The organism is Novosphingobium sp. FKTRR1 (assembly GCF_020404405.1).
Lineage (GTDB): Bacteria > Pseudomonadota > Alphaproteobacteria > Sphingomonadales > Sphingomonadaceae > Novosphingobium.
In genome coordinates, this window is sequence record NZ_JAIZDA010000007.1 from 55,529 (window position 1) to 113,199 (window position 57,671).

Here is a 57,671-nt window from a genome sequence, read left to right on the forward strand (position 1 = left end):
CTCCGGCACTGGTGCAGGTCTATGTCGGCGTGTTGCATCTGCTGGCCGAAACCACCGGGGCCGAAGCCACTGCTCTGCCCTATCTCCACACGGCGCAGGCTGCATCGGCAAGCGCGAACGCGCGCGAATTGCGCTGGATCGAGGTGCTGCGCGACTGGATCGCGGGTGACATCGACGCCACCATTGCCGCGCTCGAAGCCATCTTGGCCGATCATCCGACCGACCTTGGCGCGCTGAAGCTGCTGCAATACCACCTGTTCAACCGGGGCGAATTTGCCGCGATGCTGCGCCCGGCCCTGGCCGTTCAAGAGCGCGCTGGCGATCTGCCCTACCTCGGCGGGATGCTGGCCTTTGCTTACGAGCAACTGCACTTGCTGGATGAGGCGCAGGCCGCCGCACAGAGCGGCCTTGCCATCGTGCCCGACGATCCCTGGGCGCAGCACGCGCTGGCCCATGTCTGGCTGACGCGGGGCAGCATCGATACCGGGCTGTCAGCGCTTGAGGCGTGGGCGCCGGGTTGGGTCGGGCTCAACAGTTTCATGGTCACGCACTTGTGGTGGCACCTTGCGCTGTTCTATCTCAGCAAGGGGCGCAATGCCGCTGCGCTCGGGCTCTATGACGATCACGTCTGGGCGCACGACCGCAGCTATTCGCAGGATCAGGTGGGGGCGGTCTCGCTGCTTGCCCGGCTTGAGGCGGCTGGCATCGATGTTGGCTCGCGCTGGAGCGATCTGGCCGCTCATCTGGCCGCACGCAGCGCCGATACTCTGCTGCCGTTCCTGTCGGTGCAATACCTCTATGGCCTTGCCCGCGCCGGACGGGGCGAGGCAGATGCACTGCTCGAAGCCATCGCGCAGCGGGCGGAGCAGGATGCGCCCGGCGGCGTGTGGCGTCTGGCCGCGCTGCCCTTGTCGCAAGGGCTGTTGCACCATGCGCGCGGAGCGTTCGCCGCCGCCGTGCCGTTGCTGTCGGAAGCGGTCCCGCGGCTTGCCCATCTGGGCGGCAGTCACGCCCAGCGCGACTTGTTCGACGTGCTGCGCGTCGATGCGCTGGTACGCAGCGGCGATTGGGCTGCGGCGCAACAGGCGCTGGAAGTGCGGCGCGCATCCGATCCCGATGGGGTGCCGATCAACACCGCTCTGGCGCAAGTCTATGATGCGCTGGACCTGCCGGTTCAGGCAGCAGTGGCGCGCGCCCGGCTGGCATGACGGCCGTCAGGTTGCATTTACGCTGGCTGTTGCTGGCAGTTTGCGCCGTGTTTGCGCTGTTGTTCGGGGGGATTGTTTCTACCGCACAGGCGCGCGATGTTCTGCGCGTGGGCATGCAGCTTGAACCGCCGCACCTCGATCCCACGCAAGGCGCCTCTGCCGCGATCGGCGAGGCAACGTTCGGCTCGATCTATGAAGCGCTGGTGCGGGTGGCGACCGATGGCACGCTGCATCCGTGGCTTGCCACGCGGTGGAGTGTTTCGCCCGATGGCCGGACCTATGACTTCACGTTGCGCCCCAATGTGCGGTTTCACGATGGTTCGCGGCTGACCGCTGCCGACGTGGTGGCTGGATTCCAGCGCGCTGCGGCGCCCGGCTCGCTCAACATTCACGCTGCCACGCTGCGTGAGGTCGTGGCCGCCCGCGCGCTCGATCCGTTGCACGTGCAAGTGACGCTGTCCGCTCCCGACAGCGAATTCCTGATCGTGCTGGCACAGGCCGATGCCGCGATCGTTCCGGCACGTGCTGTGGCAACGCTTGGGCAGCAGCCGGTCGGCACGGGGCCATTCCGCCTGGATGGCTGGCGGCGGGGTGAGGGCATCACGCTGTTGCGCAATCCGACTTATTGGGGGCGTCCGGCACGGATGGCGCGGATCGAGCTGCGCTACATCGGCGACCCGACCGCTGCCTATGCCGCGATCAAGTCGGGCGCGATCGACCTCTATCCCGAGTTTCCGGCACCCGAAACGCTGCGCACCCTTGCCGCCGACCCGCGCCTGCAAGTGTTGACCGCGCCGAGCGAGGGCGAGGTCATTCTGGCGATGAACGAGCGCGAGGGGCCGCTTTCCAACCGCGCGGTGCGTCAGGCGCTGGCCCACGCGATCGATCGCCGCGCGCTGATCGACGGCGCAATGTACGGGTATGGCACTCCGATCGGCAGCCATTTCCCCCCGCAAAGCCCCGATTATGTTGATCTGACGCAGCGTTATCCGTTCGATCCGGCGCTCGCGCGCAAGCTGTTGGCGCAAGCAGGCTATCCGCACGGCATCGCGCTCACGCTCAAGCTGCCACCGCCCGCCTACGCCCGCCGCGTGGGCGAGATCGTGGCGGCGCAGTTGCAGGCGGCGGGCGTAACGGTGACGATCCGCAATGTCGAATGGGCGACATGGCTGGACGAGGTGTTCACCCGCCATCACTACGATCTTACGGTGATCGCGCATGCCGAACCCTATGACTACGACATCTATGATCGGTCGGACTACTATTTCGGTTACGACAGCCCGGACTTTCATCGTTTGATGCAGCAGTTGAAGGCTACGACCGATCCGCTTGAACGCCATCGGCTGCTGGGCGACATCCAGCGGCGGCTGGCCGATGATGCGGTCAACGGCTTCCTGTACCAGTTTCCCCATCTGGCGGTGCAGGATCGCGCTTTGGCGGGGGTCTGGCGCAATGCGCCGACCCAGACGATCGAGTGGGCCGATGTCCATTTCAGCGATGACGGACAGAGCGTTGCGCTGTCTGGCGGTGGTGGTGGGGCAGGGCGGCTCGGCGGGTGGATTGCGATTGTGCTGGGCGCGCTGGTGCTTGGCCTAGCCGGATGGCAGCTGGGGACGGGCTGGCTGTTCCGCCGACTGGGCGTGCTGGGGCTGACATTGCTGGCGGCCAGCGGCCTGATCTTTGCGCTCGTGCAAGTGGCACCGGGTGATCCTGCCGCTACCATGCTGGGCATAAACGCCACGCCTCAGGCGGTTGCGGCCCTGCACGCCGAACTAGGGTTGGATGGCAACGCCTTGACTCGATACGTGCGCTGGATCGGCGGAGCGCTGCACGGGGATTTCGGGCTAAGCTATACCTACCGCGTACCGGTCGCGGGCTTGGTGGCCGAACGGCTGGCGGTGACCGTGCCACTAGCGCTGCTGGCGACGCTGCTGTCCATCGCACTCGGCATTCCGGCCGGTATTCTGGCGGCGCGGCGACCGGGAGGATTGTCCGACCGCGTGATCGACCCGCTGACCCGGCTGGGCATCGCATTGCCCGACTTCTGGTTGGGTGTGTTGCTGGTGCTGGTCTTTGCCGTGACGTTGCGCTGGTTCCCGGCGGGCGGCTTTCCGGGGGTTGAGGCGGGCCCAGGGCCGGTTCTGCGCGCTCTGGCGCTGCCGGTTCTCGCGCTGGCCCTGCCGCAAGCCGCGATCCTTGCGCGCGTGGCCCGCGCCAGCCTGATCGGCGTGTTGCAGCAGGACTTCATCCGCACCGCCCGCGCCAAGGGCGTGGGTGAGGCGCGGCTGCTGCTGGTCCATGCGCTGCCCAATGCAGCGGCACCGATCCTTGCCATTCTTGGCCTGCAAGTGCCTTTCCTGCTGGCCGGAAGCGCTTTGGTGGAGGAAGTGTTCACGCTACCGGGGCTAGGCCGACTGGCGCTGCAGGCGATTGGCCAGCGCGATCTGGTGACGGTGCAGGCGGTGGTGTTGCTGGCGGCGGGTGCGACGGTCCTGTCGAGCTTTGCCGTCGATCTGGCACAGGCGTTGCTTGATCCACGATTGCGTCGGACGAGCGGGAGCGCCGGGGCATGAGCCGCACTTCTGTCGCATTCCGCATCGGCGCCGCGATCACTGCGCTGTTCACGCTGGCAGGGCTGCTGGCGCAAGTTTGGACGCCTTGGCGCGTGGCGGCGGTGGACATTGCCGCCCGCTTGCAAGGGCCCTCTGGCGCGCACTGGTTGGGTACAGACCAATTGGGCCGCGATGTGCTGTCGTTGGTCATGGCGGGCGCTGCGACCTCACTTGGTGTGGCGCTGCTGGGCACCGGAGCCGCGCTGCTGGTCGGCGTCCCGCTTGGCCTTGCCGCATCGGCGGCGCGCGGCTGGCTGGACGACGTGTTGATGCGTGGGGCCGACGTGCTGTTCGCGTTCCCGGCGCTGTTGATGGCGATACTGCTGACCGCGTTGCTCGGTCCCGGCGCGATCAATGCGGCGCTGGCCATCGCATTGTTCAACGTGCCGGTGTTCGCGCGGGTGACGCGCGGCGCGGCGCTGGTGGTGTGGACGCGCGCCTTTGTCAGCGCGGCGCGGCTCGCGGGGCTTGGCCGGGTGCGGATCGCGCTGGTGCACGTGCTGCCCAACGTCGCCCCGCAAGTGCTGGTGCAGGCCAGCATTCAGGCGGGGCTTGCGCTCTTGGCCGAAGCTGGGTTGAGCTATGTCGGCTTGGGGGTGCAACCACCGGCGCCCAGTTGGGGCCGCATGCTCGCTGAGGCGCAGACGCTGATCGGCATCGCCCCCCGGCTGGTGCTGGTGCCGGGCCTTGCGATTCTGCTGGCCGTGTCGGGGTTCCTGCTGCTTGGCGACGGGCTGTCGCGGGAGCGTGGCCGGTGAGCGTTCTGGCATTCAGCGGGTTTGGCGTACGCTATGGCGCGCACACTGCTCTGGTCGACCTCGATCTTGCGGTGGAAGCGGGCGAGATCGTGGCGCTGATCGGCGAGACCGGCTCGGGCAAGTCGTCGGCCGCGCTGGCCGCGCTGGGCCTGCTGCCGCGTGGCACGCATACCCAAGGCCGGGTCGAGCGCAACGGGCGGCTGGCGATGATCTTCCAGGATCCGCAGGCCGCGCTCAATCCGCTGCAGACGATCGGCGCCCAAGTGGCCGAAGCGGTGCGTATCCACCAGCCGCTGTCGGGCGCGGCTGCACTCACCGCAGCGGCGCGGTTGCTGGCGGAAACCGGGCTCGATCCAGCGCGCGTACCGCCATCACGCTATCCCCACGAACTGTCCGGCGGGCAGCGGCAGCGGGTGTGCATTGCGATGGCGCTGGCCTGTCAGCCCGACCTGCTGGTAGCCGACGAGCCGACCAGCGCGCTCGATGCCGCGACACAGGCGCAAGTCATGGCACTGCTGGTCGATCTGGTGCGCGGGCGCGGCATGGCGCTGTTGCTGATCACGCACGACTTGCTGCTCGCGCGCGGTGTGGCCGACCGCATCGCCTTGCTGCAAGGTGGGCGGCTGAAGGAAAGCGGGCCCCTGCCGCAAGTGCTGGAGCAGCCCGCCACGCGCGCGCTACTGGCGCATGTCAGCCACATGGCGATCCGCAACCCTGCAACCACGCCCGCGGCCGCCACGCCAGTGCTCGAAGTGCGCGGGCTGACGCACGGCTATGGTTCGCACAAGGTGCTCGACGGCATCGACCTGACCGTGACGGCGGGCGAGATCGTCGGACTGGTCGGTGGATCGGGCGAGGGCAAGTCAACGTTGCTGCGGCTGGTGCTGGGGCTGGAGCAGCCACAGCAAGGGGTGGCGCTGGTGCAGGGCATCGACCTGCTGCATGCCCGCGGAACCGCTCTACGAGCCGCACGGCGGCAGGTTCAGGCGGTGTTTCAGGATCCGGGTGGCAGTCTCGATCCGCGCTGGCCGGTCTGGCGCAGCGTGGCCGAGCCGCTCCATCTGCTGGACGAGCGCTTGTCCGCTGCCGAACGGCGCGACCGGGCCATCGCGGCGCTGGCGCGGGTGAACCTCCCGGCCGACACGGCGGACCGGCTGCCCAACCAGTTTTCGGGCGGTCAACGCCAGCGGATTGCGCTCGCCCGCGCGCTGGTCATCGAACCGGCGCTGGTGGTGCTGGACGAGGCTACATCGGCGCTCGATGCAGCGGTGCGTGCCGGAATCCTGGATCTTCTGGCCGCCTTGGCCGATGACGGGCTGGCGCTGTTGTTCGTCACGCACGATCAGGCGATGATCGCCGGCCTGGCCGACCGCGTGTTCAGTCTGAAGCAGGGGCGGCTTCACTTGCAGCCGCATGATACACCCCGCGCGCAATAGCGCGGGCAAGGCAATCCGCTGCCGCCGCACCGAGCCGCGCAAGCTGCCAGTTGCGGTCAGGCTGAGCAGTCAGTTCAACCTCGCCGCTGGCCAAAGCGAACACTACGTCGCCGTCAAATGGCGTGTGGATCGGGCGGATCGCGCGCGCCAGCCCGTCTTGCGCCATCATGGCAAGGCGCTTGGCCTCGGCCTTGTCGAGCCGGGCGTTGCAGGCGATCACCGCCAGCGTCGTGGCTGAACCGGGCTGGGCGCGGCCAGCAGCGGACAGGCGGCTTTGATCCGGGAAGGGCGCGATGGCGGGCGCAAGGTCCGCTGTGGGGCGGATGCCGCCAAATTCGCCGTCGATCTCATAGGGCCAGGCCAGAAACGTGCGGCCATCGGGCAGGAATACCGAGCCGACCGGGTTGACCGCAACCAGCGCGCCGACGACGAGCCCTTCGCCCAGATCGAGCGAGGCGCTGCCAAGACCGCCCTTGACGGTGCCCGCCATCGCGCCGCGCCCGGCACCGACCGACCCGAGTGCGAACAGCGCGCCCGGCCCGTTGTCGAGCGCGGCCGCCACCGCCTTACGCCCAAGCGCACGATAGGGTGGTTCGTCACCCCAGTCCTTGTCGCCTGCATTGTTCAGGTCATAGAGTACGGCACCCGGCACGATCGGCACGACCAGCTCGCCAGTTCTTACGGTCAGTCCGATGCCCCGAGCAGCGAGTTCGTTAACCATGCCATCGGCCGCACCAAGCCCGAACACGGACCCGCCGGACAAAGCTATGGCATTGATTCCGCGCACTGAATTTTCAGGCGCCATGACCTCGATCTCGCGCAGGCCGGGCCCGCCACCGCGCACGTCGGCCGCTGCCGTCCATAGTCCGTCGCATACCAGCGCGGTCACGCCAGTCTGCGCGGGCTCGCTTGAAGCATGGCCGACACACAGGCCGGGAACGTCGGTGATCAGGTTGCGGGGGCCGGGGCGTAGCGTCATGTCGCCCGCCTTAGCTTGTGGTGCCCACAGGCGCAAAGCACATCGGCCCGCCAGCGTTGTTAAGTTTTGGTGACAGTCAGCGCGAGCGATCACCTCCGTCCGGTCCGCTGTGGTGCGTCACCGCAAGACACGTTCTGCCGCGGAGCGATGCCCGTCAAAGGTTTGCAGCCGGGCCACGTCATCGTTGCGGCGACGTCCTTGGCAGCGTGACCGCCGCAGCAGCGTTCCTGCCAACGGGCTGCTATTTTCTTGCATTGCAACACGGAGAATAACACTACGGAAAAAGCAGAATCATTGGGGCGTCGGGGGCTTGGTGCTGCACTGCAAAGTGGAAATCGGGCGTTTGATGGCCCTTGCTGATGCACGGACAGGTGTCAGATGACCCGGCTGTTCCCTGTAATCGCATGCACAAGCAATAAAAACGCTGCGAAAGGCCCGTTCGTTAGGGTTCGTTAACCATTCGCTGCAATTTTTAGGGGGCAATTCCTGAGGGATCATTCTGATGCGCGCTGATGCCAAGGCCCTGCTTGACCGACTGGGGAAGAGCGATTTCAAATATCGCGAGTTCGTCGACCGTTTTGCCGATCTGGAAAGCTGGCCGATCTTCGAGGCGGTGCTGCGGGATTCCCGGCTGCTCGGATCGGTGCCCGATGATCTCGACAACGATGTCGATGACGCGGGTCTGCACGAACATGGCGGCGAGCTGATCCAGCCGGCCAAAGCGCAACTGCGCCCCGACCTGTTCGCGCGGTATGCTTCCAGCGACAAGGTGCCGAGCGCACCCGAACCCCAGCGCAACATTCGCTCGCTGCTCGAACGGCTGTCGCACGCCGTCGAAGAGGGAGAACTCTGATGGCCTTGATCGTTGTTCAGGGGCTGCGCGGCGGCGTCGGCACCACTTTCCTTGCGGCCAACATCGCGATCGCCTTTGCTCAGGCCGGGCGCGAGGCCACCGCGCTCGACTTTGCCGCCCACGGCACGCTGCCACTGCACTTCGGTTTGCCGCTCGATCATCCGATTGCGCAGATCGACGGCAACCCGCTCGAGGACAGTGCCCCGCTGGGGGTCACCTTGCGCGCCGCCGCCCAGTTTGCCGCAAAGGGCGATCTGGCTGCTGCGCTGGCTTCGGGCGAGATCCGCTTCAGCGGCGAACAAGTGGTGGTGGCCGACCTTGCCACCGCCGACGAGGCGACCCGCGCAATGCTGCTGCCCTATGCCGCGCTCGACATCCGGGTGCTGTCGGCGACTGCCGAATCGCTCAGCGTGCTGCCGCATGTGCTTGATGAAGCGAGCGATCGGACCTTCTACCTGATCAACATGGCCGACGATACGCGCCGGTTCTGCCGCCACATGGCAGGGTTCCTGCGCGAATTGCTGGGCGATCGCCTGCTCGGTTCGATCCGTCGCGACGAAGCGGTGATCGAAGCCGGCGCCATGCTCCAGCCGCTGGCCAAGTACGCCCCTTCGAGCGCCTCGCTCAAGGATGTGCAGACGCTGGTCCATGATCTGGTGCCGCGCCTGAGCGCCGCATTTGCGACCAATGATGAGACGGCTGTTGCCGTCAAGCCCGCCGAGGACCGGAGTCGCAAGACGACCGGCCGGCAAGGAGTGAGCCGCGCCGCATGATCAATCTGTGGTCCAAGCTAGCCCAGTACGCGACCGGCGTCGCGGTTCTGCTGATCGCCATCGTCGTGATCGGGGTGCCGCTTGACCTCAAGGCGCAGTGGATGATGGCGATCGGCACGATCATCGGCATGATGGTGCTGGCGCGTGGCAAGTCGCGTCAGGCAGAACTGGCCATCGGCATGATGGCGGTGATCGCCTCGACCCGCTACATCTTCTGGCGCACGACCGAAACGCTGTCGTTCGGCACGTTCCCCGAGTTCCTGCTCGGTACCGGGCTATACTTGGCCGAGTTGTATGCTTGGGCGATCCTGCTGCTGGGCTTCCTGCAGACCAGCTGGCCGCTCGACCGCCCCGTGGTGGAACCGCTGGGTGCGCCTGAAAACTGGCCGACCGTTGATATCTACATCCCGACCTACAACGAAAGCCTCGACATCGTGCGCAATACGGTGTTCGCGGCGATGGATCAGGATTATCCGGTCGAACGCTTCAACGTCTACATCCTCGACGATGGACGTCGCGCTGAATTTCGCGCTTTTGCCCGGTCGGCGGGTTGCGGCTACATCACGCGCGACAACAACCTGCACGCCAAGGCGGGCAACCTTAACGCCGCGATGCACAAGACCGATGGCGAACTGATCGTCATCTTCGACTGCGATCACGTGCCCACCCGCGCGTTTCTGCAACTGACTGTCGGCTGGTTCCAGCGCGAGCAGAACCTGGCCCTTCTGCAGACCCCGCACTACTTCTATTCGCCCGATCCGGTGCAGCGCAACCTGGCGCCCGCCCGCGACCGTCCGGGCGAGGGCGACTTGTTCTACAACCCGGTGCAGGGCGGCAACGACCTGTGGAACGCCACGTTCTTCTGCGGATCGTGCGCGGTCATCCGCCGCACCGCGTTGATGATGACCAACGGCTTTGCCGGTGAGACCGTCACCGAGGACGCGCACACCGCGCTCAAGCTGCAGCGCATGGGCTGGGCCAGTGGCTATCTCGACGCGCGTCTTTCGGCAGGGCTCGCGACCGAGCGGCTGGTGCTGCACGTCGGCCAGCGCATTCGCTGGGCGCGCGGCATGACGCAGATCCTGCGCATCGACAACCCGCTGATGGGCAAGGGCCTGACCTGGCAGCAGCGGCTTTGCTACCTCAACGCGATGATGCACTTCCAGTTTCCGCTGCCGCGCATCGTGTTCCTGACCAGCCCGCTGGCCTATCTGATCTTCGGCCAGAACATCATCCAGGCCTCGGCCTCGCTGATCTTCGCTTATGCCATGCCGCATCTGTACTGCTCGCAAGTCACCAGCCAGCGGGCACATGGCGGCTGGCGCGCGCCGTTCTGGGGCGAAATCTACGAGACGATCCTGGCTTTCCACCTGGCCAAGCCGACGATCGTCACCTGGTTCCAGCCGCGCAAGGGCAAGTTCAACGTGACCGACAAGGGCGACCTGCTCGACCGGACGTTCTTCGACTGGGAAATCGTCAAGCCGCACCTGCTGACCATCGGCGTGCTGGCCTTCGGCATCGCGCTGGGCATCGGCAAGCGCGTGTTCTACCCGCACTTGTTCAACGTGCAGGTCGATACGCTGTCGCTCAACATCGCGTGGGCCCTGTTCAGCCTTGCCATCCTGCTGGCCGCCGTCTCGGTGGCACGCGAAACCCGGCAGGCGCGCAAGGACATCCGCGTGCCTGCCAAATTGCCCGTGGTCGTCCACTATGAATCGGGTCACGTCGTCTATGGCCAGACCATCGACATCTCGATGGGTGGTGCAGCGATCCAACTGCCCGACGGCCTGGTTTCGGGCAGCGCGCCTGCAACCGACGTGATCCTGTCGATGGGTGACGAGAACCTCGCCATCCCGGTCAGTGTCGTGCGCACCAGTCCGGGCAAGGTGTTTGTCCGCTTCCTCCAGCTCGACGATCTGGCCGCCCGCCATCTGGTGCGCGCCGTGATGGGTCGGGCAGACGCATGGCAATTGGCTGCCCCGCCGCCGGCCATCGGCACGCTGCGTTCGCTCAGGGACATCCTCATGGTCGATTTCGTTACCCTCAAGCGCGTGTTGCGCCTGAACTTTGCCGAACAGAAGATGCTCGCTGCCGAAGCGGTACAGGCCGCTGCCGCCGTCGCCGCGCGCGAGGCAGAGACGGCCGAAGCCGCCAAGCCCGCGATCGAGATCGCCAAGTCCGGTCCGGGCAAGGCTGCCGCGGCTCTGGCCAAGGCCGCAGCTTTCGTCCTTGCGGTGACGCCGCTGGCTCTGGCCACGCTGCCACAGGCCGTCCGCGCGCAGCCGCTGACCAGCGGCACGACCTCATCGGCTGGTGGCGTGCATCTTGAACGCATGACCTTCAAGGACTTGCGCATTCGTGATGCCATCCGCCTGCAAGGTACGCGCGGCGAAATCAGCATCCCGTTCGGCGTGCGCAAGGATCAGGTCGTGACTGGCGCCAACTTGCGCCTGCAGCTTGCCTGGTCGCCCGCGCTGCTGGCCGACATCAGCCAGTTGGTCGTGCTGGTGAACGGCGAGGTCGTTCAGACTTATGCGCTGCGCCCGGCCGATGCCGCAGGGCAAGTGCTGCAGATCCCGGTCAATCCGGCGCTGTTCCTGCCCGGCGACAACCAGCTCAACCTGCGCCTGATCGGCCACTATACGCGCGATTGCGAAGATCCGTTCCACAGCGTGCTGTGGGCCAACGTCAGCAACACCCGTTCGTGGCTCGATCTGCAGTTGCAGACCCTGCCGCAGACGCCCGACCTGTCGCACCTGCCGAGCCCGTTTTTCGACAAGGGCATCAACACCACGCTCAAGATGCCGTTCGTTTTTGCCGGTCAACCGCATCCGGCCGACCTGCAGGCGGCGGCCAGCATGGCCTCGTGGCTTGGCAGCATGGCCAGCTATCGCGGCTTTGCCTTCAAGCCGAGCTATGGCGTGCTGCCAACCGGCAATGCGATCGCTTTCATGAAGCGCCAGGGCGAGATCCCCGGACTCGACATTCCTGTCACTGGACCCTCGGCAGCGCTCGTGCGCAATCCGCGTGATCCGTACGGCATGGTGCTGGTGGTGATGGGGCGCGATGCCGCTGAACTGCGCACCGCTGCTGCTGCCATTGCCACCGGGCGCGGCGTGTTCGGCGGATCGCGCATGAGCTTTGACGGCGTGCGCATCCCGGCCTACCCGCGCTACAGCGCACCGCGTTGGGTCTCGACCGCAAAGCCGGTCAAGCTGGGCGACATCATGGAGCCTTATGCGCTGCAGGGTCTGGGCCTGCCGCCGGGGCCGCTGAGCGCGCGCTTTCGCGTTGCGCCCGACTTGTTCTTCTGGCCGCGCCAGGGTGGCCAGTTGAACCTCGGCTATCGCTATCCGGTGGCCAAGTGGCTCGATCGCCGCGCGTCGCGGCTCGATATCTCGGTCAACGGCCAGTACCTCAAGACGTTCCCGCTGGCCGGTGGCTGGTGGGAGGACATCTTCGGGCTGGCCGGCGCCAACAGCCACGATGCCAACGCCAAGCTGCTGCTGCCGCGCTATGACATGTTCGGTCAGAACGAACTGACGTTCGACTACAATCTGATCATGGCCGACAAGAAGCGCTGCACCGGCACGCTGCCCGACAACGTGCGGGTCGCGGTCGATCCCAACTCGACCATCGACCTGACCGATGCCTATCACGCCATCGAACTGCCCGATTTGGCCACGTTCGCAGGCTCGGGCTACCCGTTCACGATCCGGCCCGACCTTGGCGAGACCACCGTGCTGATGGTCTCCAACCCGACGCCGGCATCGACCGAGGCGTTCCTCAACCTGATGGGACGGTTCGGTGACTCGACCGGGGCTGCGGCCACAGGCGTCACGGTCACTGACCGGGTCGAGGCCGAGCGTCTGCAAGGGCAGGACATCCTGATCATCGGCGGGTCGAACATCGCCGGGGCTTCGAACTTGTTCTCGACCGCACCGGTTCGCTACGACGGCAAAGTGCTGCAGGTGAACCAGACCAGCCCGTTGCAGTACATCACCTCGCTGTTCGGCAAGCACGCCGGTGAAGGGGCGCAGAACGTCGAGGGTGTGGTTCACCCTGCCAGCGGCTTTTCGGGGATCATCAGCTTCCGCTCGCCTTACAGCACCGAACACACCGTGGTTGCGGTGATGGCCGATGACACCGCCACGCTGCCCGCGCTGGTCGATGGTCTGGCCGACACCAAGATCAACGCACAGGTTCAGGGCGATCTGGCCGTTGCCACTGGTGACGGTATGTCGAGCTTTGCCGTCGGCCCGACATATTGGGTCGGTAGCCTGCCGATCTGGATGCGCATTGCCTACTGGTTCAGCCAGCGTCCGCTGCTGATGGCACTGGGCACGGTCATCCTCGCTCTTGCCCTCGCTCGCCCCATCTACTTCTTGTTCCGCCGCCAGGCCGCCAAGCGCCTCGCCGCCATGCAGGACCACTGATCATGACTGCACTGACCTCCACCCGCCGCCGGGCCCTTACGCTGGCGCTACTGATCGCCTCGGCGCTGCCGACGGTGGCTGCGGCCGAGGCGCCGGGTTACAAGGCGCTGATCGATCAGGCGAACTACTGGCGCAGCAAGGGCCGGGGCGATCTGGCCGACGAGGCGCTGCGCCGCGCCCATGCGCTTGATCCTTCGGCACAAGCGCCGCGTCGTGCTCCGGAACCGGCTGCCGACCCGGCACCATTTGCTGCCCCGCGCCAGCCGGCACCGCGCGTTGCCCGCGACGATGCCGCGCCTGCTCCGCGCGCTCGTGCAGCCGCCTCACGGCCCGCACCGCGCGCCGACCGGTCGGGCGAGACGCGCCAGGCCGGGTTCGCCGCGCTCGACGACGGCGATCTGGATGCCGCGTCCGACCGGTTCGAACGCGCCATCGCCCGCAACTCTGCCGACGGCGATTCGCTGGGCGGGCTGGGCATCGTCCGCCTGCGCCAGAGCCGCTTTGCCGAAGCGCGCGACTATCTGATCAAGGCATCGCGTTACCCCGGTGCGGACCGCTGGACCGAAGCGCTGGCGACCGCCCGCTTTTTCGGTGGGCTTGAAGATGCGCGCAACGCACTGAGCAAGAACAACCTCGATCAGGCCCAGCAGCTTGCCGAAGCGGCGGCGCGCTCGGGATATACCGATTCGCAACCGGCGCTCGAACTGCTTGCCGAAATCTATGAACGGCAAGGCCGCTTTGCCGATGCTGCCGACCTTTACCGGCAGGCAGGCGAAACCGGCTCGGGCAACGAATCGCGTCTGCAGAGCCGCGCGGCGCGCGGTCGGGCACTGGCGGCGGTGGCGCGTGGCGACGATCTTTCGGCCGAACAGGAATTCCAGAACGGAATGCTGATCGACCAGAACGATCCGTGGATCCGCTATGAATTCGCGCGCTTCATGATTCGGCGCGGTCGTTCGATCGAGGCGGACTCGCTGCTCAGTTCGCTGACCGGTTCGAGCGATCCGGACTCGCTCTATGCCGCTGCCTTGATCTCGACCGACATGGGCCGTCCGGCCTCGGCCGAGGCTCTGCTCGACCGCATCCCCGATGCCGCGCGCACTCCGCCGATGCGCACGCTGGCCATTTCGGTCAAGACCGACAGCGCCATCGAACGCGCCAAGGCGATGGCCGCCACCGGCCAGAAGGCTGACGCCATCGCCTCGCTGCGCCAGATCGGTGCGCTGCGCTCGCTGCCCGCTGCGCGCAAGGCGGCGGTCGCAGGAGCACTGTTCGATCTGGGCGATTCGGCATCGGCTTCCTCGCTGGCGCAGCAGGCGCTGACCGGCGATATCTCTGATCTTGGCGGATATGACGCGGTGATCCGCGTGCTGGCCAAGACCGGCCGCGACGACCTTGCCCGCTCGGCCCTGCAAAAGGCGACCGCGCTGGGCAGCAGCACCCCGGAAGGACAGCGCACGCTCGCCAAGATCCAGGCCGGGCTCGCCGTCTCTCAGGCCGATCGCATGCGTCTGGTCGGGCAGTTCGCCCCGGCCTTCGACATCCTGCGCACCGCCTGGACCGCCGCGCCCGACAACGTCGAGGTGCTTCAGGCGTTGGGCCGTCTGTATCAAAGCGGCAACATGCCCGCCCGCGCCGCGCAGACCTATCAGCTTGTGCTGGCACGCGATTCGCGTAACCGCGATGCGCTGATCGGCCTTGCTGAAACCGCGCAGCAGGCCGGTGACAAGGATCTGTCGACCAAGGCGACGGCGAACGCCCTGCAAGTGTTCCCGCAGGACTACACCGTCCGTCTCGCGCTGGCCCGCGTGGCCCAGTCGCGCGGTGACAAGGGCGGAGCGGTTCGCCTGCTCAAGGAAGCGCGCGAGCTTTACGCCAAGCAGATGGCCTCGGCTGGAACCGGTGGTGCCGACGGGATCAACCCGTTCACCAACACCGATCCGATGATGCTTGGCGCCAATGGTCTGAACGGCGGTCCGGGCGCAGTGCCCGGGGCGGCGGTCGACCCCAACCCGTTCCGCAATCGTCCGGTGCAGCCGCAGGCCGCACCCCGCCAGATGCAGCCGCAACAGGCGCCTGCGGTCAATCCTTTCACGCTGGGCAATGGCACGCGCCTGCCGTCGCCTTCGGCTGATGCCGTACCAGTGAGCAGCGCCTATCCGGAGCCCGCCATGCCTATCTACGCAGATGCCACCCCCGTGACTTTCGCCGCCGCTTCGTCGGTTCAGGTGCCCGGCGTGGTTGCCATGGCACCACAAGGCTGGGCCAGCGCCCCGGCGCCGCAGCCGGTGCGCGAAGCGCCCGACCAGCAGGCCAACGCCGGTTATCCGCCGGTGGGCAGCGGCTATGGCTATGGCGGCGGCACCTCGGGCGATCCGGTAATGGCGCGTATCCAGTCCGATATTGCCGCACTTGACCGCCAGAAAACCCAGGCGAGCGGCCCGCAAGCCGAATTCTTCACCGGCTACCGCAGCCGCAAGGGTGAAGTCGGCCTGTCGCAGCTTCAGGAAATGAAGGCGACCGCCAAGCTCTCGACCGGCCTGCTGGGTGGCCGCGTGCACATCAAGGGCGAGGGCGTGATGCTCGACGCAGGAACGCCGAACAGTTCAGGGCTGGCGCGTTTCGGCACCAATGCCACGATCGAGGCGCGTTCGATCGTCAACAAGGAAAAGTCGCCGTTGGTCGCCGCCGACAACCAGAACAAGTCGGGCGTGGCCGTTTCGATCGGTTACGACAGCCAGTTGCTGCACCTTGAAGCGGGCACCACACCGATCGGGTTCGGCAAGACGCGGGCCACCTTCCACGCCGAAATCACGCCAAAGGTGTCGGAAACCACCACCTTGCGCGCCTATGCCGAACGCAAGCCGGTGACCGATACGGTCGTCTCGTACGCCGGTGCGCGCGATCCGGTGACCGGCCAGACCTGGGGCCAGGTGATGCGCACGTCGGGCGGCGTCGGCTTCAGCTATGACAGCAAGGGCAACGGCCTGTACGGCGATGTCCAGTACAAGGGCTTTCGCGGTAACGAGAACACCCGCCGCAACCGCGGTATCGAAGCCAACCTCGGCGGCTATACCCGCCTGACCGGTGGTGAGCACTCCAGCCTGACCGCCGGGTTCAACCTCAACTACCAGACTTATCGCAACCAGCAGAACTTCTTTACCTTCGGGCAGGGCGGATACTTCAGCCCGAAGAGCTTCTTCAGCGTCAGCTTCCCGGTCCAGTACAGCCTGAACACCACCTCGCTTGACCTCAAGGCCGGCCTGACGCCGGGCTTCCAGAGCTACAGCCAGAAGGAAACGCTGCTCTACCCGACCGCCGAGCAGACTGTCGCTCAAGCCAACCTCGACAACCTCAAGGTCACCAATTCCGACGTGCGGTCGCGCTACGATGCGGCCAGCAAGACCGGATTTGCCCTTTCGGCAGACGCTTCGGCCTATTACAAGATCGGCGCAGCGACGCAGATCGGTGGCGAGGCGAGCTTCAACTCCTTCGGCAGCTATGACGAGTTCCGCTCGCTCATCGGTATTCGCCAGTCCTTCGGATCGACCAAGCCATGAACGCACCTGTCTTCTCCGCTGCCCAGCCCATGGGTCAGGGCAGCGACCACCCGCTGGGCTCGCTCGTCCTCGTCTCGCTGGTCGCGGAGGAGCTAGGCGAGATCGCGTCGCCCGATCAGGTCGACGGGTTCTTTGCCCAAGTCGGCCGCCGCGTCGCCGAAATGTTTCCGCTGGGCGACGTGCAGGACCTGACCGGCATGGAAGTGCGGATCAACGGACTATGGCGGGAGCTAGGTCTGGGCGAAGCGCGCATGAACGTGCAGGGCAATTCCATCGTCGTGCGCCATGAAAGCACGCGCAGCGATCTGGCCGGGATGGATGGCCCGTGGCGGCCGATCCTGGCGGCAATGGTGCGCGGTGCCTATGACAACTGGTTCCGCCAGTTGGGCAGCAAGTCCAACCTTACGACCAGCGCCGAATGGCATGGTCACGTCATCGAGTTGCGCCATGGTCGTTGACCGTCGATCATTTACGCTTGCTGCCATCGTTACCCTTGCCCAAAGCTTCGCTCCGGCCTCGTGCGCGCCAGCCAAGGAAGCCCGCTCCGTGCCCCCCACCGGCTTGTGGAAGACCTTCCGTGCGCGCTTCCTCGATCAGTCGGGTCGCATCGTCGATACCGGCAACAACCGCATCAGCCATAGCGAAGGGCAGGGCTATGGCCTGATACTCGCCGCGATCCACGGCGACCATGACGGTTTCGAGGCCATTGCCAAGTGGACCGAGGCCAATCTGGCGCGCGGTGATGTGGCGCTGCATTCGTGGAAGTTCGACCCCTCGGCGGCGGTGCCGGTGGCCGACATCAACAACGCCACCGACGGCGACATGCTGATCGCATGGGGTTTGGCCAAGGGCGGTCAGCGCTGGAACAATGCGGCGCATCTGGCGCGTTCCGCTGCGATCCGCGAGGCGATCCGCACCAAGCTGGTGGTCCAGCGCCATGGCTTCGACGCGCTGCTGCCGGGGCTGGAAGGCTTCGTGCGGCCCGACACGCTGTTGCTCAACCCCTCGTATTTCGTGTGGCCCGCGCTGGATGTCTTTGCCCAGCTCGATGGTGCCTCCACCTGGAAGCCGGTGATCGAAAGCTGCGCCAACATTCTGCGGCAGGCACGCTTTGGCGCCTATGATCTGCCGTGCGACTGGGTCGAGCTGCTCGGCCCCGACATGATCGCACCGTCCAAGGTCAACCCCCCGCGCTTCGGCTATGATGCAATCCGCGTGCCGCTCTATGCGGTTGCGGCCAAGCGCGCCAATCTGGTCGAAGGTGCGACCAAATACTGGCGCGATCTGGTCAAGACCAAAGCGCAGATCCCGGCATGGATCGACGTCTACACCGGCGAGACGGCCAACTATCCGCTGTCGAACGGCGGCAAGGCGGTCGTCGCGCGGGTAACCGGCACCTCGGCTCCGGCAGGGCTGGATACCGACTATTTCTCTGCGGTGCTGCAGATGTTCGCGCACGACGTGCGCTGATGGCCGGGTTGCACGGGCATCAGCGCAAGGCGCGGATCAGCCGACCGTGACGCCCTTCCAGAACGCGATGCGATCCCGAATCGCGTCCGCCTTGGGCTTCGGATCGGGATAGTACCAGGCAGCATCGCGGTTTTCGGCGCCGGCCACGTTCAGTGTGTAATAGTGCGCAGTGCCCTTCCACGGACAGACCGTGGTCGTGGTGCTGGGCCGCAGCAGCGCTGGATCGACCGCGCTTGCCGGGAAGTAGTGGTTGCCCTCAACCACCACTGTGTCGTCGCTGCTGGCAATCAGCGTGCCGTTCCATCGTGCTTCGACCATGTTCGCTCTCCTTGATGCAGGTGAGGTCGGGTGTGCACGCGGGAACGTCAAGGCTCACCAAGTGCCACCCGCTATGCTTGCACCATCGCCATCAGGCCATCGCCATCAGGCCATCGCCATCAAACTGGCGTTCCCGCCCGCTGCGGTGGTGTTGATCGAGGTGACCTGCTCCTCGACGAGCAACATCGTCGGCCAGGGTGCGGTCAGCACCGGCACGATCGGCCCGGGCAGCGCGGCAATCGCCTGTTGCGCGGCAAGCAGCGCGGGCCCCTCTGCCTCGACCAGCGCTGCGGCAAAGTGCTCGTCTGCCGGAATCGCGGTCACTACCCGCAGTTCGGCATGGTCGCCGATGCGCAGCGCCTCCAGCCGCTCGGGCGCGGCCACGGCCACGCGGGCATTGCCGGTTACGCGGACGGCGGCCAGTTGCCGGGCAAGCCCTTGCGCGGTTTCGGGCAGCAGCAGCACCGTGCCGCGCGGATGGATCGCATAGCGGTTGCTCTCGCCCACCGGCCCCGGCAATTCGACGGGCGCGTCGAGCATGGGCAGCGCCGGGTCGGCATTGCGCACCAGCCGCGCCAGATAGAGCGGCCCGCCCGCCTTGGGCCCGGTGCCCGAAAGGCCGCTGCCGCCGAATGGCTGCACGCCCACGACCGCGCCGATCATGTTGCGGTTGACGTAGATGTTGCCCGCCCGCACCCTTGCGGTGATTTGCGCCACCGTCTCGTCAAGCCGGGTGTGCAACCCGAACGTAAGGCCATAGCCGGTAGAATTGACCGCATCGACCAGTGCATCGCGATCCTCGCGGCGCCAGCGCAACACGTGCAGCACCGGCCCGAACACTTCGCCGTTCAGTTCATCCAGCGACGCGATCTCGATCAGCGTGGGGGCCACAAACGTGCCATCGCGTGTGGCGTGGCCAAGTGGCAGGCGATGTACCGTGGCGCCGCGCGCAGCCATCGCGGCAACATGCGCCTCGATCCGCTCCTGCGCCTCAGCCGTAATGACCGGTCCGATGTCGGTGGCCAACCGGGCCGGATCGCCGACGACCAGTTCGGCCATCGCGCCCTTCAGCATGGTAATCACCTTGTCGGCGATGTCGTCCTGCAGCGCCAGCACGCGCAGCGCTGAACAGCGCTGGCCCGCACTGTCGAATGCCGACGTCACCACATCGACCACGACTTGTTCGGGCAGGGCGGAGGAATCCACCATCATCACGTTCTGGCCGCCGGTCTCGGCGATCAGCGGCACCGGAGCGCCCCATGGGCTCAACCGCCGGGAGAGCGTGCGCTGGATCGCGCGCGCGACTTCGGTCGATCCGGTGAACATGACCCCGCAGATCGCCGGATGCGCCACCAGCGCCGCGCCTGTCCGACCGTCGCCGGGCAACAGTTGCAGCACGTCTTGCGAGATCCCCGCCTTGCGCAGCAGTTCGACCGCAGCGGCGGCCATCAGCGGCGTTTCCTCGGCCGGTTTGGCTAACACGACATTGCCCGCAGCCAGGGCCGCCGCCACTTGACCGGTGAAGATCGCCAGCGGGAAGTTCCACGGCGATATGCACGCGACCGGGCCCAACGGCAGGGCGTCGCTGTCCAAAGCCTCAGCGCCGTCGGCGTAATAGCGCAGAAAGTCGATCGCCTCGCGCACTTCGGATACGGCGTTGGCGGCGCTCTTGCCCGCCTCGCGGATGGCCAGCGCGATCAGGTCGGGCATCGCCGCCTCCATCGCATCGGCGGCGCGGCGCAAGGCTTCGGCGCGGGCGGCCGCGGGCGTCGCAGCCCAAAGCGGCGCAGCGCCGACCGCACGGGCAACGGCGTCCTCGATGGCGGCAGGTGCGGCATCGGCCACGGTGCCGACGATGTCCGTCAGCCGCGCCGGATTGCGCACGGCCTTGCCGTCGCCCGCATGTCCGGCATGGTGGCGCTGTGCGGTGCTGGCGATCAGCGCGGCGCCGAGCGTTTCCAGCACGGTCTGGTCGGCAAGGTCGACCCCCGCCGAGTTGGTCCTTGCGCCAAGGATCGCGCCGGGCAGGGGGATGCGATCATGCCCCGACCCGGCAAACGGCGCCGCGATCTCGACCGGATCGGCGACCAGTTCGGCCACCGGCACGGCGGGATCGGTGATCCGGTTGACGAACGAGGAATTGGCCCCGTTCTCAAGCAGTCGCCGCACCAGATAGGCCAGCAGTGTTTCGTGCGTGCCGACCGGGGCGTAGATGCGGCAGGGGCGCTGCAACGGGCCGACGACTTGTTCATACAGTGGTTCGCCCATGCCTTGCAGGCACTGGAATTCGTAGTCGCCGGGCGTGAAGTCCGGCCCGGCAAGCTGGTAGATCGAGGCAAGCGTCTGCGCATTGTGCGTCGCGAACTGCGGGAACACTGCATCGCGCGCCGCGAGCAGCCGCCGCGCACAGGCGATGTATGCGACATCGGTGTGAACCTTGCGGGTATAGACCGGATAGTCGGTCAGCCCCTCCACTTGCGCGCGCTTGATCTCGGCGTCCCAATAGGCGCCCTTGACCAGCCTTAGCATGATCCGCCGTCTGCTGCGCCGGGCAAGGTCGATCACCCAATCGAGCACCATCGGGCAGCGCTTGCCATAAGCCTGAACCACCAGCCCCAGACCCTGCCAGCCGGCAAGCTCGGGATCGGTCGCCAGCGCCTCGAACACGTCGAGCGACAGTTCCAGCCGGTCGGCTTCCTCGGCGTCGATCGACAGGCCGATGTCGTGGCGCTTGGCCAGTTCGCACAAGCCCTGAACGCGCGGCAGCAACTCGGTCATCACCCGTTCGGTCTGGGCGCGGGCATAGCGCGGGTGCAGCGCCGACAGCTTGATCGAGACGCCGGGACCGCCGATGACGCCGCGTCCGGCAGAGGCGCGGCCGATGGCGTTGATCGCATCGATATAGGCGCGGTGATAGCGGTCGGCATCGGCGGCGGTCAGCGCCGCTTCGCCCAGCATGTCGTACGAATAGCCAAAACCCTTCGCCTCGGCGGGGCGCGAGCGCGACAGGGCCTCGTCGATGGTCTCGCCGGTGACGAACTGGCCGCCCATCAGCCTGATCGCCTGATGCACACCGGCGCGGACCAGCGGTTCGCCACAGCGCGCAACGATGCGATGGAGTGCGCCCCACAGCCCCGGTTGATCGCCCGGCGCCGCGATGTGCCCGCCGATGACCAGTCCCCAGGTGGCGGCATTGACGAACAGCCCCTGACTCCAGCCATGGTTGCCGCCGCCCAGATGCGCTGCCCAGTCGCCGCCGCCGATCTTGTCGCGGATCAGCGCATCACGCGTTGCGTTGTCGGGGATACGCAGCAGTGCCTCGGCAAGACACATCAGCGCGACGCCTTCCTCGCTCGACAGCGCGAACTCTTGCATCAGCGCGGCGACACCCGATTGGCCAGGCTTGGCGCGCAAGCCTTCGACCAGCGCTGTCGCGGTGGCGCGGACTTGCGCTTGCAGGGCAGGCGGCAGCGTCGCTTCGGCCAGCAGCGGGGCCATGCAGTCGGGCTCGCTTCGCCGGGTGGCGGCGGTGATCGCGTGGCGCAGTGCAGAGCGAGTCGGCAGCGGCGGCAGGAATGTGGCGAACGGGGCGGGCAGGGGGAGGGCTGGCGCGGTCATCGAACGACGGTGCCACGCGCGACGAGGGGTGCAAGCACGAACCGATCCATGCAAACGTCTCCGCAAAAAGTGTCGCTTTATAGCAATTTTATAACAATAACAGGGTTTTTTGTGTCATTGAAGGATGTGCCCCTCTGCAAGCGCTCACCCGGTTTCGGTCAGCGCGACTCGCTGCGCCATCAATCGCTCGCGCATGGTGTCATCGGTGATCCGATCGGTGACGAGGATGTCGATATCGTCCATCCCCGCGATCCGTACCGGCGCGGCGCGACCGAACTTTGTGCTGTCGGCAACCAGCATGACCGACCGCGCATGCGAGATCATCGTCCGCGAAACCTGCACTTCTTCGGCATCAAAGTCGAGCAGGTCGCCGTCGTGCGACAAACCCGAGGCCCCGATCACGGCAAAATCCGGGCGAAACTGGTCGAGGAAGCGCGTGGCCATGGCGCCCACCACCGCGCGGTCCGAGGCGCGCACCTCGCCGCCCACCGCGATCACGCGGATGCCCGGCCGCCCGGCGAGCATGTCGACGACGTTGAGGTTGTTGGTCACCACCAGCAACCGTGCGTGATGCGCCAGGTGGCGTGCGACCGCTTCGGTGGTGGTGCCGATGTTGAGGAACAGCGACGCGCCTTCGGGCACCAGCGCCGCTGCTGCCGCGCCGATGCGGGCCTTGGCCTCGGCGGCCATCTGCCGCCGTGCATCGTAGCGGGCATTGGCGATGCCCGAACCAAGTGCCGCCCCGCCATGCTGGCGTGAAAGCAACGCCTTGTCGGCCAGATGGTTGAGATCGCGCCGGATCGTCTGCGGGGTGACACCAAAAGCGCTGGCCAATGCGGCAACGTCAACCTCGCCTTCGCTGCGTACCCGCTCCAGAATCGCTCCACGCCGGGCTGTGGAATTGCCAGTCGCTGCCATCAGGCGCCTTGTTCGCGCAACCACGCATCGACCGCCTGCGCCGTGCCCGGCGGTACGTGCAGCCCGAGCTTCGACCGGCGGTACAGGATGTCATCGGCACTGCGCGCCCATTCATGGGCGGCGAGGTAGGCGACTTCGGCCCCGGTCAGCCCACCGCCGAAGTCTGGGCCAAGGTCGGCAACCGTGCGCGCGGTGCCAAGCAGTTGCTCGACCCGCGTGCCATAGGCCCGTGCCAGCCGCCACAGCAAGGGGTGCGGCAGCGCGGGGCGTTCGGCGCAGAGTTCGGCGACGAAAGCCTCGAAATCCGCACCCGGAATGTCACCACCGGGCAAGGGCGCTCCCGCTGTCCAGGCACCCGGAGCCAACGGGAAGAACGGTACCAGCTTTTCCAGCGCATGTTCGGCCAGCTTGCGATACGTGGTGATCTTGCCGCCGAACACGCTGAGCAACGGGGCCGTGCCCGCCGCGACATCGCCATCGACATCGAGGACGTAATCGCGTGTCACGGCCGAGGCGCTGGCGGCGTGATCGTCGTAAAGCGGACGAATCCCGGCATAGCTCCACGCCACATCGTCCGGCGTCAGGCCGCGCGTGAAATAGCGGTTGATCGTCTCGATCAGATAGCTTGTCTCGCCCTCCGAAATCGTCGCGCGGCCGGGCGCGCCCACCCAAGGCTCATCGGTGGTGCCGACCAGCGTGAAATGGCCTTCATAGGGTATGGCGAATACCACCCGCTTGTCGGGGTTTTGCAACAGAAAGGCGTGGTCGCCGTCATAGAGCCGGGGCACGACGATATGGCTCCCCTTGATCAGGCGGACGCCGCGATCCTGCCGGGCGGCGGCGGTGCGTTGCAGCACGTCCTCCACCCATGGCCCGGCGGCATTGACCAGCGCCCGCGCGGTCACTTCATGCTGGCCCGCGGTGTCTGCAACCGTGGCGCGCCACAGCGCTCCGTCGCGCCGGGCGCTGACCAGCCGGGTGCCCACGGCGATCTGCGCGCCACGCTCGGCCGCGTCCAGCGCGTTGAGCACGACCAGTCGGCTGTCCTCGACCCAGCAATCCGAATAAATGAATGCCTTGCTCGTGCCGGGCTTCAGCCCCTGACCCAGCGAAGAGCGGCGCAAATCGACGGTTTCGGTCGCGGGCAGGATCTTGCGCCCGCCAAGATGGTCATACAGAAACAGGCCCAGCCGGACCATCCATGCCGGACGGGGGGAATTGAGCTGCGGCAACACGAAGCGCAGAGGCCAGATGATGTGCGGGGCCATGGCCAGCAGCCGCTCACGCTCGATCAACGCCTCGCGCACCAGCCGGAACTCGCCATATTCCAGATAGCGCAACCCGCCGTGGATCAGCTTGGTCGAGGCCGACGAGGTATGCGCGGCCAGATCGTCCTGTTCGATCAGCAAGACCGAAAGACCGCGCCCGGCTGCATCTCGGGCAATCCCGGCGCCGTTGATGCCGCCGCCGACCACCAGCAGATCGACGGTTTCATGCGGCAGGGAAGGAAGCGATTGCGGAACCTGCGCCATCGGGACAATCTCCGGATCAAATCGGCCCAGAACGGTGGTCAGGGCAGATTCGAATATAAAGCGAAAAGCTTTCGCGCTATAGCGAACATCAAACGAAAATGCGATAGGAGAGATCATGACCAACCCGACCCACATTCTCGCCATCGATCAGGGTACCACATCGACCCGCGCGATCGTGTTCGATGCCACCACGCGCGCCGTGGCGACCGCGCAGGCCGAATTTGCGCAGCACTATCCGCAGCCGGGCTGGGTCGAACATGATGTCGAGGATATCTGGCGCGATTGCCTTGCCACCGCGCGCGCCGCCATCGCGCAGGCTGGGCTTGGCGCAAGCGACATTGCCGCGATCGGCGTGACCAACCAGCGCGAAACCGCGGTGATCTGGGACCGGGCGACCGGCGAGCCGATCCATCGTGCCATCGTGTGGCAGGATCGCCGCACCGCCGATGTCTGCCAGCAGTTGAAGGCCGACGGGGTGGAAGAATTGGTCCGCGCGCGCACCGGACTGCTGCTCGATCCCTACTTCTCGGGTACGAAAGTGGCCTGGCTGCTCGACAATGTGCCGGGCGCGCGGGCGCGGGCAGAGCGGGGCGAACTGGCCTTCGGCACGATCGACAGCTTCCTGCTGTGGCGGCTGACCGGTGGCGCGGTGCACGCCACCGATGTGACCAACGCCGGGCGCACGATGTTGTATGACATCCACCGCCAGTGCTGGGACGAGGATCTGTGCCGGGTGTTGCGCGTGCCGTTGGCGCTGCTGCCTGAAGTTCACGACAATTCACACGTGTTCGGGCACACCGCGCCCGGACTGTTCGACGCTGCCATTCCTATCGCCGGACTGGTGGGCGATCAGCAAGCCGCGCTGTTCGGACAGGCCTGCTTTGCTGCAGGCGAGGCCAAGTCGACGTACGGCACCGGCTGCTTCATGCTGATGAACACTGGCGAGACCGCGTTTCCCTCGCAGCACCGCTTGCTGACCACGCCTGCCTACCGGCTTGGCGGCAAGATGACATACGCGCTGGAAGGGTCGATTTTCGTGGCTGGCGCCGCAATCAAGTGGCTGCGCGATGGGATCGGGGTGATCACCCATGCCAGCCAGACCCACGACATGGCCACGCAAGTCGATGACGCGCACGGCGTCTATATGGTGCCGGCATTCACCGGACTGGGCGCGCCGCATTGGGATCCTGACGCGCGGGGCGCGATCTACGGGCTGACGCTGGGAGCCACGCAAGCGCATCTGGCGCGTGCGGCGCTTGAAGCTGTCGGGTATCAGACGCTCGATCTTGTCGCAACGATGGTGGCCGATGGCGCGCGCCACCCAGCCGCATTGCGCGTCGATGGCGGCATGGCGTCGAACGACTGGTTGTGCCAGTTCCTTGCCGACTTGCTCGACAGCCCGGTGGACCGCCCGGCCAATCTGGAAACTACGGCGCTTGGCGCGGCATTCCATGCCGGCCTGGCCGTGGGCGTATGGCCCGATCTGCCCGCGCTGGCAGCCACCTGGCAACGCGCCGCGCGCTTCACGCCGCGCATGGATGCCGCGCACCGCAAGGCGCTGGTCGCGGGCTGGCACGATGCGGTATCGCGCACGCTTTCGCGCCCGAAAGGCTGATCCGATGCGCTTTCCTGGCCTGTTTCTGGCGCCTGCGGCCACGCTGTTGGTTGCCAACGTGCCGCCCAGCGTGCCGACCCCACCCAGCGTGCCCGAGATCGGTGCGCCCGAGCTTGCCGCGCTGGGGCCGGATGGCGCGGGCGTGATGGTGCGGCAGGTGATCGACAAGGACCAGCTCGATCCGCTCGCCTCGCTGGAACAGGGCAAGGAAGTGCATGCCGACCGCACGCTGACTTTGCGCATCTGGTATCCGGCGCGCGCCTCTGCAAAGGCCGTACGCGCCACGTACACCGCCAGTCTGGTGGGGGAGCCGGGCACGCCACCCGCAACCTTCGGCGTGCCGGCGCTTGCGGTGCAGGATGCCCCGGCGGCGGGCAAGGGCTACCCCGTCGTGCTGCTGAGCCATGGCTACAACAACGATCCGGTCATGCTAAGTTGGCTGGCCGAAAACCTTGCGACCAAGGGCTATGTCGTGGTGGCGCCAGAACACCGCGATCCGCCGATTACCGATGTGGCCAAATCGCCCGCCACACTGCTGCGTCGCCCGCTGGACATAACCTTCGTGTTATCGCGCCTGCGCGCCGGATTGCTGGGCGATCTCGTTGATACCGGCCGTATCGCGCTCGTCGGCTATTCGTTCGGCGGCTATGGCGTGCTGACGGTGGCGGGCGGGTCGTTGTCTGCGACCAGCCCGGCGGTGTCACGGCTGCCTGCGCCATTGGTTGCCACTTACACTGCGGGCGGTGCGCGCGATGGCCAGTTGCACGATCCCGCGATCAAGGCGGTGGTGGCAATCTCGCCCGCTGGCGGAGCGCCGTGGAATGCCTGGGGCGCCGAGGGACTTGACGGGATACATGCTCCCCTGCTGGTGCTGGCAGGGTCTTATGACCGCACGGTCGGCTATGAAAACGGTCCGGCAGCGATCTTCGCCAATGCGCACAAGACCGAACGGACGATGCTGACCTTTCGCAGCGCTGGCCATTCGATCGGCACCAATCCGGCACCGGCCGCGATGCGCGACCGCCTGTGGGACTTCGACTGGTTCGAGGATCCGATCTGGCGCAAATCGCGGATAAACGCCATTTCCGCGCACTTTATCACCGCTTTCCTCGACCGTTATGTGAAGGGCGACGAGGCCAGGGCGGCCTACTTCGCGGTGCCAGGATCAGATGCGGTCAAGGTGTCGGACAAGGCGGGCTGGATCGGGCCGTTCACGCCTTATGCGGCAGTGAGTGCAGGCGGCGAAAACCCGACGTGGAAGGGCTTTGTCCGGGGCCATCAGGACGGACTGGAACTGAGGCACCTGTCTGTCCAGCCCTGAGGCCAGCTTTCAGCCGTTCGCCGCCGCCTGTGGCAGCTCGGCCGGGCCATAGGCAAAGCGGCGGATGATCCATTCACGCAAGGTCAGGATCGCTGGGTCGGCCAGATCTTCGGCATGGGTTTTCAGATAATAGCCAAAGCCGTCGGCTGACACGCGGTCGAACGGCATGACCAACCGTCCGGCGGCGATATCGTCGGCGAACATGTCGATGTCGGCAAGCACGACACCAGCCGCGCTCATCGCGTAGCGCACCGCCGAGAATGCGGTGTCGAAGGCCATGCCGTCGCTCGCATCGATCGCCAGCCGCTGCTGATCGGCATAGATCGACCACAGTAGCCCGCGCGGCTCGCCCTCCAGTCGCACGTGCAGCAATTCGTTGTCCTGCAGGAACTGCTCAAGGCTCTTGCCGCGATGCCGCTCGGCGGTTTCGGGCGAACAAAGCGGGGCGACCCGCACCATCCACAGCAGATCGGCGACTTTGTCATCGACGTTGGGCCGGTCGAACACGATCGCCATATCGACATTGGCACGCGGCTCGCCCGTGGCATTGGTGGTGACCACGTCGATCCGGATTTCGGGGTGCTCGCGGTGAAAGTCGCGCAGCATCGGCAACGCGTTCTGATAGAGCAACGAGGGCGGAATATGCACCCGCAAGGGCCGGGTTTCGGTATCCTTGCTGCGGATAGAGTTGATCGTCTGCTCCATCCGGTCGAGGCACTTGGCGACCACCGGCAGCAGCGTCTCACCTGCTTGAGTCAGCTTCAACCCATTGGGTTCGCGCGCGAACAAGGGCTTGCCGATCAGGTCTTCAAGGCTTGAGACATGGCGGCTCATCGCGCTTTGCGACACCGTGAGCGCTTGTGCGCCCGCGGTAAAGCTCATGTGCCGACCGACCGCTTCGAACGCACGCAGAGCGTTGAGCGGAAGCCAGCGGCGATTGATCGCACGCTCGGGCGAAATGACGATTTCTCCGTATTCTTGTGCTTATGTTGCGGTGAGTGTGCCCCCATGTCGGGTCGCAGTCAAATGCCTTGGTCCTGCCCTTTTCACCTAAGGCAGGGTCAACATTCCACCACGTTCACCGCCAGCCCGCCTTGCGATGTTTCCTTGTACTTGTCGCGCATGTCAAAGCCGGTCTGGCGCATCGTCTCGATCACTTTGTCCAGACTTACCAGATGTGTACCATCGCCCAGCATGGCAAGGCGCGAGGCGTCGATCGCCTTGACCGAACCCATCGCGTTGCGTTCGATGCACGGAATCTGCACCAGCCCGCCGACCGGATCGCAAGTGAGGCCAAGGTTGTGCTCCATCGCGATTTCGGCGGCGTTCTCGACTTGCGCGTTGCTGCCGCCCAGCGCTGCGGTGAGGCCTGCTGCGGCCATCGAGCAGGCGACCCCCACTTCGCCCTGACAGCCCACTTCCGCGCCCGAGATCGAGGCATTGCGCTTGTACAGCGCGCCGATCGCCGCCGCCGTCAAAAGGAAGATGCGCCGTCCCGCCTTGTCGCCGCGGCAGCACCGCTCATAATAGCGCAAGACCGCAGGAATGATCCCCGCAGCGCCATTGGTCGGCGCGGTGACGACCCGGCCGCCGGCCGCATTTTCTTCGTTCACCGCCATCGCCCACAAGTTGATCCAGTCGAGCGCGGCAAGCGCATCGCCAAGGAAGCTTTGCTGGCGAGACACCAGTTCACCCTGCAGTTGCGGCGCGCGGCGTTTCACTTTCAAACCGCCGGGCAGGATGCCAGGGATCGAACAACCGCGATCGATGCAGGCATCCATCACCGCCGCGATGTGGTCCAGTTCGGCCTCGATTTCGGCGAGTGGACGCAGCGCCAGTTCGTTTTCGAGCATGATCGCGGCAAAGCTCAGGCCGCTTGCCTCACCGAGCGCGAGCAGTTCCTCGGCCGAGCCGAACGGCATGGGGAAGGGTGGGCCGTTGTCCTGCGGAACGATGGCGCCCGATTCCTCGGCGCGCGCCTCATCCTCGTCGAGTACGAAGCCGCCGCCGACCGAGTAGTAGAACCGGCGCAGCAGCACCGTCCCCGCATCGTCCAGCGCATTGAGCGCCATCGCATTGCTGTGGAACGGCTGGCGCTCACGCTGGTGGAAGTGCAGGTCTTGCGCGGGAGCGAAGGCCACTTCGTGCCTGCCCAGCAGCATCAGGCGGCCGCGTTCCTGCACACCGGCAACGATCAGCGGCGCGGCATCGACATCGACCAGCGCGGGACTCTCGCCCGCTAGCCCCAGGATCACCGCGCCATCTGAGCCGTGCCCGCGCCCGGTCAGTGCCAGCGAGCCATAGAGATCGACTTCCACCCGCGCGGTTGCGGCCAGCAGTCCGGCGGCCTCGACCGCAAGAGCGAAACGGCGCGCGGCCACCATCGGCCCGACCGTGTGCGAACTCGACGGGCCGATACCGACCTTGAACAAGTCGAAGGTGCTGACGGTCATGCGCGCTCCGGGATAGGTGCAACCTGCACCGGGTGGTTCCAGCTTACCAGCGCGCGGATCAGGTCAGGCCCTGATAGCGCTACGGTGGCGGTATTGCGCAACGGATGGACATTGACCAGCGCCGCATCGGCCAGCCGCGTATCCAGTACCACGCGAACGGCCTGATCGCTGTCATTGATCGCCGCGAGTGGGGTGACCGAGCCCGGCGTCACGCCCAGCAGCCGCTCCATGTCCTCGGCCTTGCCGAAGCTAAGCTTTTTTGACCCGATCGCGCCCGCCAGCGCCTTCAGGTCGACGCGCGTGGCATGATCGACCGTGACCAGCCAGAACACACCGCCCGCATCCTTCAGAAACAGGTTCTTGGTGTGCGCGCCGGGCAGGGCGGCGTGGATGGCCTCGCTCTCCTCGACCGTGAACACAGCTTCGTGTTCAAGGATCGACCATCCAATGCCGAGGTCGGCGAGCGCCTGCTTGAGTGACGCCTCGCTCATGCGGCACCTTGCGTTGGGCGGCGGGTGGAATGGGGAGGGTGGACGCAACGCATGGTGAAAGCCTTTGCCGTTTGGGATGGACCGAAACTACGCAATCAGTCCTTCTACTCAAATACCCTTGCTCTGCATAAGCGGTTTTAATATGATGGCGAAATCCGGGCCAAGGCGGACCGGTCCAGACCGGGGTCGATCATGCTGCTTCCCCCTGAATTTGATTTTCACGCGCTCGAAGTATTCGTGCTGACCGTCGAACTGGGTGGGATGACCGCCAGTGCGCAGCAATTGCGCATCACCCAATCGGCGGTGTCGCAGACCATCGGCCGGCTGGAGCAGGGCATCGGCGCGCAATTGTTCGACCGCTCCTTGCGCCCACTGGGGCTGACCCCGGCGGGGCGCGCGTTGTACGAACGCGCCAACAAGCTGCTCGCCACCGCGCGCACGATGGTCGACGAAGTGCGCGAAGGCGCGCGGCGCCCGATCGACAAAGTGCATGTCGGCATGTCTGAAACCTGCGCGATTCTGTTGACCGCGCCGCTGCTTGAGCGTCATGGCGCACGGGTGGGCCGCTGGCGGCTGCGCTCGGGCATTTCGCTGATCCAGCAGCAGGACTTTCTGGCGCGGCGTTATGACATGCTGGTCACCGGTTCCAGCGTGCTCGAAAAGCACGAGGGCATCGACCATCACGACATCATGGACGATCCGTTCCTGCTCGTATTTCCCGCCAGCTATGATGGTCCGACCGATCCGGCTGAGGCGGCCGAGCACTTGCCGTTCGTGCGCTATTCGCTCGATTCTGGCATGGGCCAGCGCATCGAGAGCCAGTTGACGCGGATGAAGCTGCGCCTTCCCAACGTGATCGAGGTGGATATCGTGCACCAGCAGCTCAATGCGGTGGCGCTGGGCATCGGCTTTTCGATCACCTCGCTGCTGTGCCTTGCGGCAATGCCTTCGCTGGTCCCGGCAGTGCGGGTCGAGCCCCTGCCGCGCGGTCGCTTTTCGCGGCGCTTGCAAGTGGTCAGCCGTCATGGCGAACTGGGCGATCTCGCCCACGACACCGCCGTCGTGGCGCGCGAGGTGTTTCGCGACCAGACGTTGCCCGCCGTGCGCCAATACCTGCCCTGGGCAGCGGATCTGGTTGGTTGGCCTTGAGCGCGCGGCTTGCTGAATAGGAGCAGTCGCCCACAGAAAGCATGAGCCCACCGGCTCAGCCCTGCGCGCCTGCCACCAGAGCGGCCCAAAGCCAAGGCGCGAAGCTGCGCCAGCAATCGACGCGGAACGCGGTTTCGCTTTGCCGCCACAGCACGATCTCGACCGTTTCGAACAGCGTGCGCGTCGCGCGGCCCGGTGCCATCCGCTCCACGTCAAGGGGGCAGCCGGTGGCAATAAGTGCCGCCGCGCCCGGTCCCGTGATGGTAAAGCCGACCGCGCGCGCGCTCACATCGACCACGCTCACGGGCAGGCCTTCGCCCAGCGGCAGCGTGGCACCAGCGGGCAACAGCGCCAGCCATTCGTCGGGACCGAGCTTGATCACGCCGTCCAGCGTATCGCCGATACGGTCGGGCAGGGCACGGCCGATCGTGGCGGCAAGCAGTCCGGCATCGCGCGCGCGCAATGAATAACGCGCCTGTGCCGGAACCAGCTCAAGGTGCAGGCCCGCCGCGCTGAACGGTTGCGTGGGCAGGTGCAGGTCGGCCGCGGTTACGGCCAGCGGGGCGATGTCCGGAGTGGCGGCATCAGGCATCGAGGCGGCTTCCCTTGGGGTCGAGGAACACCATGCCGGTCACTTCTGCGGCAATCGTGCCGCCGGGCATGGGGACATAGATGGTTTCACCCAGCTTGGCGCGCCCATCGACCAGCATCGCCAGCGCGATCGAGCGACCCAGTGTGGCGCTATGGTATGATGAAGTGACGTGGCCCAGCATTGTCATCGGCACCGGCTGCGCCGGGTCGGCCACGATCTGGGCGCCTTCTTCGAGCACGACTTGCGGGTCTTTGGTCAGCAGGCCGACCAGTTGCTTGCGCCCAGCACCGACGATGTCGGGCCGCGCCAGCGAGCGCTTGCCGACGAAATCGGGCTTTTTCTTGCCTACCGCCCAGCCGAGCCCGGCATCATCCGGGGTAAGCGTGCCGTCGGTATCCTGCCCGACGATGATATAGCCCTTTTCCGCACGCAGCACGTGCATCGTCTCGGTGCCATAGGGGACGATCCCATGGGCTTGTCCCGCCTCATGGATCGCCTGCCACACGGCAAGGCCGTGTTCGGCGGCAACGTTCACTTCAAAGCCCAGTTCGCCGGTGAAGCTCACGCGGAACAGCCGTGTCGGCACGCCGCAGATCGTGCCTTCGCGCACCGCCATGTGCGGGAATGCTTCATGCGAGAGGTCGATGCCTGCCACAAGCGGTGCGATCACGGCGCGGGCCAGCGGGCCTTGGACCGCGATCACCGCATACTGTTCGGTCGTGCTGGTCAACCAGACGTCCAGATCGCTCCATTCGGTCTGGAGGTAATCCTCCATCATCCCCAGCACGCGCGCGGCGCCGCCGGTGGTGGTGGTCAGATGGAAGCGATCGGGGGCAAGCCGTGCCGACACGCCGTCATCGACGATGAAGCCATCCTCGCGCAGCAGCAGGCCGTAGCGGCAGCGGCCGGGCTCAAGCGACTTCCACGGATTGGTGTACATGCGGTTGAGGAATTCGGCGGCATCGGGCCCGACGACCTCGATCTTGCCGAGCGTGGAGGCATCGAACATGCCGACACGTTCGCGCACGGCCAGGCACTCGCGCGCCACGGCCTGATCCATCGTCTCGCTGCCTTGCGGGAAGTAGCGCGCGCGGCGCCATTGCGCGACGTTCTCGAACACCGCGCCGTTGGCCACGGCCCAGTCGTCGATCACGGTCCGGCGCAGGGGCTGGAACAGCGCGTCCTTGTGGTGGCCCATCAGCGCCCCGAATGTCTGCGGCGTGTAAGGTGGGCGGAAGGTCGTCAGGCCGACGGCGGTCACCGGCTTCGAAAGTACCTCAGAAGCGATCTGCAAGCCGTTGATGTTGCTGGTCTTGCCTTGATCGGTCGCCATCCCGTTGGTGGTGTAGCGCTTGATGTGCTCGATCGAGCGGAAGCCTTCCTGCACGGCCAGCCGGATGTCGCGCGCCTTCACGTCGTTCTGGAAGTCGACAAAGGCCTTCTGCTGGTGGACCGGCTTGGGCGAGGGCAGGTTGGATACTGCTACCCCGCTACCATAGTTCCACGCGCCCGCGCCACCGCCAACCGCGATCACGTTGTCATCGATGCTGTCGGGCAGGTAGGCCGCCCAATCTGCGTCCCAGCGAAGCGAGCCCTTGGCGTGGCTCCACAAGTGAACCGTCGGCGTCCAGCCACCGGCCATCAGCAGACAGTCGCAAGACAGGGTGCGCGCCGCCGAACTACCCGCAGCCGCAATCGTCACGGACTTGACGGCATGGCGGCCGCCGACGCCGATTACGGCGTGGTTCAGATGGACCGCGATCCCGGCTGCGCCTGCGGCATCGAGCAGATCGGACGACACATCGTCGCGCACATCGATGATCGCGACGATATGCACACCAGCCTTGGCCAGTGCCAGCGCATCGTGCCAGCCGCTGTCGTGCGTGGCCATCACCGCCACCGCGTGTCCCGGTGCAACGCCGAACCGCAGCGCCAGACTGCGGCCGGCGCTCGCCAGCATCACGCCAGGAACGTCGTTGCCATCGAACACCAGCGGGCGCTCGATGGCACCTTGCGCCAGCACGACGCGGGCAGCGCGGATGCGCCACAGCTTTTCCCGCGCGCCCTGCGCCTGTGCAGGGGCAACGTGGTCGGTCAACCGCTGCACGGCAACGACGAAGTTCTGGTGCAAGTGTGCGATCGCGGTGGTGCGTTCGAGCAGTTGCACGTTGGACAGCGCCAGCAGTTGCGCGCGGGCGTCGGTCAGCCATGCCCACTGCGCCGGATCGGCCAGCGCGCCGCCGCCGATCTCTTCCTGCTCGTCAACCAGGATTACCCGGTCACCGCTCTGTGCGGCGGCCAAAGCGGCCTCGATCCCGGCCGGACCGGCGCCGACGACGAGCACCTCGCAATGCGCATAGGTGCTGGCGTAATGGTCAGGATCGCGGCTGGTGGGGCTGTCGCCAAGGCCCGCCATCTGGCGGATCGCGGGTTCATACAGCTTTTCCCAAGCCGAACGCGGCCACATAAAGGTCTTGTTATAAAAGCCCGCCGGAAAAAACGCGCCCAGCTTGTCGTTCACCGCGCCAAGGTCGAACTTGAGCGAGGGAAAGCGGTTCTGGCTGCTGGCGACAAGTCCGGAGTGCAGCGGCACCGACGGCGCGCGCAAGTTGGGCGTGGTGCGTCCGGGGCCGCGATCGACGGTGACCAGCGCGTTGGGCTCTTCCGAACCCATGCCCAGAATGCCGCGCGGCCGGTGGTACTTGAAGGAACGCCCGAACAGCGTGACGCCGTTGGCAACCAGCGCAGATGCCAGGTTGTCCCCGGCAAGACCGGTGTAGGACTGACCGTCGAAGCTGAAGCTGACCGACTTGGCGCGATCGACGCGGCCACCGGTGGGCAGACGATAGCCGCTCATCGTGCGGCCTCCCCGGCGGGATAGGTCACTTCGAACTTGTCGGTAACAGTGTCGCGCACCGCATTGAAAAAGCGCCCACAACCGTGCGCATGGCGCCAGCGTTCATGGTGCCGTCCGCGCGGATTGTTGCGGATGTAAAGGTACTGTTCCCAGTCGGCGTCGGACAGGGCCGAGGGATCGAGCGGCCGGGCGATGTGGGCTTGTCCGCCATAGGCGAACTCCACTTCGGGACGCGCTTCGGCGCAATAAGGGCAATGGATCAGCAGCATCGGGGCAGCCTCAGTGGGCAACGGCCGCCGCAGCGGCCTCGTCGATCAGGCGGCCGTTGCGGAAACGGTCGAGGTTGAACGGCGCGTTGATCTTGTGCGGGGCGTCGTGGGCGATGGTATAGGCCAGTAAGTCGGCTGAGCCGGGCGTGGCCTTGAACCCGCCGGTGCCCCAGCCGCAGTTGACGTAAAGCCCCGGAACCGGGGTCTTGCCCAGAATGGGCGAGCGGTCGGGCGTGGTGTCCACGATGCCGCCCCAGGTGCGCAGCATGCGCATGCGGGTGAAGATCGGAAAGATCTCGCAGATTGCCGCCAGCGTGTGCTCCAGAATGTGGAACGCGCCGCGCTGCGAATAGCTGGTGTACTGGTCGGTGCCAGCGCCGATCACCAGTTCGCCCTTGTCGGACTGGCTGATATAGGCGTGGACGGTGTTGGACATGACCACGCACGGAAAAATCGGCTTGACCGGTTCGGAAACCAGCGCCTGCAACGGGAAGCTTTCCAGCGGGAAATCAAGGCCCGCCATGTTCATCACGACAGAAGTGTTGCCCGCTGCTGACACGCCGATCTTTTTCGCGCCGATGAAGCCGCGTTCGGTTTCCACGCCTTGCACCGCGCCATCAGGCCCGCGCCGGATGCCGGTGACCGCGCAGTTCTGGATGATGTCGACGCCCAGCGCCGACGCCGCGCGGGCATAGCCCCAGGCCACGCTGTCATGCCGGGCGGTACCGCCGCGCCGCTGCAACGCACCGCCCAGCACCGGGTGGCGCGCGGTGGCAGAGATGTCGAGCGGCGGGCAGTAGGCCTTGCACTCTTCGGCACTCAGCCATTCGTTGTCCACACCGTTCAGCCGGTTGGCGTGGATGTGGCGCTTGAAGCTTTGCACATCATGCACGTTGTGCGCGAGCATCAGCACGCCGCGCTTTGAGTACATGACGTTATAGTTGAGTTCCTGACTCAGCCCGTCCCACAGCTTGACCGCGTGGTCATACAAGTGGGCGCTTTCGTCGTAGAGGTAGTTCGAGCGGATGATGGTGGTATTGCGGCCAGTGTTGCCGCCGCCCAGCCAGCCCTTCTCGATCACCGCCACATTGGTGATGCCGTATTTCTTGGCGAGGTAATAGGCTGCGCCCAGACCGTGCCCGCCGGCGCCCACGATGATCACATCGTAGGCGCTCTTGGGCGCCTTGTCCGGCCAGTGTTCGGGCCAGCCCTGATGCCCTCTCAGGGCTTCGGCGAACAGGTTGAACGCGGAAAAGCGCTTCATCGCGGGGTTACTTCTCCAAAGCGTCGAGCGCGGCGGCGCTGCGTTCGACGTAGAAAGTCTTGAATGCGTCGACGAGCTTTTCCTCGACCGAGTAGAGGCCCTGGCGGTAGCCGTCGCCCTTGATCCCGGCGTGGTTCACGCTCGACAGATAGCTGTCCTGCTCGTTCGTGGCGCGCCATACTGCCGCAAGGTTCTGCGGATCATAATCGACGCCTTCAACTGCATCTTCGTGCACCAGCCAGCTGGTGCGCAGCAGCGTCTTGTCCGGCCCCAGCGGGACCAGCGAGAACGTGACCACGTGATCGCAGCAGAAATGGTGCCACGAATTGGGCTGGGTCCACACCGACAGACTGGTCGGCTCGACATGGTCGAACGGCCAGATCAGCTTTTTCGAGGCGGGCTGCCCGTCAAGCGTCTGCGAGACCGCGCCATTTGCCAGTGGCAGGCGCGCGACGCGGTGCCACCAGTTGTCGGGGAACTCGACCAGTTCGTGGAAGATGCCGAGGCTTTGCCAATGCTCGCGCTGTTCTTCCAGCATCGCGTCAAAGGCGCTGTCATCGACCACATCCGCCTCGCCATCCTCGGGCAGGCCCTTGCCAAATCCGTAAGTCGACAGCGACTTGAGCAGCTCGGGATGGTTGGCATCGCAGTGATAGCACTCGCGATTGTTTTCCATCACCAGCTTCCAGTTGGCCGGTTCGATCAGATCGTCCTGCACCACGACCTTCAGCCGGTCGAGCTGGTAGATGCCGATCTGTTCGGCGATGTCGGCCTTGGCGCGGTCGATCGGCGGCGGATTGTCCGACAGGCACAGGAAGATCAGCCCGCCGACATTCTCGATCGCCACGGTGCGCAGGCCATGGTCGGCCTTGTCGAAGCCTTCGGGCATGTTGCGCGCGGCCAGCAGCTTGCCATCAAGGCCGAACGTCCATTGGTGGTACGGGCAGGTGAGGCGCGGGCCCTGGCCCTTGGCAGACTGGCAGATCTTGGCACCGCGGTGCGTGCAAGTGTTGTGGAACGCGCGCACTTCGCCGTCGCGGCCGCGCACCACGATGACCGAGGTTTCTCCCAGTTCGAACAGATACCAGTCGCCCGGGTTCTTCACGTGGGCGACCGTGCAGGCATAGAGCCACACCGACTTGAGCATTACGTCCACGTCGAAGCGATAGGCTTCTTCGCTGACATAAAGCTTCTGCGGCAGGGTGTAGCCGGGGCGATCCTGTTTCAGCAGTTCGGCAATCGAATCGAATTCCATCATCGCGTCAGCTCCGCAATGCGTTGTTTTCCGGGTCAAAGGGCGACTCTGGGATCACCACGGCCTTGTGCGCCTCACCGAGAATGACGATCTCGAGTTCGGTGCCCACGGTTGCGTGTTCGGGTGCGACCATGGCGAGGGCCAGGCTCTTGCCCGTCCTCCAGCCATAGCCGCCGGACGTGGCGCGGCCAACCAGCGCACCGTCACGGTAGATGGGTTCCGATCCGCGCGCATCGGCGTCGGTCACACCGAGCACTTCCAGCGTCACGAACTGCCACTTCAGGCCTGCTTCCTTACGCGCCAACAGTGCATCGCGGCCATGGAACGCAGGCTTCTTCAGGCTGATGAAGCGGTCCAGCCCGCTTTCATACGCGGCATATTCGGTCGACAGTTCGCGCGGGATCAGCTTGTAGCTCTTTTCCAGCGCCATCAGCGTCATCGCGCGGATGCCGAACGGCTTGATGTCGAACTCGGCGCCAGCCGCCATCAGCTTGTCGAAGATGTAGTTCTGCATCTCGATCGGGTGGTGGATTTCCCACCCCAGTTCACCGATGAAGTTGACGCGCAGCGCATCGACCTTGGCCGCGCCGATCGAGATCGACTGGCCGGTCAGCCACGGGAACGCGGCGTTCGACAGGTCGGTGCGGGTCAGCTTGGCCAGTACATCGCGCGACCGCGGCCCGGCCAGCACCAGCACCCCGTGCGAGGTGGTCAGCCGCTCAAAGCGTACCGAACCGTCGGTGGGCAGGGCCTTGACCAGATAGTCCTGATCATGCCGTTCCAGCGCGCCTGCCGACACGAGGTAATAGGCCTGCGGACCCTTCTTGTAGACGGTGAATTCGGCGCGCACACCGCCATCCTTGGTCAACAGATAGCTGAGCGAGAGCTTGCCGATCTTCTTGGGCACGACGTTGGACAGCAGGCCGTTGAGCCAGTCTTCGGCGCCGGGGCCGGTGATCAGGCACTTGGCGAACGCGCTCATGTCCTGAATGCCGACCTTTTCGGTCACGTGGCGGCATTCCTGACCGACGAACTCGAAGTAGTTGGAGCGGCGGAACGACCACTTTTCGCGGATCGGTTCACCATCCACGGTCGGGTGGTTGTGGTTCAGGATGGTGTCGGCGCGATCAAGGTCGGCATCGGTCAGTTCATAACCTTGCGGCGCGAACCAGTTGGGCCGCTCCCAGCCGAACACGCTGCCGAATACCGCACCCAGATCCTTCATCCGCGAATAGCACGGAGTCTGGCGCAGCGGGCGGGCGGCTTCGCGTTCTTCATCGGGATAGTGAACGGTAAACACCTTGGCATAGGCTTCTTCGTTCTTCTGCACGAGATAGCCTTCGCCCGCGTAGTCGCCGAAGCGGCGCGGATCGACGCCCATCATGTCGATCGAGGGTTCGCCCTCGACGATCCAGTTGGCAAGCTGCCAGCCAGCGCCGCCAGCTGCGGTGATGCCGAAGCTGTGGCCTTCGTTCAGCCAGAAGTTCTTCTTGTCCCATGCCGGGCCGACGATGGGCGAACCATCGGGCGTATAGGCGATGGCACCGTTGTAGACCTTCTTGACGCCGACTTCGCCGAACGCGGGGACGCGCGCGATGGCCGACAGAATGTAGGGTTCGAGCCGTTCGAGTGCGTCGGGGAACAGCTCGTATTCGCTGTTGGCAGCAGGCGAGTCGAGGTAGCAGGCCGGTGCGCCCACTTCATAGGGCCCGAGCAGCAGGCCGCCGGCTTCCTCGCGCATGTACCAGCTGGCATCGGATTCGCGCAGCACGCCCATTTCGGGCAGGCCCTGCTTCTTGCGCTCCATGATCAGCGGGTGCTGTTCGGTGACGATGTACTGGTGCTCGACCGGCACGACCGGGATGTCGAGGCCGACCATCGCGCCGGTTTGACGGGCAAAGCTGCCGGTCGCCGAAACCACGTGCTCGCAGGTGATGTCGCCCTTGTCGGTTGCCACCACCCATTCGCCGTTCACCTTCTGGGTGATGCCGGTGACTGTGGTGTTGCGATAGATCGTGGCGCCGCGCTGGCGCGCGCCCTTGGCCAGCGCCTGTGTCAGGTCGGCGGGCTGGATATAGCCGTCGGCCGGATGGCGGATCGCGCCGATGAGATCGTGGGTCTCGGCCAGCGGCCAGATTTCCTTGACCTCGGCAGGCGTCAGGAATTCCACGTCCACGCCGATGGTCTTGGCCACTCCGGCGTAATAGCGGTACTCGTCCCAGCGGTCCTTGCTGTTGGCCAGACGGATGTTGGAGACGTTGGAGAAGCCGACGTTCAGCTCGGTTTCGGCCTCAAGCTGCGGATACAGATCGACCGAGTACTGGTGCAGCTTGCCCGCCGAGTAGCTGAGGTTGAACAGCGGCAGCAACCCGGCAGCATGCCAGGTGGAGCCCGAAGTCAGCTCCTTGCGCTCGATCAGGACGACGTCGGTCCATCCCAGCTTGGCCAGATGGTACAGCGTGCTCACGCCGACCACACCGCCACCGATCACCACTACCCGCGCTGTCGTATGCATTGGAACCTCAAGTCTTGTCGGAAAATCGACACAGTTCGGTTGTTATCAGGCGGTATGACAGCAGCCCGCACCAGATAGAATGCCCGTCTTGGCGCATGGTCAAGACTAATGTCCGGTATTAGGCGAACTGAAACCCACAGCGATCTTGTAACAACAATTGCTTATGCATCAAAGTGCCGAAGCACCGCGCCATCACGGCATCCGCGCCAGCATTCGGGTGCCCGCGACGACCACCACGCAGGCCACCAGCGCCAGCCAGGGCAGCACCCCGGCACGACGGCGGAAGCCCAGCGCGTTGCCTTCGGCGTATTCTGCCACAAGTGATGGAGGAAACTGCCCTTTGTCCTGTACGTAGTGGCGGTAGGCAAAGACCGGCAGGATCAGCAACACGCCGATCAACCCGTTGCGCAAGGTGCCCGCGCCATAGACGTCGGCGCCCATCCCCATGAAGGCCATGTTGACGAAGCCAAACAGCGCACCGGTCGCCAGCAGCCAGTTGGGGCAGCGGAACGGGCGCTCCCAATCGGGCCGGTCGATCCGGTGGATCCAGCCCGATTGCAGGTTCAGGAAGTTGAACGCCATGTAGCAGACGTTGCTGATCATCAGCACCGCGAAGTAGTCCGACGCCAACAACAGTACGAGGTTGAAGCCAAGGTCGGTCCACATCGCCGCCGTCGGTGCGCCATGGCTGTTCACCCGCGACAGGAACTTGGGCAACCAGCCATCGACAGACGCCTGATACAGCGTACGCGACGATCCCATCATCGATGTCATCACGATCAGCAGCAGCGACAGGATCAACATGGTGATGAATACGTTGGCCACGATCACTCCGCCGCCGACGATCTTCGCCAGCGCCAGCGCCACGCCCGAGCCATCGGCGATACGCGGATCGAGCATCGCATCCAGACCCAGCGAGGCCTGAAACGCCAGCGGCACCAGCGCGAAGATCACGATGCACAAAAGGCCCGAAGCGATCAGTGCGCGCGGCGTGTCACGCGCCGGATCCTTGAACTCGCGGGTGTAGCACACCGCCGTCTCGAACCCGTAAGTAGACCAGCCCGCGCCGAACATTGCGCCTGCGGCAAGCGTGATCCCGGCAACGTCCCATGTGCCGAAATGCGCCTTGCCTGCCGCGTCGCGCACCATCGGCAACAGCGGGAACAAGTGGTCCGACGGCAGGTCGCCCGTCACCAGCGGGATCAAACCGACAAGGATAAGCGGTGCAAGGCAGGCGATGCCAAGGATCTTCTGGGCATAAGCCGCGCGCGCCGCGCCATGGTGTTGCAGCGCAAACGTCAGCAACAGAAAGGCGGTGCCGATGATCGACACGGCATTGATCCGCAGCGTCAGTCCGGTGCGGATGAACCCGAGGTCGGCCAGCGTCACATGCCAGGTGTTGATCGTGGCGTCGGGCGCGAACAGGCTGGCCATCACATAGCCAGCGCCAAGGCTGGTGCCGAGCGTCAGCACCGGCGACCACGCCAGCCAGTTGCACCACACCGAGATCGGCGCGACGAACTTGGAGTAGGGTAGCCACGCCGCCGCGCCATAGACCGAAGCGCCGCCCGACTTGTGCGGATAGAGCCCGGCAATCTCGGCATAGACGAAGCTTTGCGTGAACCCCATCAGGATCGAGGCGATCCAGATCACCCAGCTTGGCTGGCCGATCATGGCGGCAATCCCGCCCATTGTCAGCAGCACGCCCGCCGGAACCCCGCTCGATGCCCAGAAGGCACCCTTCCAGTCGAGCGAGCGGTGCAGCTCACCCGTTCCGGCATCGCCGTGCGGCGGGTGGAGCAGATCTGCGGGCCGGGCGACGGCCAGATCGATATCCTCGCCGATCATGCCGAAACTTTCATCCCGACCGTGTTCATCTCGACGGTGTTCATCCCGACCGTGTTCATCCCGACCGTGTTCATCGTTGTGCCGTTTCCCAATTGGGCGCCACATGGAACGGAGCGTTCGATGGCGGCAGCAGACCCTTGCCCAGAATGTGGTCCGCGCCCTTTTCGCCGATCATGATCGACGGCGCGTTGAGGTTGCCGGTGGTGACCGATGGCATCACCGAACTGTCGACCACGCGCAGACCCTCCACGCCGATCACCCGCAGCTCGGGATCGACCACCGCCATCGGATCATCGACGCTGCCGATCTTGCAGGTGCACGACGGGTGATAGGCGCTTTCCACCTTTTGCCGGATGAAGGCGTCGATCGCCGCGTCGCTGGTCACGTCTTCGCCCGGCTGGATTTCGCGCCCGCGCCACGGCTTGAAGGCGTCCTGCGCGAAGATTTCGCGCGTCAGCCGCACGCAGGCGCGCATTTCCTCCCAGTCGTCGGGGTGGCTGAGGTAGTTGAAGCGGATAACCGGCTTTTCATGCGGATCGGCCGAACGCAAGGTCACGCTACCCCGGCTTTTCGAGCGCATCGGCCCGACATGGGCCTGAAAGCCATGTTCGCTCGCCAGCGAGTTGCCGTCATAACTGACCGCCATCGGGAAGAAGTGGTACTGGATATCGGGATAGCGGATGCCGGCCCGGCTGCGAATGAACCCGCAGCTCTCAAAGTGGTTGCTGGCGCCAAGGCCGCTGCGGTTGAGCAGCCAGCGCGCGCCGACCATCGCCTTGCCCAGCAGGTTGGCTTGCCCGTACAGCGTCACCGGTTTGGTGCAGGCGATCTGGAAGTAGAACTCCAGATGGTCCTGCAAGTTGGCCCCCACCCCTGCGCGGTCGGCCAGTACCTTGATGCCGTGGCGCGCCAGTTCCTCGGCCGGGCCGATGCCCGACAGCTTGAGCAATTGCGGCGAATTGATCGGCCCGCCTGCAAGCACGACCTCGCGCACCGCGCGTACGGTCTCGATCTTGCCGCCGCGTTCGTATTCGATGCCGACCGCACGCTTGCCCTCGAACACGATCCGGCGGGCGAGGGCGTGCTGGCGCACTTCGACGTTCGCCCGCTTCATCGCCGGGTGGAGGTAGGCCTTGGCGGCCGAGCAACGCTCGCCGTTGCGCACGGTCATGTCCATGCGGCCAAAGCCCTCCTGCTGATACCCGTTGACGTCGTCGGTCAGCGGGTAACCGGCTTGCTTTGCCGCATCGAGCCAGGCCTGATTGAGCGGGTTCTTCAGCGTGCCATAGCGGGTGTCGAGCGGACCTTCGCCGCCGCGATAGGCGTCACCGCCTTCGTCACGGCGTTCGGCCCGCTTGAAGTAGGGCAGTACTTGCGCATAGTTCCAGCCGCGCGCGCCCTCTTCCTCCCAGCGCTCGAAATCGAGCGGATTGCCGCGAATGTAGACCAGCCCGTTGATCGAGGACGATCCGCCAAGCCCTTTGCCGCGCGGGGTGTGCAACCGGCGGTTGTCGAGGTTCGGCTCCGGCTCGGTCTCGTACTGCCAGTTCCACCGGCTGGTGTTCATCGGGATGGCCAGCGCGGCGGGCATCTGGATGTACAGCGACTTGTCCGATCCGCCCGCTTCCAGCACCAGCACGCGGTTGCTGCCGTCCGCGCTCAGCCGGTCGGCCAGCACGCAGCCCGCTGAGCCCGCGCCGACGATGATGTAATCGAAGCTTTCGGTGGACTCAGTACGGGGCATCGATCGGTTCCATCGCCACATAGACGCTTTTCAGGCGGGTGAAGTGGTGGATCGCCTCTCGCCCGTTTTCAAAGCCGAGCCCCGACTGCTTGAACCCACCGAAGGGCAGTTCGATCGGGGTGATGTTGTAAGTGTTGATCCAGCACGACCCTGCGTCGAGATTGGCGATCACGCGGTGCGCCAGCGTCAGGTTCTGGGTGAACACGCCCGCCGCCAGGCCGAATTCGGTGGCATTGGCGCGCGCCACCACCTCATCCTCGCTGTCGAAGGGAAGCACGGTCATCACCGGGCCGAAGATTTCCTCGCGCACGATGGTCATGTCATCGGTGCAGGCGGTGAAAATGGTCGGCGCGACAAAGTGCCCGGCAGCAGGCACGCCTTCGGTCACGCGGTGGCCGCCGGTCAGCACGTGGGCGCCTTCGGCCTTGCCCTTTTCGATGTAGCCCAGCACTTTGTCCATGTGCCCGGCCGAGATCAGCGCGCCCATCTGCGTGTCGGGATCGAGCGGATCGCCCAGCCTGATCGCCTCGGTCCGCACCTTGAGCTTGGCAAGGAACGGTTCGAGTACGCCGCGTTCGACGAACACGCGCGTGCCGTTCGAGCAGACTTCGCCCGCCGAGTAGAAATTGGCCAGCAATGCGCCCGAAACGGCATTGTCGAGATCGGCATCGGCAAACACGATCAGCGGTGATTTTCCGCCCAGTTCCAGCGTCACGTTCTTGAGCGTGGGCGCGGCGTCGGCCATGATCCGCCGTCCGGTGGGTACGCTGCCGGTCAGCGAGATCTTGGCGATGCCGGGGTGGCGGGTAAGCAACTGTCCGGTCTCGCCAAAGCCGTGGACCACCTGAAACAGTCCTTCAGGAAGGCCTGCTTCCAGATAGATCTTCTCCACCTCGATCGCGGTCAGCGGGGTCAGTTCCGAAGGCTTGAAGATGAACGCGTTGCCGCAGGCCAGCGCCGGGGCCGATTTCCAGCAGGCGATCTGGATGGGATAGTTCCACGCCCCGATACCCGCGCAGACACCCAGCGGCTCGCGCCGGGTATAGCCGAATGCGGCAGGGCCAAGGTCGATGTGCTCGCCCGCCAGCGTCGGCGCCAGCGAGGCGAAGTATTCAAGGCAATCCGCGCCCGAGACGACATCTACTGCGATCGTTTCCTGCAGCGGCTTGCCGGTATCGCGCGTTTCCAGCGCGGCCAGTTCATCGTTTCGCGCGCGCAGGATGTCGACCGCGCGGCGCAGGATGCGGGCGCGTTCGGTGCCGGTCAGCTTGCGCCATTCCTTCTGGGCAGCGGTGGCGCGCGTCACGGCGGCATCGATTTCGGCAGCACCGGCAATCGGCAAAGTGGCGAGCACTTCGCCGGTGGCGGGATTGATCGTCTGGAAGGTGGTCATGGCGGTTGCGTCGTGTCCGGCTTGAAGGAGTTAGCGGGCGGCGGCGCTAGCCCACCGCCGCCCGGTATGCGAGCCGCTTACTTGCCGAAGTGGTACGTTGCGGTGACGCCCCAGGTACGCGGTTTGGCATAGACGCCCAGCACATCGCCCCAGAAGGTCGATCCGTCGAAGGCGTACACCCGGTACTTGCGCTCGAACAGGTTGTTCACGAACACCGCCAGATCAAGATTGGTGCCCTTGGGCGTCAGACCGATCCGCGCGTTTTCGACGTGATAGGCCTTTTCCTGCTCGACCGGGGCGCACATCACCGTGAAGCAGAACTTGCCCGTGTAAAGCGCATCGGCCTGAACCGAGGCGCGGCCAATGCCGGTCTCGAACTCATAACGCACCAGCGCATTGCCCGAGAAGCCCGGTGCCTGCGGCAGGTTGTGCGTGACCGAGGTCGCGCCATCGGGCAGCAGCACGTTCTTGACTTCGCTGTCCTGAACCGCGCCGCTCAGTTGCAGCGTCAGCCCGTCGACCGGATGGCTCGTCAGGTCGGCCTCGATCCCCTTGATCTTGGCCGGCAGGTTGCGCACCACTTGTGCCGCGAACACCTGCACGAACGCCTGATAGTTCTGATAATCATAGTAGAACGCGGCCAGGTTGAACTGGGTAAAGCCGCCGATCTTGGCCTTCACGCCCACTTCATAGGCGTTGAGCGTTTCGGGGCGGTAGGGGATGTTGTTGATCGTGTCGATCAACTGGCCGGGGAAGGGCGTACCGGTCGAGAAGGTGAAGCCGCCCGACTTCGAACCGCGGTTGTAGCTGGCATAGATCAGCGTGTCCGGAGTCGGCTTGAAGTCGATTTCGGCGCGTGCGGTCACGCCGCTGAAGCTGGGTTCTGCCGCCGAAGGGCTGATCGTCACGCCCGATGCGCCGCTGCCGGTGCTCCACGAACCCGGCGTCACCGTGCCGGTCAAGTCGGTGTAGGAGATGCGGTCCGGCCCGAAGTGCAGCGACAAAGCGTAGGGCCCGCTGGGGGCTACCGCGTCATAGAAGCCGCGCTTCTTGTCGTGCCAGTAACGCACGCCGCCGATCAGCTTCCACTTGTCGGAGAACTTCCATTCGTCCTGCGCAAAGAAGGCGAAGCTTTCGGTGCGCTGGGTGAACGAGACGATCGGATCGTAGCCGTCGAACGGCGTGGCGTACTTGGCCTTGAACTTGCCGTCGATGATCATGCCGAAGCCGCCAAAGGTCAGGTAGTTCTGGCCGAAGGTTGCGGCGGCGCGCAGTTCCTGCGTGTACTGGCTGGTGTTAGCCCGCTGATAGAACACCGTGCCCGATTCATAGCAGGTGACGCTTTGCGCAGGCGCCGCGCACGGGGCCGGGCTGCGCGGATCGCCAAATTCGACATAGGGCAGTTCGGGCACGCCATCGCCCTGCTCGATGTAGAACTTCTTCAGGTGCTGGTAATCGGTGATCGACGTGACATCGAACGCGCCAAGGTGCGCGTCGAGGCGCAGCGTGGCGCCGAACACCTTGCGGTCGACATAAGCGTCGCCAGTGCCCGCCGTGCGCCAGGGGTTGCCGCCCTGCGACGGGGTAATCGACGGGTTCTGGTAACCGTTGCCGGTGGTGCCCACGGTGCCCCAGTACGAACACGCCTCGTTCACGCCAAGGAATTCGCCCTGGAACTGCGCGTTGGGGCAGGCGGGGGCGAGGGTGTAGTTGCCGGCCTGCCGCTCCTTGTCAGCCTCGGTATAGCGCAGCGTCAGCTTGGCCTTGAAGTCGGCGCTGGGCTTCCATTGCACGATGCCGCGCAGCGCCCAGTGGTTGTCGGCACCGCGATCGGCTTGGCCCGGCGTGATGTTCTTGATGTAGCCGTCATCGCGCGTGTACTGGCCCGAGATGCGTGCGGTCAGGTTCGGCGCCAGCGCGCCTGACACGGCACCTTCGATGATCGCCTGATTGTAGCGGCCATATGTGGTCGACAGGTAGCCATCGAGCTGTTCGGTCGGCTGGGCCGAGATGAATTGCACTGCGCCGCCGGTGGCGTTGCGGCCGAACAGGGTTCCTTGCGGGCCGCGCAGCGCCTCGATGCGGGCAAGGTCGAACACCGGGAAGCTGGCCGCCGTGATCGACGAGGTATAGCTATCGTCCTGATAGACCGCGACCGGCGGTTCCTGCTGATCGCCATAGTCGTTCTGCGACACGCCGCGAATGTTGTACACCACCTGCGACGAGCCATAGGCGTTGAACTTCAGGTTCGGCACCGCGCGCACCACGTCGGTGGCATTGGTGATGTTGAGCGACTTGATGTCCTTGCTCGACAGCACCGATACCGCGATGCCAACATCGTTGACCTTCTGTTCGCGCCGCTGCGCCGTCACGACGATTTCGCCCGCTGCCACGGCGGCTCCATCAGCCTGCGGAGCGGTCGATTGTGCGAAAGCCGGGCTGCCAGCGCCCAGCACGAGGCCCAGTGCGAGCGCCGTGCCCGCCGTGCCGATGAAACGATTCTTCCCCTTGAGCGCTGCCATGATGACCTCCCTGGGTGCCGATCCGCTGTCGGCACGCTCTGTAGGGGAAAGGTGCCGCATTGCCTGCCGTGCGGCAAGAATGCGCGGGCAAAAGGATGGTGCATGAAAAATGCCCAAATGTCATGAAAATGAATTAAAATCATGAGGTTAGGCGTCTATGTGTGGATTACTTACGCTGATTCTACAGATAAGAATCTTCAATAGATGACGCGATCGAGCGCTCGCCGTGCCGTTGGCGCCAGCAGTCCGGCCTTGCGGATCTGGTCATGCCTGGCAGTTATGGCCCCTTCCGATTTTTCGGCTTGCGCTTGGCGGCAAGACCGTATCCGTTCGGACTACCGGTATGGCGGGTTGGGAACGGGGTGGCGATATGGCAGGAAGTGCGATCAGGGCTGGCCGATGATCCCGGTAATGATGCAGGCGGTGCTGCTGACCGGCAACGGCGGTTTTGATATGCTGAGCCTGCGCAACGATGTGCCGGTGCCGGTTCCCGGTCCGCACGATGTGCTGGTCCGCGTTCGGGCGGCCGGGGTCAACAACACCGACATCAACACGCGCACTGCGTGGTATTCCAAGGGAGTGACCGAGGCGACGCAGACCGGCGGCGCCGATGGTTTTGCCGCCGCCCGCAGCGAGGATTCGGGCTGGACCGGCGCGGCACCGGCATTCCCGCGCATTCAGGGCGCGGACGCTGCTGGACGGATCGTGGCCGCAGGGGCTGCGATCGATCCGGCACGCATCGGCGAACGGGTGCTGGTTGAGCCGGTTTTTCGCGGCTCCAGCCGCTTTGCGGCAACTTATTTCGGGTCGGAAGTGGACGGCGCCTTTGCCCAGTATGCGCTTGTCCCGGCGGTCCACGCCCACCGCATCGAAACAGGGCTGAGCGATGTCGAACTCGCCTCGTTCCCTTGTGCTTATGGGGCGGCGGAGAACATGTTGACCCGCGCTGCTGTCGTCGCGCGTGAGCGGGTGCTGATCACTGGCGCATCGGGCGGCGTCGGCTCGGCAGCGGTGCAACTGGCGCATCGGCGCGGGGCCAGCGTCGTCGCCGTGGCAGCAGCAGACAAGGCGGCGGAGGTTGCCGCACTTGGTGCCGCACACGTCATCGACCGCACGGCCGACCCCCGCGAACTGTTCGGCCACGACCATTTCGACGTGGTGATCGATGTGGTCGGCGGCAGCGGCTTTCCTGCGCTGCTCGACGTCCTAAAACGCGGCGGGCGCTATGCCGTGGCAGGCGCCATCGCCGGGCCTGTGGTAGACCTCGACTTGCGCACGCTCTACCTCAAGGACCAGACCCTGCTGGGCTGCACGATCCTTGCGCCTGAGGTGTTTCCCGCTCTTGTCGGCTATATCGAACGCGGCGAAATACGTCCGCTGGTGGCCGCGACGTATCCCCTTGCCGACATCGTTGCCGCGCAGCGCGCTTTTCTGGAAAAGCGCCACGTCGGCAAGATAGTTCTTGTACCCGGAGACTGACATGGCTTTGAAAATCGGATTCATCGGACTGGGCAACGTCGGCGGCAAGCTGGCCGGAAGTCTTGTCCGCAATGGCCATGATGTGACGGTGCGCGACCTTGACCCGGTGCTGGTCGACGGTTTCGTCGCGCGCGGGGCCAAGGCGGCCGACAGCCCGCGCGAACTGGCCGAGGCGGTCGATGTGATCATCACCTGCCTGCCTTCACCCGCCGCCAGCGCTGCCGTGGCCGAAGGGCATGACGGCTTCCTGCCCGTCCTGCGCGAAGGCCAGGTCTGGCTGGAAATGAGCACGACCGACTACAACGAAGTGCTGCGACTGGGGGCGCTGGTGCAAGCGACCGGCGCTTTGTTCATGGAATGCCCCGTCTCGGGTGGGTGCCATCGTGCCGACACCGGCAACATCGCGATCTTCGCCGCCGGCCCCCGCGAAGGGTTCGAACGCGTGCTGCCCGTGCTCAAGACGCTGGGCCGCCGCATCCTGCACACCGGCGACTGGGGCACCGCTTCACAGTTGAAGGTGATGACCAACTACTTGTGCACCGCGCATCTGGTCGCGCTGGCCGAGGCGCTGACCGTGTGCAAGGCCATCGGGCTGGACATGAACACCACGTACGAGGCCATTCGCATTTCGTCGGGCAACAGCTTCGTGCACGAAACCGAAAGTCAGGTGATCCTGAACGGCAGCCGCGACATCAACTTTACCATGGATCTGGTCAGCAAGGACGTGGGCCTTTTCGACAAGATCGCGCAGGAAACCGGCGTTCCGGTCGAACTGTCACCGCTGATCGTGCGCCTGTTCAAGGAAGGCGAGGCCGCCTATGGCCCGCGCGAGCTGTCGCCCAACATCATCCGCCGTTACGAGGAACCGCTGGGCATCAAGGTGCTGGGCACCGGCTTCCCCGCCGAAATGGTCGACGATGAACCCGAAGAGCCGGGCTACGAAGTGGTGCCACGCCGGTAAGGCGGTTAAAGTACGAGCTGGGGGGACTGAGGTAGGGTAGACGAATTTACCCCAGTTTCACCCCAGTTTCACCCCAGTTTCACCCCAGTTTCACCCCAGTTTCACCAGTGCCGCACCCTTTTCGGCGACCATCACCGTTGGGGCATTGGTGTTGCCCGAGGTGACGGTGGGGAAGATCGAGGCGTCGATCACGCGCAGACCGCCGATGCCGTGTACGCGCAATGCATTGTCCACCACCGAGGTCGCCGGGTCCGGCCCCATGATGCAGGTGGACGTGGGGTGATAGACGGTATCGGCGCGCTCGCGGAAATCGGCCAGCAAAGCCTCGTCGCCCTGAATTTCGGCGCCCGGCACCAGTTCCTCGGTGATGATGTCCGACAGCGGCGCGCTGGCGACGATGGTGCGCAGCAACCGCACCCCGATCCGCGCCTGCTCGACGTCGTGATCGGTGGCAAGGTAGTTGGGATGAATGGCGGGCTTGGCGAATGGGTCAGCCGTGGTGATTTCCAGATGGCCCCGGCTGGTCGGGCGGCAGGCGTTGAAACTCAACAGGAAAGCGGGGAACGGGTCAGGATTGAGCAAACGCCGCGCCGCGATGGGCGTGCGGGTATAGCTGACCGGGCTGAAATAGAGCTGGTGCGTCGGGTGTGGATCGGCTGCATTGCCGCGCACGAAACCGCCCGCCTGATTGACGCTCATCGACAATGGCCCACGCCGGTCGAACAGATAGCGCAAGCCTGCCAACAGCTTGCCGCTGAACGGGCCAAGCACGTTGTTCAGCGTCGGCACGCTGGTGCGGTAGAAATAGCTGACCGCCAGATGGTCCTGCAAGTTGCGGCCGACAGCGGGCAGTGCCTGCACCACCGGAATGCCCTTGTCCTGCAACAAGGCGGGATCACCCACGCCCGACAGTTGCAGCAATTGCGGTGAGCCGATGGCGCCAGCGCACAGGATGACCTCGCGCCGCGCCCGGATGATCCGCTCGCGCCCGCCCTTGCGATAGGCCACGCCTACCGCCTTGCGCCCTTCGAACACGATGCGCGTGGCGTGCGCCTTCTTGATCAGGTGCAGGTTGGGGCGCTTGCGCACAGGGTGGTAATAGGCGTTGGCAGTCGATGCACGCCAACCACCGCGCGTGGTGATCTGGTAGATGCCGAAGCCTTCGCCATCCAACCCGTTGAAGTCGGGCGTCACCGGATAGCCGAGTTCGCGCCCGGTGTTCAGGAACCAGTTGCACAAAGGATGGACGCGCGCGGAAATGTCGGTGACATGCTGCGGGCCGCCCGCGCCGTGCCGTTCGCTGGGGCCAAGGTCGTGATCCTCGGTGCGGATGAACCAGGGCAGCACATCGTCCCAGTCCCAGCCAAGGTTCCCAGCCGCCCGCCAGTCGCGGAAATCCTGCGGAAAGCCGCGCACGTGCACCATGGCATTGATAGAGCCCGATCCGCCGACGACCTTGCCGCGCGGCCAGTAACTGCTGCGCCCGCCAAGGCCCGCGATCGGCTGGGTGTCGAACATCCAGTTGATGCGCGGGTCAAAGAAAGTGCGGCCATAACCGATGGGCAACTGGATCCAGATCGACAAGTCCGATCCGCCTGCCTCCAGCAGCGCAACCTTGCACCACGGGTCTTCGGACAAGCGGCTGGCGACGACGCACCCGGCCGTTCCTGCACCCACGATGACGTAGTCGGCTTCCTCGATCATCGGACCGGATGCTGCGTCATCTCAAGGTGCAGCATCGTGCCGGTATAGGGATTGGCGCGCGCTACATCCTCATCCAGCTCGACGCCAAGGCCCGGCTCGTCGGACGGGATGACGTTACCCTGTTCGAAGTGGATCGGTTTTTTCAGGATCTGGGCATGGAAGCCGCCCCAATCCTCGATCCCTTCCAAAATCAGGAAGTTGGGCGAACAGGCCGCCAACTGGATATTGGCGGCGCCCACCACGGGGCCACAGTACAGGTGAGGGGCAATCTGCACGTGCCGCGCCTCGGCCATCCCGGCAATCTTCTTGGCCTCAAGCAGGCCACCCACCCGGCCAAGGTTGACCTGCAGGATCGCCGCCGCACCGCAATCGAGCAGGCGGGCAAAGTCGTACTTGGTCGCCAGCCGTTCTCCCGTGGCGATGGGGATCGACGTGGCGCGCGCAACTTTGGCCATTTCCTCGGGCGCGTCGGGCGGTACGGGCTCTTCCAGCCACAGCGGATCGTAGGGTTCCAGCCTGCGCGCCAGCCGGATCGCACCCGCTGCGGTCATCTGCCCGTGGGTGCCGAACAGCAGGTCGGCGCGACTGCCCACCGCCTCGCGCAACTGGCGGGCAAAGCGTTCGGACAGATCGAGCGCTTCAAGCGACAACTGCCGCCCGTCGAAAGCGGAGTACGGCCCGGCCGGATCGAACTTGAGCGCGGTGAAGCCCAGCGACAGGTATTCGGCCGCGCGTTCCGCCGCCAGATCTGGATCGTGATAGACGTCGGTCCGGTCCCCGGGGCGCGGGTAGATGTAGGTATAGGTGCGCAAGGTTTCGTGCACCCGGCCGCCCAGCAATTTGTGCACCGGCTGGCCGGCCGCCTTGCCCACGATATCCCAGCACGCCATTTCCAGCGCGCTCAGCACGCCCGACATGGTCAGGTCGGGGTGCTGGGTGAACCCGCTGGAATAGGCGCGACGCCACAGAGCCTCGATATCGTGCGGATCGGTGCCCGCGCCGTAACGGGCGAACACGTCCTCGATCAGCCGGGCCACCAGATGCGGCTCGAACGGCACGCCATAGGCCTCGCCAACGCCGCTGATGCCACACGCGGTGGTCAGCTTGACGAACACGAAGTAGCGCCCGCCGAAACCGGGTGGCGGATTGCCGACAACGAACGTGGCGATGTCCTGAAGCTTCATGCGAACGCTCTGGCCTTGTCGCTGGTCCGGGTCAGTCGATCACGCCGATGGCGCGATGCTGGTCGGCCACGATCGTGCGAGCGGCCATGAAGTAGTGGAACGCTGCCCAGAAGCCCGTGGGGGCCAGGATCAGCAAGGCCGAGCGGAGTGATGCGGCATCCGCGCCGGCCGGCCCGGCAAACCAGTCGCTCAACAGGCCCACGCCTTGCGGGGCGATGATCAGGTTGAACACGTTGGCGATCAGCAGGGCGATGGCGCTGAACATGGCGCGCATCTTGGGCGGAGCAAGGTTCTGGCCGAGCGCGAATGCCGGACCGATGTAGAAGTAGACGGCGGGCACGAAGATCCACAGCGCCACTTTCGCCACGATCAGCGAATGGGTGTAATAGGCGACGATCGATGGGATCGTGGCAAGCGCCGTCACAATCCCCAGCAGGTTCACGATCTTGCGCGGGTCGGTGTACGAAGGGCGCGCGAGCAACCATGCGGTCAGCAGTGAGGCCGAGATGCCCATGACGAGATGGATCGGCCCGATGATGCCGCCAGCGGCGCCAACGTCGAGGTTGTAAGTGCGTTGCAGGAAAGTGGGCGTGAACCACATCAGGCCCCAACCCCACAGTGCCGAAACGCCGCTGCCCATGATTACGTGCACGGCGGACTTCTGGCTGACGCAAAAGCGCAATGTTTCAAGCACGGTAGGGTTGTCGCCATGGTCCTGCGGCTTGTCGAGGCACCCGCGCGAGGGTTCGCGAACGGTCAGCATGATCAGCCCGGCCAGCAGCACGCCGGGGATGCCGAGGATCAGGAACGCCGCGCGCCAGCCATAGGCATGCGCGGCGGCACCCGCCATATCCGCCCCCAGCCATGCCCCGATCGGGGCGCCAAGGCAGAAGATCGTCAGCGCCATCGGGCGCCGCGCAGCCGGAAAATAGTCGCACACGATCGAGTTGCACGACGGTGTGCCGCCTGCTTCGCCGATGCCCACGCCGATACGCGCCAGCAGCAGTTGTGTGTAATTGCGCGACAATCCGCAAAGCGTGGTCATCACCGACCAGATCGTGATCGATGCGGCAAGCAGATTGCGGCGGTTGTAGCGGTCGGCGATCCACGACAGCGGAATGCCCATGGTCACATAGAAAAGCGCCAGTGACACGCCGGTCAGGAACGCGATGCCACTGTCGGTCAGGTGCAGTTCAAGCCGGATTTCCTCCAGCACCGTCGACATCACGTAACGGTCGGCGATGTTGATGGTATAGGCCAGCATCATCACGAACAGGACGTACCAGCGCACTGTGAATGAGCTGTTCAGCGCGCTTTCGGAATCAGCCGCACTTGTCATACCGATGCCTGCCATTCGTGCCGTCCTGTCCTGATTGTCTGTGTTATGGTGCCAGATCCGGCCCGAGCGCTGCACGCAGCGGTTCGAGCCAGGGGGCAAAATTCTTCCATTGGTCCAGCCCGTCGCGGAAGATCGGCTGGCGGACCTGTTCGGAACTGGGCGTGCGTACGCTGCGCCGGGTCTTGTGGAACTCGACACAAGCCGGTTCGAAGGCGAGGCCGCAATAGTCCAGAATGCGCCGGACGCTGCCTTCCAGATCGTTCACCACGTCCTCATGCTGCACGCGCAGCACCCGGCCGGGCAATACCGCATCCCAATGGTCCATAAGGTCCACATAAGTCCGGTAATACCGCGCGATATCCTCGATTCCGTACGTGAATTCCTGCCCTTGCGCGAACAACTGTTTGAAGTTGCTGAAACAGCACGACATCGCATCGCGCCGCGCATCGATGATACGGGCCTTGGGCAGGGCCAGATGGATCAGGCCGATGTGCCTGAAATTGTTGGGCATCTTGTCGATGAAATAGGGGCGCCCCATCACCCGGTTGGGCATCGTGTCGGCAATGTATTGCTCGCCGAAGCGGCGGATCGTCGCCGCATCAAGCTCGGGCAGCACGGCCGGATAGCGCGGATTGTCGAAATCAAGCTCGCGGCCCTGCAATTCGTGAACGATGCGCTGGATATCGGGCAGTTCCTGCGTCCCTTCGACCTGCGAATGCGAGGCGAGGATCTGCTCGATCAGCGTCGATCCCGAACGCGGCAGGCCAAGCACGAAGATCGGCGCCGGATCATCGAGCCCCCAGCCGATCCGTTCGGCAAAGAACGCGGCCGTGCACACGCGCTTTTGTTCGCGGGTGTTCGTTTCGAAGACGGTCGGAATGTAGCCGTTCGATGCACGGTGCAAGGTGTTGCCCTGCGCGTAGGCCGCCCATGATCCGGCGAAGTCGCCCTGATCCTCAAGCGCCTTGCCCAGTGCGAAAGCGATATGGACCCGGTCGATGTCGGCAGTGGTGGGGGCGTCAAGTCGCTCGCGCATCACTGCGATGGATTCGGGCGCAAAGCGATATGTCTTTAGGTTGGCGAGGCTCCACCATGCATCGCCGAAGTCGGGGCGGTCGGCGGTTGCCGCCATGTAGGCGTCGATCGCCTCGTCGGTGCGCCCCTCGGTCTTGAGCGCATGGCCGAGCCACAAATTCAGGTCGGCGCGGTGCACACGCGCATCCGGCGTGTCGCCGGTGGTTTCGCGAAGCATCTCAAGATAAACCGGGATCACGCCCTCAAAATCGCCCAACCCGACCTGGATCGTCGCGGCCTGCGTGCGGTGCGCGTGATTGGTGGGATCGAGTTTGAGCAGCGGCTCAAGCTCTGCCCGAGCCTGCGGGAACTTGTGCCGCGCGATCAGCACCTGAACGTACTCGTGCCGCGCTTCGTGGTGATCGGGCACCATCGCCAGAACGCCTGCATAAAGCAATTCGGCGTCATCGAGCACGTTGCGCATGTGGCCGATCTGCGCGAGCAGACGCATCGCCTCAGGATGATCGCCGACTTCGAGCAGAAAGCGGCGGATCAGCGCCTCTGCGGCGTCTACCTCATCGTCGGCGAACAGCACCTTGGCCTGCACGACTGGCGGCGGCAGGCTGGCAAGGTGGGCGCAATGGCGCGCGGCGAGTTCCGCGCTCCTGTTGTCGCCGGTCATGCGATAGAGCCCGTCAAGCATCCGCCAGCCCATCGTCAGGGCCGGATTGATCCCTACGGCGGTGCGAAGGTCCGCGATCGCTGCGGGTGCATCGCGCAGGACGACATGGCAAAGGCCGCGTTCGAGAAACAACTGGCTGAAGCGCGGATGATGGTGCGCCAGCCGTTCGAGTGCTGCCAGCGCCGCCTCGGTCTGCTTCGTCATGCGCAGCGCATGCGCTTCGATCAGCAGCAGATCCCGGTTGGCGGGATGCAGCGGCAGCAGGCGCTTTGCACCGGCGGCGGCGGCGGAATAATCACCACGTGCCTGAAGGGCGTGCAGTGACTGGAGTTCTGCCTGAAGCGTGGTTGCGCCATGCCGGGCCAAGGAGGAATTTTCGGAAGATGGAGGCAGATCGATCTGGGTGGCCATTTACGCATCTTCCTGTCGGCACTTGCCGCGTACCCAGCAAATCCGCGCAACACTACATTTTGGGCAATGCTTTAGAACTGTCAGAGATAGTTGGGGGTGGCGCCTCTGGCCCCACCCCCTCAGTCATGGTGTCAGAATGCGATCACAGCTTGGTCGCGACCTTGATGCCGTACGTCAGCGGACGCACGATGGTCGAGGTCTTGATGAACTGCGACGAGTTGGTGAAAGTTGCGGCGTGGCTGTTGAAGATGTTGTCACCGAACAGGGTCACGGTCCAGTTGTCACGCGTAAAGCCGATCTGCGCGTCGGCCAGCGCGTAACCATTCATCTTGTACCGCAACACGGTGGTGCCCGGAACGATGATCCCGTTCGAGGTGACGCCGTTGCCGTTGCCCGGAACGTCACCCGAAGGATACGTGCTCGGCTGGTTGTAGTAAGAGCTGGTGTAGTTCACGCCAGCACCGACGAACCAATCCATTCCGCCCTTGCCTGCCCATTCATACCGGGCGCGGATGTTGCCCTGGAAGTGCGGGCTGAACGGGGTGGTCGTTCCGGGGTTGCCGAACGGGCTTTGCACATCCTTGACGGCACCGCCCGAGAACACCTGCGTGATGCACTTGCCGAAGCTCGACACACCGGGGTTGTTGGCGATGAAGCAAGGCGAATTGGCCTGCTTGCTGTCGTTGTACGTGGCCGAACCCTGAACCGTCAGGCCGCTGGTGGGCCGGGCCACGATCTGAACTTCGGCGCCCTTGATATGATAGGTCGGGCCATTGACCGCGAACGCGGTGTTGCCGAAACCTGCCGCCGGGTTGAAGAAGCCGATCTGGATGTTTTCCCAGTTCATGTAATAGGCCGAGAGGTTGAACGTGACCTTGTGGTCAAGCAGATCGGTCTTCAGGCCGGCTTCCCAGTTGGTCAGGTTGTCGGGCGCATAGGCGGCCGGAACCAGCAACTGCGGGGCGTGCGGCGCTACCGGATCCTTCACGCGGGCCGAAGAACCACGGTTGAAGGCGCCCGGACGGAAGCCTTGGCTCCACGTTGCATAGAGCAAGGTGCCCGGCTTCGGCTTCCAGGTGATCGAGGCCTTGCTCTTGAACCCGTTGTACGACGACCTCAGGTTCTGCGCATCGAGGTT

The 57,671-nt window shown here is 65.2% G+C and carries 38 protein-coding genes (2 of these 38 running past the window's edge); 15 read left to right on the plus strand and 23 right to left on the minus strand.

Annotated elements, in window-relative coordinates:
* The 4 genes in view from LDN95_RS09055 to LDN95_RS09070 are tightly spaced (at most 47 nt apart) and all read left to right on the plus strand, a layout consistent with a single transcriptional unit that may run on beyond the window.
* A protein-coding gene (locus LDN95_RS09055; RefSeq protein ID WP_226017342.1) for a tetratricopeptide repeat protein crosses the window boundary here: on the plus strand, positions 1–1,208 show its 3' portion. It extends 136 nt beyond the left edge of the window; 1,208 of the gene's 1,344 nt are visible here — the last part of the coding sequence; its start codon lies off the left edge, out of view; its stop codon occupies positions 1,206–1,208.
* 47 nt (positions 1,209–1,255) lie between these two features.
* Positions 1,256–3,781, plus strand: a complete 2,526-nt coding sequence (locus tag LDN95_RS09060; protein WP_226017343.1) for an ABC transporter substrate-binding protein — start codon at positions 1,256–1,258, stop codon at positions 3,779–3,781.
* Entirely contained in the window at positions 3,778–4,578 is an 801-nt protein-coding gene (locus LDN95_RS09065) for an ABC transporter permease (protein ID WP_226017344.1), read from the plus strand. The genes LDN95_RS09060 and LDN95_RS09065 overlap by 4 nt, the downstream gene beginning before the upstream one ends.
* On the plus strand, positions 4,575–6,014 hold the full coding sequence (locus LDN95_RS09070) for an ATP-binding cassette domain-containing protein (protein WP_226017345.1): 1,440 nt from the start codon (positions 4,575–4,577) through the stop codon (positions 6,012–6,014). The genes LDN95_RS09065 and LDN95_RS09070 overlap by 4 nt, the downstream gene beginning before the upstream one ends.
* On the opposite strand, the gene LDN95_RS09075 is transcribed toward LDN95_RS09070, so the two are convergent.
* Entirely contained in the window at positions 5,956–6,993 is a 1,038-nt protein-coding gene (locus tag LDN95_RS09075; RefSeq protein WP_226017346.1) for a P1 family peptidase, read from the minus strand. The genes LDN95_RS09070 and LDN95_RS09075 overlap by 59 nt on opposite strands.
* A gap of 502 nt (positions 6,994–7,495) precedes the next feature.
* Between LDN95_RS09075 and LDN95_RS09080 the strand changes: the two genes are divergently transcribed.
* Genes LDN95_RS09080 through LDN95_RS09105 form a run of 6 tightly spaced genes read left to right on the plus strand, consistent with a single transcriptional unit; the run spans position 7,496 to position 18,085 of the window.
* Positions 7,496–7,846 carry a hypothetical protein gene (locus tag LDN95_RS09080; protein ID WP_226017347.1) on the plus strand — a complete coding sequence of 117 codons (351 nt, stop codon included), beginning with the start codon at positions 7,496–7,498 and terminating at the stop codon, positions 7,844–7,846.
* On the plus strand, positions 7,846–8,619 hold the full coding sequence (locus LDN95_RS09085; protein WP_226017348.1) for a cellulose synthase operon protein YhjQ/BcsQ: 774 nt from the start codon (positions 7,846–7,848) through the stop codon (positions 8,617–8,619). Before LDN95_RS09080 ends, LDN95_RS09085 begins: the two co-directional genes overlap by 1 nt.
* Entirely contained in the window at positions 8,616–13,055 is a 4,440-nt protein-coding gene (bcsA, locus tag LDN95_RS09090; protein WP_226017349.1) for a UDP-forming cellulose synthase catalytic subunit, read from the plus strand. Before LDN95_RS09085 ends, bcsA begins: the two co-directional genes overlap by 4 nt.
* Before the next feature lie 2 nt (positions 13,056–13,057).
* Entirely contained in the window at positions 13,058–16,615 is a 3,558-nt protein-coding gene (locus tag LDN95_RS09095) for a cellulose synthase subunit BcsC-related outer membrane protein (RefSeq protein WP_226017350.1), read from the plus strand.
* The gene (locus LDN95_RS09100; RefSeq protein ID WP_226017351.1) at positions 16,612–17,073 is read left to right on the plus strand and encodes a hypothetical protein; all 462 of its coding nucleotides are present in this window, start codon (positions 16,612–16,614) and stop codon (positions 17,071–17,073) included. Before LDN95_RS09095 ends, LDN95_RS09100 begins: the two co-directional genes overlap by 4 nt.
* Positions 17,063–18,085: a glycosyl hydrolase family 8 gene (locus tag LDN95_RS09105; protein WP_226017352.1), complete on the plus strand. Its 1,023-nt coding sequence runs from the start codon at positions 17,063–17,065 to the stop codon at positions 18,083–18,085. The genes LDN95_RS09100 and LDN95_RS09105 overlap by 11 nt, the downstream gene beginning before the upstream one ends.
* A 36-nt stretch (positions 18,086–18,121) precedes the next feature.
* Here LDN95_RS09105 and LDN95_RS09110 read toward each other — a convergent pair whose 3' ends face one another.
* The 4 genes from LDN95_RS09110 to LDN95_RS09125 form a co-directional block, all read right to left on the minus strand.
* Positions 18,122–18,403, minus strand: a complete 282-nt coding sequence (locus LDN95_RS09110) for a DUF427 domain-containing protein (protein WP_226017353.1) — start codon at positions 18,401–18,403, stop codon at positions 18,122–18,124.
* A 105-nt stretch (positions 18,404–18,508) separates the two neighbouring features.
* Entirely contained in the window at positions 18,509–22,021 is a 3,513-nt protein-coding gene (putA, locus tag LDN95_RS09115) for a bifunctional proline dehydrogenase/L-glutamate gamma-semialdehyde dehydrogenase PutA (protein WP_226017354.1), read from the minus strand.
* Positions 22,022–22,165: 144 nt separating this feature from the next.
* Positions 22,166–22,939 carry a DeoR/GlpR family DNA-binding transcription regulator gene (locus tag LDN95_RS09120; RefSeq protein WP_226017355.1) on the minus strand — a complete coding sequence of 258 codons (774 nt, stop codon included), beginning with the start codon at positions 22,937–22,939 and terminating at the stop codon, positions 22,166–22,168.
* Positions 22,939–24,471, minus strand: coding sequence for a glycerol-3-phosphate dehydrogenase (locus tag LDN95_RS09125; RefSeq protein ID WP_226017356.1), 1,533 nt, complete (start codon positions 24,469–24,471; stop codon positions 22,939–22,941). The genes LDN95_RS09120 and LDN95_RS09125 overlap by 1 nt, the downstream gene beginning before the upstream one ends.
* 115 nt (positions 24,472–24,586) lie before the next feature.
* On the opposite strand from LDN95_RS09125, the gene glpK reads away from it, so the two are divergent.
* Positions 24,587–26,086: a glycerol kinase GlpK gene (gene glpK / locus LDN95_RS09130; protein ID WP_226017357.1), complete on the plus strand. Its 1,500-nt coding sequence runs from the start codon at positions 24,587–24,589 to the stop codon at positions 26,084–26,086.
* A 4-nt stretch (positions 26,087–26,090) separates the two neighbouring features.
* Complete coding sequence (locus tag LDN95_RS09135) at positions 26,091–27,407, plus strand: dienelactone hydrolase (RefSeq protein ID WP_226017358.1); 1,317 nt, start codon at positions 26,091–26,093, stop codon at positions 27,405–27,407.
* Positions 27,408–27,416: 9 nt separating this feature from the next.
* Here LDN95_RS09135 and LDN95_RS09140 read toward each other — a convergent pair whose 3' ends face one another.
* From LDN95_RS09140 to LDN95_RS09150, 3 genes are all read right to left on the minus strand, one after another.
* Positions 27,417–28,373 (minus strand): LysR substrate-binding domain-containing protein, encoded by a 957-nt coding sequence (locus LDN95_RS09140; protein WP_370631674.1) that lies wholly within the window; start codon positions 28,371–28,373, stop codon positions 27,417–27,419.
* A 95-nt stretch (positions 28,374–28,468) separates the two neighbouring features.
* Positions 28,469–29,860 carry an L-serine ammonia-lyase gene (locus tag LDN95_RS09145; protein WP_226017359.1) on the minus strand — a complete coding sequence of 464 codons (1,392 nt, stop codon included), beginning with the start codon at positions 29,858–29,860 and terminating at the stop codon, positions 28,469–28,471.
* Positions 29,857–30,351 carry a prolyl-tRNA synthetase associated domain-containing protein gene (locus LDN95_RS09150; protein WP_226017360.1) on the minus strand — a complete coding sequence of 165 codons (495 nt, stop codon included), beginning with the start codon at positions 30,349–30,351 and terminating at the stop codon, positions 29,857–29,859. Before LDN95_RS09150 ends, LDN95_RS09145 begins: the two co-directional genes overlap by 4 nt.
* Positions 30,352–30,543: 192 nt before the next feature.
* Between LDN95_RS09150 and LDN95_RS09155 the strand changes: the two genes are divergently transcribed.
* Entirely contained in the window at positions 30,544–31,500 is a 957-nt protein-coding gene (locus tag LDN95_RS09155) for a LysR family transcriptional regulator (RefSeq protein WP_226017361.1), read from the plus strand.
* Between the two features lie 55 nt (positions 31,501–31,555).
* Here the strand turns inward: LDN95_RS09155 and LDN95_RS09160 are convergent, their stop codons facing one another.
* The 10 genes from LDN95_RS09160 to LDN95_RS09205 form a co-directional block, all read right to left on the minus strand.
* A complete protein-coding gene (locus LDN95_RS09160) occupies positions 31,556–32,092 on the minus strand; it encodes a sarcosine oxidase subunit gamma (RefSeq protein WP_226017362.1) in 537 nt (178 codons plus the stop codon).
* Entirely contained in the window at positions 32,085–34,949 is a 2,865-nt protein-coding gene (locus tag LDN95_RS09165) for a 2Fe-2S iron-sulfur cluster-binding protein (RefSeq protein ID WP_226017363.1), read from the minus strand. The genes LDN95_RS09160 and LDN95_RS09165 overlap by 8 nt, the downstream gene beginning before the upstream one ends.
* Positions 34,946–35,218, minus strand: a complete 273-nt coding sequence (locus LDN95_RS09170) for a sarcosine oxidase subunit delta (protein ID WP_226017364.1) — start codon at positions 35,216–35,218, stop codon at positions 34,946–34,948. The genes LDN95_RS09165 and LDN95_RS09170 overlap by 4 nt, the downstream gene beginning before the upstream one ends.
* 10 nt (positions 35,219–35,228) lie before the next feature.
* Positions 35,229–36,482, minus strand: a complete 1,254-nt coding sequence (locus tag LDN95_RS09175; RefSeq protein ID WP_226017365.1) for a sarcosine oxidase subunit beta family protein — start codon at positions 36,480–36,482, stop codon at positions 35,229–35,231.
* Positions 36,483–36,489: 7 nt separating this feature from the next.
* Positions 36,490–37,740, minus strand: a complete 1,251-nt coding sequence (locus LDN95_RS09180; protein ID WP_226017366.1) for an aromatic ring-hydroxylating dioxygenase subunit alpha — start codon at positions 37,738–37,740, stop codon at positions 36,490–36,492.
* A 4-nt stretch (positions 37,741–37,744) separates the two neighbouring features.
* A complete protein-coding gene (locus tag LDN95_RS09185) occupies positions 37,745–40,252 on the minus strand; it encodes an FAD-dependent oxidoreductase (RefSeq protein WP_226017367.1) in 2,508 nt (835 codons plus the stop codon).
* A gap of 192 nt (positions 40,253–40,444) precedes the next feature.
* Entirely contained in the window at positions 40,445–42,100 is a 1,656-nt protein-coding gene (locus LDN95_RS09190; RefSeq protein WP_226017368.1) for an APC family permease, read from the minus strand.
* A gap of 70 nt (positions 42,101–42,170) precedes the next feature.
* On the minus strand, positions 42,171–43,844 hold the full coding sequence (gene betA / locus LDN95_RS09195; protein ID WP_226017369.1) for a choline dehydrogenase: 1,674 nt from the start codon (positions 43,842–43,844) through the stop codon (positions 42,171–42,173).
* Complete coding sequence (gene betB, locus LDN95_RS09200) at positions 43,831–45,237, minus strand: betaine-aldehyde dehydrogenase (RefSeq protein WP_226017370.1); 1,407 nt, start codon at positions 45,235–45,237, stop codon at positions 43,831–43,833. The genes betA and betB overlap by 14 nt, the downstream gene beginning before the upstream one ends.
* 77 nt (positions 45,238–45,314) lie before the next feature.
* Positions 45,315–47,759: a TonB-dependent receptor gene (locus LDN95_RS09205; RefSeq protein ID WP_226017371.1), complete on the minus strand. Its 2,445-nt coding sequence runs from the start codon at positions 47,757–47,759 to the stop codon at positions 45,315–45,317.
* A 399-nt stretch (positions 47,760–48,158) separates the two neighbouring features.
* On the opposite strand from LDN95_RS09205, the gene LDN95_RS09210 reads away from it, so the two are divergent.
* Both LDN95_RS09210 and LDN95_RS09215 read left to right on the plus strand, forming a co-directional pair.
* Complete coding sequence (locus LDN95_RS09210) at positions 48,159–49,238, plus strand: zinc-binding dehydrogenase (RefSeq protein WP_226017372.1); 1,080 nt, start codon at positions 48,159–48,161, stop codon at positions 49,236–49,238.
* A 1-nt stretch (position 49,239) separates the two neighbouring features.
* A complete protein-coding gene (locus LDN95_RS09215; protein WP_226017373.1) occupies positions 49,240–50,199 on the plus strand; it encodes an NAD(P)-dependent oxidoreductase in 960 nt (319 codons plus the stop codon).
* 90 nt (positions 50,200–50,289) lie between these two features.
* Here the strand turns inward: LDN95_RS09215 and LDN95_RS09220 are convergent, their stop codons facing one another.
* From LDN95_RS09220 to LDN95_RS09240, 5 genes are all read right to left on the minus strand, one after another.
* On the minus strand, positions 50,290–51,903 hold the full coding sequence (locus tag LDN95_RS09220; RefSeq protein ID WP_226017374.1) for a GMC family oxidoreductase: 1,614 nt from the start codon (positions 51,901–51,903) through the stop codon (positions 50,290–50,292).
* Positions 51,900–53,087: a mandelate racemase/muconate lactonizing enzyme family protein gene (locus tag LDN95_RS09225; protein WP_226017375.1), complete on the minus strand. Its 1,188-nt coding sequence runs from the start codon at positions 53,085–53,087 to the stop codon at positions 51,900–51,902. The genes LDN95_RS09220 and LDN95_RS09225 overlap by 4 nt, the downstream gene beginning before the upstream one ends.
* A 31-nt stretch (positions 53,088–53,118) precedes the next feature.
* Positions 53,119–54,441: an MFS transporter gene (locus LDN95_RS09230; RefSeq protein ID WP_226017376.1), complete on the minus strand. Its 1,323-nt coding sequence runs from the start codon at positions 54,439–54,441 to the stop codon at positions 53,119–53,121.
* A gap of 28 nt (positions 54,442–54,469) precedes the next feature.
* A complete protein-coding gene (locus tag LDN95_RS09235) occupies positions 54,470–56,533 on the minus strand; it encodes a tetratricopeptide repeat-containing sulfotransferase family protein (RefSeq protein ID WP_226017377.1) in 2,064 nt (687 codons plus the stop codon).
* 142 nt (positions 56,534–56,675) lie between these two features.
* Positions 56,676–57,671, minus strand: partial view of a TonB-dependent receptor gene (locus tag LDN95_RS09240; protein ID WP_226017378.1) — the 3' portion only. 1,701 nt of this gene lie beyond the right edge of the window; the window shows 996 of its 2,697 coding nt (coding positions 1,702–2,697); the start codon falls outside the window, past its right edge — the gene reads right to left on this strand; its stop codon occupies positions 56,676–56,678.

Excerpts from the sequence above, each read along its gene's own strand:
- LDN95_RS09065 (WP_226017344.1), top strand. The coding sequence starts at position 3,778 with ATGAGCCGCACTTCTGTCGCATTCCGCATCGGCGCCGCGATCACTGCG.
- LDN95_RS09075 (WP_226017346.1), bottom strand. The coding sequence starts at position 6,993 with ATGACGCTACGCCCCGGCCCCCGCAACCTGATCACCGACGTTCCCGGC.
- LDN95_RS09080 (WP_226017347.1), top strand. The coding sequence starts at position 7,496 with ATGCGCGCTGATGCCAAGGCCCTGCTTGACCGACTGGGGAAGAGCGAT.
- LDN95_RS09085 (WP_226017348.1), top strand. The coding sequence starts at position 7,846 with ATGGCCTTGATCGTTGTTCAGGGGCTGCGCGGCGGCGTCGGCACCACT.
- bcsA (WP_226017349.1), top strand. The coding sequence starts at position 8,616 with ATGATCAATCTGTGGTCCAAGCTAGCCCAGTACGCGACCGGCGTCGCG.
- LDN95_RS09095 (WP_226017350.1), top strand. The coding sequence starts at position 13,058 with ATGACTGCACTGACCTCCACCCGCCGCCGGGCCCTTACGCTGGCGCTA.
- LDN95_RS09100 (WP_226017351.1), top strand. The coding sequence starts at position 16,612 with ATGAACGCACCTGTCTTCTCCGCTGCCCAGCCCATGGGTCAGGGCAGC.
- LDN95_RS09105 (WP_226017352.1), top strand. The coding sequence starts at position 17,063 with ATGGTCGTTGACCGTCGATCATTTACGCTTGCTGCCATCGTTACCCTT.
- LDN95_RS09110 (WP_226017353.1), bottom strand. The coding sequence starts at position 18,403 with ATGGTCGAAGCACGATGGAACGGCACGCTGATTGCCAGCAGCGACGAC.
- putA (WP_226017354.1), bottom strand. The coding sequence starts at position 22,021 with ATGACCGCGCCAGCCCTCCCCCTGCCCGCCCCGTTCGCCACATTCCTG.
- LDN95_RS09120 (WP_226017355.1), bottom strand. The coding sequence starts at position 22,939 with ATGGCAGCGACTGGCAATTCCACAGCCCGGCGTGGAGCGATTCTGGAG.
- LDN95_RS09125 (WP_226017356.1), bottom strand. The coding sequence starts at position 24,471 with ATGGCGCAGGTTCCGCAATCGCTTCCTTCCCTGCCGCATGAAACCGTC.
- glpK (WP_226017357.1), top strand. The coding sequence starts at position 24,587 with ATGACCAACCCGACCCACATTCTCGCCATCGATCAGGGTACCACATCG.
- LDN95_RS09135 (WP_226017358.1), top strand. The coding sequence starts at position 26,091 with ATGCGCTTTCCTGGCCTGTTTCTGGCGCCTGCGGCCACGCTGTTGGTT.
- LDN95_RS09145 (WP_226017359.1), bottom strand. The coding sequence starts at position 29,860 with ATGACCGTCAGCACCTTCGACTTGTTCAAGGTCGGTATCGGCCCGTCG.
- LDN95_RS09150 (WP_226017360.1), bottom strand. The coding sequence starts at position 30,351 with ATGAGCGAGGCGTCACTCAAGCAGGCGCTCGCCGACCTCGGCATTGGA.
- LDN95_RS09155 (WP_226017361.1), top strand. The coding sequence starts at position 30,544 with ATGCTGCTTCCCCCTGAATTTGATTTTCACGCGCTCGAAGTATTCGTG.
- LDN95_RS09160 (WP_226017362.1), bottom strand. The coding sequence starts at position 32,092 with ATGCCTGATGCCGCCACTCCGGACATCGCCCCGCTGGCCGTAACCGCG.
- LDN95_RS09165 (WP_226017363.1), bottom strand. The coding sequence starts at position 34,949 with ATGAGCGGCTATCGTCTGCCCACCGGTGGCCGCGTCGATCGCGCCAAG.
- LDN95_RS09170 (WP_226017364.1), bottom strand. The coding sequence starts at position 35,218 with ATGCTGCTGATCCATTGCCCTTATTGCGCCGAAGCGCGTCCCGAAGTG.
- LDN95_RS09175 (WP_226017365.1), bottom strand. The coding sequence starts at position 36,482 with ATGAAGCGCTTTTCCGCGTTCAACCTGTTCGCCGAAGCCCTGAGAGGG.
- LDN95_RS09180 (WP_226017366.1), bottom strand. The coding sequence starts at position 37,740 with ATGATGGAATTCGATTCGATTGCCGAACTGCTGAAACAGGATCGCCCC.
- LDN95_RS09185 (WP_226017367.1), bottom strand. The coding sequence starts at position 40,252 with ATGCATACGACAGCGCGGGTAGTGGTGATCGGTGGCGGTGTGGTCGGC.
- LDN95_RS09190 (WP_226017368.1), bottom strand. The coding sequence starts at position 42,100 with ATGATCGGCGAGGATATCGATCTGGCCGTCGCCCGGCCCGCAGATCTG.
- betA (WP_226017369.1), bottom strand. The coding sequence starts at position 43,844 with ATGCCCCGTACTGAGTCCACCGAAAGCTTCGATTACATCATCGTCGGC.
- betB (WP_226017370.1), bottom strand. The coding sequence starts at position 45,237 with ATGACCACCTTCCAGACGATCAATCCCGCCACCGGCGAAGTGCTCGCC.
- LDN95_RS09205 (WP_226017371.1), bottom strand. The coding sequence starts at position 47,759 with ATGGCAGCGCTCAAGGGGAAGAATCGTTTCATCGGCACGGCGGGCACG.
- LDN95_RS09210 (WP_226017372.1), top strand. The coding sequence starts at position 48,159 with ATGATCCCGGTAATGATGCAGGCGGTGCTGCTGACCGGCAACGGCGGT.
- LDN95_RS09215 (WP_226017373.1), top strand. The coding sequence starts at position 49,240 with ATGGCTTTGAAAATCGGATTCATCGGACTGGGCAACGTCGGCGGCAAG.
- LDN95_RS09220 (WP_226017374.1), bottom strand. The coding sequence starts at position 51,903 with ATGATCGAGGAAGCCGACTACGTCATCGTGGGTGCAGGAACGGCCGGG.
- LDN95_RS09225 (WP_226017375.1), bottom strand. The coding sequence starts at position 53,087 with ATGAAGCTTCAGGACATCGCCACGTTCGTTGTCGGCAATCCGCCACCC.
- LDN95_RS09230 (WP_226017376.1), bottom strand. The coding sequence starts at position 54,441 with ATGGCAGGCATCGGTATGACAAGTGCGGCTGATTCCGAAAGCGCGCTG.
- LDN95_RS09235 (WP_226017377.1), bottom strand. The coding sequence starts at position 56,533 with ATGGCCACCCAGATCGATCTGCCTCCATCTTCCGAAAATTCCTCCTTG.